The organism is Streptomyces sp. 7N604 (assembly GCF_052245475.1).
Lineage (GTDB): Bacteria > Actinomycetota > Actinomycetes > Streptomycetales > Streptomycetaceae > Streptomyces.
Genome location: NZ_JBQQBX010000030.1, coordinates 1 through 55,931, shown reverse-complemented (window position 1 = coordinate 55,931; position 55,931 = coordinate 1). Strand labels below are relative to the sequence as shown.

Sequence of the window (55,931 nt, the reverse complement as noted above, 5' to 3'; positions counted from 1 at the left end):
GCCGACGTCGACGGCGGCTCCAACGTCGTCGAGCAGGGCGAGGGCAAGGAAGAGCTCGCCCAGACCGAGGGCACGCCCCAGGGCGAGCTCGCCGAGACCGGTGCCTCCGAGACCGCGTTCCTGCTGGTCGGCGCCGCGACGATGATCGCGGGCGGCATCGGCTTCCGCATGCTGCCCCGTCTGGTCAACCGCGGTGGCGGCGCGGCGGCCTGAGTGCTGAGCCGCACTCACAGCGCGTAAGCGAGCGGCCCCGGAACGCCATCACGTTTCCGGGGCCGCCGTATGCCGTGGGGATGCCCGTAGGTCTCCGCTACGCCATGCTTACGTCGTGTGGTGCTTACGGCGCGTGGTGGGGCGCTTACGCCGCCTGATGGGCGAGCACGGCGACCGCGATCAGGACCACCAGCAAGGCCAGGAGCGCCGCAGGGGAGAGCCCGGCGAGAATCCCGGCCAGGCCGCCCTCCTGGTGCAGCCGCTCCCTGCTGGCCCGGCATACCGGGCAGCGGCCCTCGCTCACCGGGGCCGCGCAGTTGGCGCACACCAGACGGTCGCATGTCATGCGATCTCCTCCTCTACCGTGGCCAACGCGCGGGGAGGCGATTCGGTTCCGCCCTCCCCCCACCACTGTGCCAGCTTCCGTACGATCCGGCGCGCCCCGCAAATCAAGCGCGGGAGGCCAATGCCTGGTTTGTACCTGAAGGTGCCGTGAATAAACGCTCAACCCCTACCGGCGACTGCACGGCCCCTCCCGGTTCGCGTATGGTCACGCTCACCGACGGGATCCCGTACCCCGGGCGTCCCGTTCCCCCTTACAGGTCGACCCTGGTGCATCCGTGATCCGATTCGACAACGTCTCCAAGACCTACCCCAAGCAGACACGTCCCGCACTCCGGGACGTCTCGCTCGAGATCGAGAGGGGCGAGTTCGTCTTCCTCGTCGGCTCCTCGGGCTCCGGCAAGTCCACCTTCCTGCGACTGCTGCTGCGTGAGGAGCGGGCCAGCCACGGCATGGTTCACGTGCTGGGCAAGGACCTGGGCAAGCTCTCCAACTGGAAGGTGCCGCACATGCGCCGCCAGTTGGGGACCGTCTTCCAGGACTTCCGGCTGCTCCCCAACAAGACGGTCGGCGAGAACGTCGCCTTCGCCCTCGAGGTCATCGGCAAGCCGCGCGGCCAGATCCGCAAGACCGTGCCCGAGGTCCTGGACCTCGTGGGTCTGGGCGGCAAGGACGACCGCATGCCGGGCGAGCTGTCCGGCGGTGAGCAGCAGCGCGTGGCCATCGCGCGGGCGTTCGTCAACCGCCCCATGCTGCTCATCGCGGACGAGCCGACCGGCAACCTCGACCCGCAGACCTCCGTCGGCATCATGAAGCTGCTGGACCGGATCAACCGGACCGGCACGACGGTCGTGATGGCCACGCACGACCAGCAGATCGTCGACCAGATGCGCAAGCGCGTCATCGAACTCGAGAAGGGCCGGCTGGTACGCGACCAGTCGCGCGGTGTGTACGGCTACCAGCACTGAGACGTGCGCCCGTAGCCGCTGCAGCCTCCCCTGAAAGGACATCATGCGCGCCCAGTTCGTCCTGTCGGAGATCAGCGTCGGTCTCCGTCGCAATCTCACGATGACGTTCGCGGTCATCGTCTCCGTCGCCCTCTCGCTCGCCCTCTTCGGCGGATCCCTGCTGATGCGGGAACAGGTGAGCACGATGAAGGGCTACTGGTACGACAAGGTCAACGTCTCGATCTTCCTCTGCAACAAGAACGACGCGGAGAGTGACGTCAACTGCATCAAGGGTGCGGTCACGGCGAACCAGAAGCAGGAGATCAAGGCCGACCTCGACAAGATGCCGGTCGTGGAGAGCGTGCAGTTCGAGACGGCCGACCAGGCGTACAAGCACTACAAGGAGCAGTTCGGCGACTCGCCGCTCGCCGACTCCCTCACCCCGGACCAGATGCAGGAGTCCTTCCGGATCAAGCTGAAGGACCCGGAGAAGTACCAGGTGATCTCCAGCGCCTTCTCGAGCCGACCCGGAGTGCAGGAGGTGCAGGACCAGAAGGGCCTGCTGGAGAACCTCTTCAACCTTCTCTACGGCATGAACTACGCGGCCCTGGGCGTGATGGCGCTGATGCTGATCGTCGCGCTGATGCTGATCGTCAACACGGTCCGCGTCTCGGCGTTCAGCCGTCGCCGGGAGACCGGCATCATGCGGCTGGTCGGCGCGTCCAGTTTCTACATCCAGGTGCCCTTCATCATGGAGGCGGCCTTCGCCGGGCTGCTCGGCGCGGTCGGCGCCTGCGTGATGTTGCTGGTCGGCCGTTACTTCCTCATCGACCACGGCCTGGCGCTCGCCGAGAAGATGCAGCTGATCAACTTCATCGGCTGGGACGCGGTGCTGGCCGTGCTGCCGCTGGTGCTCGCGATCGGCCTGCTGATGCCCGCGCTCGCGGCCTTCTTCGCGCTCCGGAAGTACCTGAAGGTGTGACAGCCTGCCTCGCTGCGCCGCGCTGTGCCTCGTTACGCCCGCGCTTGCGCCGTTCATCGTGCTCCGCAAGTGCCTCAAGGTGTGACGTATGCCCCGGGCGCCGTAGGGTCAACCTGCCCTGCGGCGCCCCTGCGTTGTCCTAGACTCACCGGCATGTCGGGCCCGTCGATGTTCGTCCGGCCCCGCAGCATTCGCCGCGGGGCGGCCCTGACGTTCGTCTTTGCGACCGTGCTCGTGACCGGCGCGGCCGCCGCCAGCGCTCTCGGCGGCGAGGCGGGCAACTACCCCGGCGCGGGGGCCCGTTCGGCGGTCGGCAGCACCGACAGGGCCGAGGTCACGGAGGCCGCCGCCAAGGCGATGGCCGAGGGCAAGTCCGGCTCCGAGGCGGCGGAAGAGGTGGTCAGCCGGAGCGGCGACCGCTGGAGCGCCGTCTACAGCGCCCGCGAGTACGAGGACGTCCAGCAGGCCCTCGACGGCGAGTACGTCGGCGTCGGCCTGTGGGTGCGATGCAGACCCGGCGGCAGGATCGAGGTCGCCGGGGTCCAGCCGGGCAGCCCCGCCGACCGCGCCGGCATCACGGCCGGTGACCGGCTGCGCACGATCGACGGCGAGCCCATAACGGGCCGGCCCGTCACCGAGGTCGTATCGCTGCTGCGGGGCGCGGGGGAAGCGCAGCCGTACGGGGGGCGCGCGGCGGCCGCGGGCACGCCCGTCGCGCTGGGCCTGGAGCGGGCCGGCAGGAGCTGGGACGAGACGCTGCGCCGCACCCGCCTGGCCATCGAGACCGTCACCGCGGAGCGGTCCGCCGACGGCCGCACCACCCGCATCAAGGTCGAATCCTTCGCCAAGGGCGCAGGTGAGCAGGTGCGGCGCGCGGTGCGGGAGGTGCGCGACGGCGACGGCATCCTGCTCGACCTGCGCGGCAACTCCGGAGGGCTGGTCACCGAGGCCGTCACCGCGGCGTCCGCCTTCCTCGACGGCGGCCTCGTGGCCACGTACGACGTACAGGGCCGGCAGCGGGCCCTCTACGCGGAGGAGGGCGGGGACCACCGCAGCCCGCTCGTCGTCCTCGTCGACAGCGGCACCATGAGCGCGGCCGAGCTGCTGACGGGCGCCCTCCAGGACCGCGGCCGGGCCGTGGTCGTCGGCTCGCGCACCTTCGGCAAGGGCGCGGTCCAGATGCCCAGCGAGCTGCCGGACGGCTCGGTGGCCGAGCTGACCGTGGGCCACTACAGGACCCCCGCCGGGCGAAGCGTGGACGGCGACGGCATCGCCCCCGACCTGGCCGTGCGGCAGGGGGCGGAGGAGCGGGCGCGCACGGTATTGGGTGGCCTCGGCCACGGTTCGTAGTGCGACAATGGCCTCGCTATGGCTAAAGAGACGGGTCGCAAGCTGATCGCGCAGAACAAGAAGGCGCGGCACGATTACCTCATCCTGGACACCTACGAGTGCGGCCTGGTGCTGACCGGCACCGAGGTGAAGTCGCTGCGGCAGGGCCGGGCCTCGCTGGTGGACGGCTTCGCGCAGCTCGACGGCGGCGAGGCGTGGCTGCACAACGTGCACATCCCCGAGTACAGCCAGGGGACGTGGACGAACCACTCGGCGCGGCGGAAGCGGAAGCTGCTGATGCACCGGGCGGAGATCGACAAGCTGATCGGCAAGACGCAGGAGACCGGGCACACGCTCGTACCGCTGTCGCTGTACTTCAAGGACGGCCGGGCCAAGGTCGAGATCGCGCTGGCCAGGGGCAAGCGCGAGTACGACAAGCGGCAGACGCTGCGGGAGAAGCAGGACAGGCGCGAGGCGGAGCGGGCGATCTCAGCGGCGCGGCGGCGGCAGCGGGCGTAGCCGCCGGACTCGGCGCCCCCGGGCGCCCCGAGCCCTATGCCTGGGCGGCGCGGGCGCCCCGGACGCCCGGAATATGGTGGCCCCGGCCTGTGTTGATCCCGTACGATGGCACCTGCACCCCACGGGGTGCGCACCTTGAAAACACCACATGGGGATGATCGGTTTCGACAGCGGATGTCGAGGCAGGGGAAGCGAGCCGAGGAAGCGGCAATGATCTCGTAAACCACGTGTCGCAAAAAATAATCGCCAACACCAAGCGCGATTCCTTCGCCCTCGCTGCCTAAGTAGCGACCTGCGAAGTGTCAGCCCGGGGCTGTTCCCGACCCGGATCCTGGCATCAGCTAGGGAACTCAACCACTGGACCCGGCCACGGGGGCCAGTGGGAAAGCAAACAGTGGCTGAGCCCGTCGGCAGCTTGTCTGCGTGACTGCCGGGGCTGAGAAAAGCACAGCAGACTGCGCTCGGAGAAGCCCTGGTTCCGCACCGTTGGACGCGGGTTCGATTCCCGCCATCTCCACGAAGGCGACAGGCGACGTGTGCCCGCGAAAAGCGCGGGCCGCGTCGCCTTCGTCGTTGTTGCGCGGCTTCGCCACCCGCACCCCTTCACTTCACCCATACGAGGACGGCCCCGCCTACGGCGGGGCCGTCCTCGTTACGGGGTATTGCGGCCCGGGGGAGCCCCGGGCGAGGCGCCGACTCCTCCGCCGCGCGGAGCGCCGGGCGGCCCCGCAGCGCCTTGGCTCTGCGGCTCTGGCGCTCCCTGGGTGCGCGGTCCCCGTGCAGCGTCGCGTCGGCTATGCGACGACCGGGCCGAGGAGCCCCAGTCCCGGGCGAGGCCCTACGGCGCGTGAGGGGCCGGAAGCCCTGCCCGCAAACGGCCGGAGCCGGATGCGGCGATCAGGAGGGCCAGGGCGCCCGCCGCGGCCGTAGCCCAGTAGGCCGCGCCTGCGCCCAGATGTTCCACGGTCCGGCCGCCCGCCGCAGCGCCCGCCGCGATGCCGACCAGCAGCCCCGTATAGACCGTGGTCATGCCCTCGTTGAGCCGCCCCGCGGGCACCAGCGCCTGGACGAGGGTCATGCCGGTGACCATCGTCGGAGCCGTCGCCATGCCCGCGAGGAAGAGCAGGGCGGACAGGGCCGACAGGCTCTCGGCCGCGGTCAGCGGGAGGACGGCCAGCGCCATGGCCGCCGTGCCCGCGGCGAAGTGGCCAGCGGCCGGCTCCCGCAGCCGCAGCGCACCGAAGACCAGGCCCGCCACGCACGACCCCGCGGCCTGGAGGGCCAGTACGGCGCTGCTCGCCGGGCCGGAGCCCAGCTCCTCCACCGCAGCGACCGTCGCCACCTCCAACGAGCCGAAGAGGGCGCCGGTCGCCAGGAAGGTCGCCAGTACGACCCCGAGGCCGGATATGCGCAGGGGCCCCGAGCCGCCGCCCGCCGCCCTGGGCCGCACCGGCGGCTCGGTGGAGCGCTGGGCCGCGAAGAGCAGGGTGCCGCCGGTCAGGAGCGCGGCCGCGGTGAGCAGCCCGGCCTCCGGGAACGCGAGCGTGCACAGCAGCATCGCCAGCACCGGGCCCAGCATGAAGGAGATCTCGTCGAGGACCTGCTCGACGGAGTTGGCAGTGTGCCGCAGCTCGCCGCTCCTTCGGTGGAGTTCCGCCCACCGCGCCCTGGTCATCGCCCCCACGCTCGGCACTCCCAAGGAGCCCGCGCACGCCGGGAACAGCGCCCAGTCCGGGGCGCCGTAGTGCACGCACAGCAGCATCGCCGCCGCGCCGACGGCGAACACCAGGGCCGCGGGTACGGCCACCCGCGCCTGTCCGTGCCGGTCGACCAGCCTGCCGAGCAGCGGCGCGGTGACCGCCGTGACCGCGACCCCGGTCGCCGAGACCGCCCCGGCCAGGGCGTACGAGTCGCGCACGGCCGCGATCATCACCACGTTGCTCACGCCGAGCATCGAGACCGGCAGCCGCGCGAGAAACCCGGCGAGCGTGAAGGCGAGCGCGCCCCGCGGCGCGAAGACACGGGCGTACGGGGCCAGGAACGGGATCATGCGATCACCCTCGCCGTCCGCGCCGGAACCGGTCCAACACCTGCTGGGCGGCCATTCACGCATCTGTGTTGTCAAAGTTCGCGGTGCGTCAGACTGTGCGGATGCTGGGGGACATAGAGCCGCGCCTGCTGCGCGCCTTCACCGCCGTCGCCGACGAGCTGCACTTCACCCGTGCCGCCGCCCGTCTCTATGTCGCGCAGCAGGCGCTGAGCCGGGACATCCGGCGGCTGGAGCGGCAACTGGGCGTGACGCTGTTCGTTCGCACCACCCGCAGCGTGGAGCTGACCGTGGACGGCGAGCGGCTGCTGCCCTACGCCGAGGGGGTCCTGGCCGCCCAGGACGAGCTGGCGGCCGCCTTCGGCGCCACAGCCGCCCCGCGGCGCCCGCTGCTCGTCGACGTCGGCGCCACCGTGTCCACGGCATACCGCGTGCTGGAGGAGGCCCGCCGCGCGGCCCCCGACACGGAGCTGGTGGCCCGCTTCCACAGCGGCCTCACCGGCGCGGCCGCCGACATCCTGAGCGGGCGGCTCGACGTCTCCTTCGGACGGGTCGCCGGGCTCGACCCTGCCGTACGCGCCCGCCTCGGCCACCGTCCCGTACGTTACGAGCCGATGGCGGTCCTGCTGCACGAGGACCATCCGCTTGCCGCGCTCCCGCAGGTTCCTCTGGCCGCGCTCGCCGGCGAGACGCTGTATGCCGCGGCGGGCAACCCCGCGACGGCCGAATGGACGGACCTCGCCGAGCAGCTGTTCGCGGGCCGCGGCATCGCTGTGGCCGAGCCGTTCCCCGGGATCGACGGCGACGGCGAGTTCGTCCGCATCGTGACCAAGCGGCGCTGGTCGGTGCTGGCGAGCGTGGCCTTCACCGTTGTGCCCGGCATGGTCCTGCGGCCGCTGGCCGCTCCCGTGCCGCTGTCGCCCGTGTCGATGGTGTGGCGGGCGGGGCTGCGTCACCCCGGCCTCGACGCCCTCCACGAGGCCGTCTGTACGCTGGCCGAGGCGCACTGCTGGCTGCGGCTCCCGCCGGGCTCATGGCTGCCGGATGCGGACGCAGCTCTCACAGGTCCGCCCCCGCGCAGGTGAGTGCAAGGTTTCGTACGCGTCACCTGACGCCACGGGCCCGAAACCCGCCGTCTCTAGCGTCAGGCTCACGGCGCACAACCCGGCCATGGCCCGACACCCTCTGGAGGCGTGATGACTGCCCCGACGACGACATCCCGTAAAGGAGGCCGCTGGATCGAGCAGTGGGATCCGGAGGACGAGACCTTCTGGAAGGAAACGGGTCAGAAGGTTGCCAACCGCAACCTGCTCTTCTCCGTTTTCTCCGAGCACATCGGCTTCTCGATCTGGACCCTGTGGTCGGTCCTGGTCCTCTTCATGGGACCGGAGTACGGCATCGACCCGGCCGGGAAGTTCTTCCTGGTCGCGATGGCGACGCTGGTCGGTGCCTGCATCCGTGTGCCGTACACCTTCGCCGTGGCGCGCTTCGGCGGCCGCAACTGGACGATCGTGAGCGCGGGGCTCCTGCTGCTGCCGACGATCGCGGCGTTCGCGGTGATGAAGCCCGGCACGTCGTACACGACGTTCATGCTGGTCGCGATGCTCACCGGGGTGGGCGGCGGAAACTTCGCCTCGTCCATGACGAACATCAACTCCTTCTTCCCGCTGCGGAAGAAGGGCTGGGCGCTCGGCCTCAACGCGGGCGGCGGCAACATCGGAGTGCCGGTGGTCCAGCTCGTCGGTCTGGCCGTCATCGCCACGGCCGGCGCCGGGCAGCCGCGGCTGCTGCTGGGGATCTACCTGCCGCTGATCGTCATCGCGGCGGCGCTGGCCGCGATCAAGATGGACAACCTCGCGCCGGTGAAGAACGACACCGGGGCCTCCAAGGAGTCCGTCAAGGACGCGCACACCTGGATCATGTCGTTCCTCTACATCGGCACCTTCGGCTCGTTCATCGGCTACAGCTTCGCCTTCGGCCTGGTGCTGCAGACCCAGTTCGGCCGCACACCGCTGCAGTCGGCCTCGCTCACGTTCATCGGCCCGCTGCTCGGCTCGCTGATCCGGCCGGTCGGCGGCTGGCTCGCGGACAAGTACGGTGGCGGAAAGATCACGCTGTGGAACTTCGCGGCGATGGCCGTGGCCACCAGTGTGGTGATCGCCGCTTCGGTCCAGAAGTCGCTGCCGATCTTCCTCATCGGCTTCATCACGCTCTTCGTCTTCTCCGGCCTCGGCAACGGGTCGACGTACAAGATGATCCCGGGGATCTACCACGCCAAGGCCATCGCGCTGGGCCTGACCGGTGAGGAGGCCGCGGCCTACGGGCGGCGCCTGGGCGGTGCCGCGATCGGTCTGATCGGTGCGGTCGGGGCGCTCGGCGGCCTCGGCATCAACCTCGCGTTCCGGCAGTCCTTCATGACCTCCGGGACGGGCACCGCGGCGTTCGTGTCCTTCCTCGCCTTCTACGCCGTGTGCTTCGTGATGACCTGGGCCGTATACCTGCGGCGGACCGCATCGCGCACGGTGGCGGCCGGGCAGCCGGTGGCGGAGCGGCCCGCGCCCGCCTACGCGGAGGTCTGAGCGCGGCCGAGCACGGCGAACGGAACAGCGGCGCGTACGGCCTGGGGCAACCCCGGGCCGTACGCGCGTTAACACTGGGGAAATGCGGGCGAACCGCGTACGTCATCAGGCGTTGACACTATCCATAAGCCCCGGGCGCACGCGCACCACCTATGCGAAGCGGGACGAGAGCCATGTACGGAGAGCAGAAGACAGCCCAGGCGGCGGCCCTGGCGGGCGGTGCCGCCGAGCCGCAGGGCGGCGCGGCCGGCCCTGCCGCCTCCGAGAGCCCTGCCGATGCGGCGACCCCTGCCGGATCGGCGACCCCTGCCGGCTCGGCCGCCGCGCCGCAGCCGCTGGCGGGGTTCACCGTGGGCGTCACCGCGGCGCGGAGAGCCGATGAGCTCGGCACGCTGCTGCGGCGGCGCGGCGCGGCGGTGCAGCACGCGGCGGCGCTCCGTATCGTCCCGCTCCCCGACGACACCGAACTCCTCGCCGCCACCAAGCAGCTGATCGACCACGCGCCCGATGTGGTGGTCGCGACCACCGCGATCGGCTTCCGCGGCTGGGTCGAGGCGGCCGACGGCTGGGGGCTCGGCGAGGCGCTGCTGGAGCGGCTGCGCGGCGTGGAGCTGCTGGCCCGCGGGCCCAAGGTGCGCGGTGCGATCCGGGCCGCGGGGCTGACCGAGGAGTGGTCGCCCGCGTCCGAATCGATGGCCGAGGTGCTCGACCGGCTGTTGGAGGAGGGCGTCGACGGCCGCCGGATAGCGGTTCAGTTGCACGGTGAGCCGCTGCCCGGCTTCGTCGAGTCGCTGCGGGCCGGGGGCGGCGAGGTCGTCGGCGTGCCGGTCTACCGCTGGATGCCCCCGGAGGACCTCGCCCCGGTCGACCGGCTGCTGGACGCGACGGTCGCGCGCTCGCTCGACGCGGTCACCTTCACCAGCGCGCCCGCTGCGGCCTCGCTGCTGGAGCGGGCCACGGAGCGCGGCATACTGGACGAGTTTCTGGACGCGCTGCGGCACGACGTGTTGCCCGCGTGTGTCGGCCCGGTGACCGCGCTGCCGCTCGAGGCGCACGACGTCGCCACCGTGCAGCCCGAGCGGTTCCGCCTCGGTCCGCTCGTGCAGCTGCTGTGTCTCGAACTGCCCGGCAAGGTGCGGCCGTTGCCGGTCGCGGGGCGGAAGCTGGAGATCCGGGGGCACGCGGTCCTGGTGGACGGTGAGTTGCGCACCGTACCGCCTGCGGGCATGGCCTTGATACGGGCCTTGGCCCGGCGGCCCGGCTGGGTGGTGCCGCGGGCGGACCTGCTGCGCGCGCTTCCGGGCGCGGGGCGCGACGAGCACGCCGTGGAGACGGCGATGGCCCGGCTCCGTACGGCCCTGGGCGCGCCGAAACTGATCCAGACGGTGGTCAAGCGGGGCTACCGGCTGGCACTGGACCCGGCTGCCGACACGAAGTACGGCAGCGCGTAGGCGCGCTGCCGCACACCCGGGCGGCCGCGGAGCGCCACGGTGCGGCGCGGCATACGAACCCGGCCCTGCCCGCTCACCTGCGGCGGCGCCGGCTCGGTGCGGAGCTCGCCCGGCGTGGAGCTCGCCCGGTGCGGCGCCCGCCCGGTGCCGAGCTCGCCCGCCTGCGGCGGGCCTGCGCAGATGCCTCGCCCGCAGTGGCCCTCGGCGGGTCCCGCGCCTGGTCTTCCCACCCACCCGCTTCTTCTCCCAACCCATGTCTGCGCCCGCACGGGCGCAACGCGCCCGCGCGGGCGATGACATGAGAGAGCGGGCGCAGACATGCGCTCGCGGTGTCGGGGGGTGGGCTTGGCGGGGCACTAGGGGCACTCTGGGGAGTGAAGTTCCCTCAGGTGCCCTGGCGGGGCGCCCTGGCAGCCAAGGAGTGACAGGGGCATGGCAGCTATGGCCTTCGGCGATCTGCGGTTCGACGCCGGGCGGGTCTGCCTCGACCTCGCCGCCACCCTGCTCCCGCCCCGCGTCCCCGGAGGCGAGCCGGTGGAGCGGCTCGACACCCCGCAGCGGCTGCGGGACTGGCTGACCGGCGCAGGCCTCGCGCCCGCGGGATGCCCGCTCCGTGCCGCCGACGACCGCTGGCTCGACCGCTTCCGCCTGCTCCGCGACCTGTTGCGCAGGGTGGTCGGGGCCGAGCTCACCGGTCGTGCGGCCGATCGCGACATCGACGCGCTCAACGCCCTCGCGGCCGCCGCGCCACCCGCCGTACGGGCCGTGCGCACCGAGGACGGCGGCCTGGTCCGCAGGTTCGCCGCGGTTCCCGACTGCGCGGGGCTGCTCTCCGCCGTGGCCCGGGACGCCGTCGATCTCCTCACCGACCCCACCGCCCGCGGTCAGCTGCGGCAGTGCGCAGGGGACTCCTGCTCGCTGGTCTACCTCGACACCTCGCGCGGGCGGCGGCGCCGCTGGTGCTCCAGCGAGGTGTGCGGCAACCGGGAGCGGGTCGCCCGGCACCGGCGGCGTGCCGTCGCCGCGCGGAACTGACGCCGCCGTGCGGACCACACCACGCGAACTCCCCTGTAACGGCAAGGAGTTTCACTCCGCACCAGAGCATCCCGCCACCCAATTCCCGAAGTTTTTCGCGAGCCGTTGAGCAACTCGGCGCCCGCACCCGTACTCAGGAGGGACGCGGCTCCTCGGGCCACTGCTGTTCCCCCACGCCAGTGGGCCCGAGGACGGGCGGGAGTCCGCAGCAGACGAGGGCTGCGGACTCCCGCCCTACTCCTGCCATTTCGTCCAATGACCGTCCCCAGCGTTTCCAATGCTGGGACTCGACCAGGAGGTTCGGGTGCGCAAGGATGCGGCCGTGGTCGAACACCGTCCTTCCAGAACCCGGCACAGGGCCGAAAAGCCCCGGGCCGGCGGCAGCGTGCCGGATGAGGAGCTCATGCGAGTCCTCTACCGCGAGCACGCGGGTCCCTTGCTCGCCTACGTACTCCGGCTGGTGGCGGGCGACCGCCACCGCGCGGAGGACGTCGTCCAGGAGACGCTGGTACGCGCCTGGCGCAACGCCGAGCAGCTGAACAGGGCCACCGGGTCCGTACGCCCGTGGCTCGTGACCGTGGCCCGCCGTATCGTCATCGACGGCCACCGCAGCCGCCAGGCACGGCCACAGGAGGTCGACCCGTCACCCCTGGAACTCATGCCCGCGGAGGACGAGATCGACAAGGCTCTGTCGCTCATGACGCTCTCCGATGCTCTGAGCGACCTCAGCGACGCGCACCGGGAGGCGCTCGTCGAGACGTACTTCAAGGGCCGTACGGTCAATGAGGCGGCCGAAAAACTGGGTATACCCAGTGGGACCGTGAGATCCCGTGTGTTCTATGCGCTGCGCTCCATGAAGCTCGCGCTCGAGGAACGAGGAGTGACGGCATGACAGCGCATGAGCGCCCTTCGGAGCACGAGGCCGTCGGTGCCTACGCGCTCGGTGTGCTCGATCCCGCGGACGCGGCGCGCTTCGAAGACCATCTGGCGTACTGCGACGCCTGTGCGCAGCAGCTCGAGGAGTTCATGGGGCTCGAGCCACTGCTGGCCTCGCTCGCCGAGACCCCGTCCGCCGTCCCCGACCCCGCCGCGCTGCACGCCCCGCCGAGCCCGCAGCTGCTGGACCGGCTGGTGGACGAGGTGGCGGTCAAGCGTAGCCAGAAGCGCAGGCGCGGGCTCTACCTGGTCGCGGCCGCCGCCGCGCTGATCATCGGCGGGCCCGTCGCCACCGGCGTGATGGCCTCCGACGACGGCAAGTCCCAAGCCAACCTGCCGCACGCCCACTCCACGAGTCCGGCCGAGGACGCCTTCTTCAACCACTTGACCGACAAGGTCGAGGCGACCGACCCGGTCAGCAATGTCGCGGCGACCGTCGGCACCGAGAAGAAGGCCTGGGGCACGCACGCCGTGCTGGAGCTGAAGAACGTCAAGGGCCCGCTCAAGTGCAGCCTCGTCGCCGTCTCCAAGACGGGGGACGAGGAGGTCGTCACCTCCTGGTCGGTCCCGAAGTGGGGCTACGGCATCCCCGGCAGCACCAACGAGAAAGCCAAGCAACCGCTCTATGTGCACGGTGGCGCGGCCATGGCCCGCAGCGACATCGATCACTTCGAGGTCCGCACCTTCGACGGCAAGCGCCTGGTCTCCGTCGGCGCCTGACTGCGGCGCCTGAGCGCGGCGCCTGCCCCTCTCGGCGCCGCGCCGAACCGGGGCCCGGCCTCAGAGCCCGGCCCCGGTCCCGTCCTGAACATCGGGATCGGAAAAGATCCCTGATCACAGATGCGCGGTACGCCCCCTTCGCGTACGGTTGACGGCTGCCCAGCACGTCAGAAGGGGGCACGGGTGGCCGCGCAGGAAGCCGCTGTCGATTCGGTACGTGACCGCGAGATCGGTGTCGAGCAAGATCACCTGGATCAGGTGTACCGGCGCCTCGAGGAGAAGATCCACGAGGCCGAGTTCCTGATGGACGACGCCGCCCGGCGCGGCCAGGTCGGCACGCCCGGCGCACTCGCCGAGCGCGACGCCCAGGTCTTCCGCGCCGGAGTCCACCTCAACCGGCTGAACAGCGAGTTCGAGGACTTCCTCTTCGGCCGGATCGACCTGCTGCACGGCAAGGACGGGGCGCGAGGCCCGGACGGTGCGTACACCTCGGTCGAGCCCGCGGACGACGCCGTACGGGACGGCCGCGCCGAGATCGCCGAGACCCTGCACATCGGCCGGCTCGGCGTCCTCGACGCCGACTACTCCCCGCTCGTCATCGACTGGCGGGCCCCCGCCGCCGCCCCCTTCTACCGCGCCACCCCCAAGGACCCGGGCCGCGTCGTCCGCCGCCGCGTCATCCGCAGCAAGGGCCGCCGGGTCCTCGGCGTCGAGGACGACCTGCTGCGCCCCGAACTGACAGCCTCCCTGGACGGCTCGGAGCTGCCCGTCGTCGGCGACGGCGCCCTGATGGCCGCGCTCGGCCGGGCCCGCAGCCACGCCATGCGCGACATCGTCGCCTCCATCCAGGCCGAGCAGGACCTCGTCATCCGCGCCCCCGCCGCCTCCGTCACCGAGGTCGGCGGCGGCCCGGGCACCGGCAAGACGGCAGTCGCCCTGCACCGCGCCGCGTACCTCCTCTACCAGGACCGCCGCCGCTACGCCGGGGGCATCCTGGTCGTCAGCCCGACCCCGCTGCTCGTCGCGTACACGGAGGGCGTGCTGCCGTCCCTCGGCGAGGAGGGGCAGGTCGCGATCCGCGCGGTCGGCTCGCTGGTCGAGGGCGCGCAGGCGGACACGTACGACGAGCCGGCCGTGGCCCGGATCAAGGGCTCGTCCCACATGGTGAAGGTGCTCCGCAAGGCGGCCAGGGGCGCGCTCGACATCGGCGCCACCCCGGACCGGCTGCGCGTCGTCGCCTTCGGCCGCCGCGTCGAGCTGGACGCCGCCGAGCTGCAGCGCATCCGGCAGGCCGCGTTGGGCGGCACCGCCCCGGTGAACCTGCTGCGCCCCCGGGCCCGCCGCCTCCTGCTGGACGCGCTCTGGACGAAGTCCGGCGCGCACCGGCGCTATACGGACCCGGAGCTGGCCGCCGAGGCCCGCGCCGGGTTCGACGAGGACCTCTCCACCGAGCCGTACTTCACCGACTTCCTCGACGCCTGGTGGCCCGAGCTCACCCCGCGCCTGGTGCTCGCCGCCATGGCCGACGAGCGGCGACTCGCCCGCTGGTCGCGCCGGGTGCTGACGCAGCGCGAAGTGCGGCTGCTCGCCCGCTCCCTGGGGCGGCTCGATGCCGAGGGCCGGGGGCCGCTGTCGGTCCACGACGTGGCCCTGCTCGACGAGCTGCACGTGCTGCTCGGCACCCCGGCCAGGCCCCGCAAGCGCGAGGTCGACCCGCTCGACCAGCTGACCGGCCTGGAGGAACTCACCACCTACGCCGAGCGCACGGGAGCCGTCCGCCGCAGCCGGGGCGAGCGGCTGGAGGAGGAGCGTACGGACTACGCCCACGTCATCGTCGACGAGGCGCAGGACCTCACGCCCATGCAGTGGCGGCTGGTCGGCCGCCGCGGCCGGCACGCCACCTGGACGATCGTCGGCGACCCGGCGCAGAGCTCCTGGTCCGACCCGGAGGAGGCGGCCGCGGCGCGGGACGAGGCGCTCGGCACCCGCCCGCGCCGCCAGTTCACGCTGTCCGTGAACTACCGCAACCCCGCGGAGATCGCGGAAGTCGCCTCCCGGGTCCTCGCCCTGGCCATGCCGGGCATGGAGTCCCCGGAGGCGGTCCGCACCACCGGCATCGAGCCGAGATTCGCCGTGTCCCGCGACGGCCTGGCCGCCTCCGTACGCGAGGAGGCGCAGCGCCTGTTGGACGAGGTGGACGGCACAGTCGGCGTGGTCGTGGCGATGGACCGCCGCGAGCAGGCCCGTGAGTGGGTGGCGGGCCTCGGTGACCGGGTGGTGCCGCTGGGCAGCCTGGAGGCGAAGGGGCTCGAGTACGACGCGACGGTCGTGGTCTCGCCCGCCGAGATCGCGGACGAGTCCCCGGCCGGGCTGCGGGTGCTGTACGTGGCGCTGACCCGGGCCACGCAGCGGCTGACGGTGCTCTCGGGCGAACGGGACGTACCGGACGCGGACGGAGTCCCGGACCTGCTCAGGGACTGACCACGGGACGGCACGTACGGCCGGTCCCGCGGTCGCCCCACGGCCGGTTGCCGGCCCGGCCCGCGCGGCCGATCGGGGGCGGTTTCGCCTCAACTGCCGGTACAGGAATGACTTCTCGGGGTCGTTTGTTAGCCTGGGTGTGGCACCGGCCCGATCCAAGCCCCCGGGCCCAACCTTTGTCGCTTCGAGCGACCACTTGCCGCGAGGCGAGCATGGCGGGTCGGTGTCCTCGCTCGTACGTGAAGGGCGTCCCTCTCAGCAGAGAGGGGCGCCCTTCGTGCGTGGGGGTCCCCCACAGGCGAAGCGCTGCGGGCGGAACAATATTTCCGAAACTCGAAGGCGACTAACGCGTACCGGCAGGTAGGTGCGACGATCGACCGAGCGAGCCGAAGAGCGCGCCGGTGTCGAAAGCGACGAGGCCAAGCGAGGAACGAGCGCAGCGCCGAGGAGTGCCGACACCGGGTCGAAACGCCCGGAGGCGAGCGAGGAGTAACCTGCGCGCCCCGCCAAACGCGGCCGCGCCTCACGCGAACAAGAAGGCAGAAGAGGAAGTCGGCCATGGCAACGGCGCCCAGCGTCTCCTACTCGATGACGGTCCGGCTGGAGGTACCGGCCAGCGGCACCGCCGTCAGCCAGCTCACCACCGCCGTGGAGTCCTCCGGCGGCTCGGTGACCGGGCTGGACGTCACCGCGTCGGGTCACGAGAAGCTGCGCATCGACGTCACCGTCGCGGCCACCTCCACCGCGCACGCCGAGGAGATCGTGGAGAAGCTGCGCGGCATCGAGGGCGTCACGCTGGGCAAGGTCTCCGACCGTACGTTCCTCATGCACCTCGGCGGCAAGATCGAGATGGCGTCGAAGCACCCGATCCGCAACCGTGACGACCTCTCCATGGTCTACACCCCGGGCGTCGCCCGCGTGTGCATGGCGATCGCCGAGAACCCCGAGGACGCCCGGCGCCTCACCATCAAGCGCAACAGCGTCGCCGTCGTCACCGACGGCTCCGCCGTCCTGGGCCTGGGAAACATCGGCCCGAAGGCCGCGCTGCCCGTCATGGAGGGCAAGGCGGCCCTCTTCAAGCGCTTCGCCGGCATCGACGCCTGGCCGCTGTGCCTGGACACCCAGGACACCGACGCCATTGTCGAGATCGTCAAGGCCATCGCCCCGGGCTTCGCGGGCATCAACCTCGAGGACATCTCGGCGCCCCGGTGCTTCGAGATCGAGGCCAGGCTGCGCGAGGCCCTGGACATCCCGGTCTTCCACGACGACCAGCACGGCACCGCCATCGTCGTCCTCGCCGCGCTCACCAACGCGCTGCGCGTCGTCGGCAAGGGCATCGGTGACGTACGGGTCGTGATGTCGGGCGCGGGAGCGGCCGGTACGGCCATCCTCAAGCTGCTGATCGCCGCCGGTGTGAAGCACGCGGTCGTCGCCGACATCCACGGCGTCGTGCACGCGGGCCGCCAGGACCTGGTCGAGGCCGACGGCCGTAACGAGGGCGGCGCGCTGCGCTGGATCGCCGACAACACCAACCCCGAGGGGGTCACCGGCACCCTCACGCAGGCCGTGGCGGGCGCGGACGTCTTCATCGGCGTCTCCGCCCCCAACGTCCTGACCGGCGAGGACGTCGCCGCCATGGCGGACGGCGCGATCGTCTTCGCACTGGCCAACCCGGACCCGGAGGTGGACCCGGCCGTGGCCCGCCAGACCGCCGCCGTCGTCGCGACGGGCCGCAGCGACTTCCCCAACCAGATCAACAACGTGCTCGTGTTCCCGGGCGTCTTCCGCGGCCTGCTGGACGCCCAGTCACGCACGGTGAACACCGACATGATGCTGGCCGCCGCGACCGCGCTCGCGGACGTCGTCACCGAGGACGAGCTCAACCCGAACTACATCGTCCCGAGTGTCTTCAACGACAAGGTCGCCGGGGCCGTCGCCGGAGCCGTCCGGGACGCCGCGAAAGCGGCCGGACCGGCTGTGACGGCGGCCACGGCGGACTGAGCACGGCGCGTCGCAGGGCTCGCGGTCCCACCTGGCCCCATAGGGTGACGGGCAGAAAAACGGCCGCGAAACCCGCCGCAACCCTGGAACGAGCCCTGCGGTGCGCTGCCAGGAGCAGACGGAGCGTCACCGAAACGAGGCCGTGGCGCTTTTCGTGTGACTCCGAGGGGTGCCGGATTGGCTTTCCCGCCACAGGTGGGGGCAGGATGCGTATCCGGGCGCGAGGGTCTGCAACCAGACCCGGGTCCGGGGACTGTCCGAGGGCCCTGGCAGCATCGGCTTCGATCTCACGCCTCATTGGCAAGTTGAACACGGGAGTAACTATGAACCGCAGTGAGCTGGTGGCCGCTCTTTCCGAGCGCGCCCAGGTGACCCGTAAGGACGCGGACGCCGTCCTGAACGCGCTCGCCGAGACCGTCGGTGAGGTCGTCGCCAAGGGCGACGAGAAGGTCACCATCCCCGGCTTCCTGACCTTCGAGCGCACCCACCGTGCCGCTCGCACCGCGCGGAACCCGCAGACCGGTGACCCGATCGAGATCCCGGCCGGCTACAGCGTGAAGGTCTCCGCGGGCTCCAAGCTCAAGGAAGCCGCCAAGGGCAAGTAAGTTCCCCGCACGACGCGAAGGGCGGCCACCCTCGGGAGGGTGTCCTCCCTTCTGCGTGGGTGCCGGCTCGCCGGACGGCCAGGCGCTCGCCCGGAGGCTTCGGGAGTAACCCCCCGGCCCCCCGGACCCCCAGCAGGGGGTCCGTCGGGGCTCAGGCGCTCACAGACGGTGGCTCAGGCGCTTGCGGACGGCTTCGGGAGTTCGACCTTGCCGCCGAGCCCCTCCAGCTTCCCCATGAAGTTCTCGTAGCCGCGGTTGATCAGGTCGATGCCGTGGACGCGGGAGGTGCCCTGGGCCGCGAGGGCGGCGATCAGGTACGAGAAGCCGCCGCGCAGGTCCGGGATGACCAAGTCGGAGCCCTGGAGCTTCGTAGGCCCGCTCACCACCGCCGAGTGCAGGAAGTTCCGCTGGCCGAAGCGGCACGGGGTGCCGCCGAGGCACTCGCGGTAGAGCTGGATGTGGGCGCCCATCTGGTTCAGCGCGCTGGTGAAGCCCAGCCGCGACTCGTACACCGTCTCGTGCACGATCGACAGGCCCGCCGCCTGGGTCAGGGCGACCACCAGCGGCTGCTGCCAGTCGGTCTGGAAGCCCGGGTGGACGTCCGTCTCGAGCGCGATCGCGTTCAGCGGGCCGCCCGGGTGCCAGAAGCGGATGCCGTTGTCGTCGACCTCGAAGGCGCCGCCGACCTTCCGGAAGACGTTGAGGAAGGTCATCATCTCGCGCTGGCTGGCACCGCGTACGGAGACGTTTCCCTCGGTCGCGAGCGCAGCGCACGCCCAGGAGGCGGCCTCCAGGCGGTCGGACAGGGCGCGGTGGTTGTAGCCGCCGAGCTTCTCCACGCCGGTGATCTGGATGGTGCGGTTGGTGCCCATCGTGATGATCGCGCCCATCTTCTGCAGGACGCAGATGAGGTCCTCGATCTCCGGCTCGATCGCGGCGTTGCGCAGCTCGGTGATGCCCTCGGCCAGGACGGCGGTCAGGAGCACCTGCTCGGTCGCGCCGACCGACGGGTACGGAAGCTCGATCTTGGTGCCGCGCAGCCGGTGCGGCGCCTCCAGGTACTGGCCCTCGGGCCGTTTCTCGATGACCGCGCCGAACCTGCGCAGCACGTCGAAGTGGAAGTCGATCGGCCGGCCGCCGATGTCGCAGCCGCCCAGGCCCGGGATGAAGGCGTGGCCGAGGCGGTGCAGCAGCGGGCCGCAGAAGAGGATCGGGATGCGGGAGGACCCGGCGTGCGCGTCGATATCGGCGACGTTGGCGCTCTCCACGCGGGAGGGGTCGAGGATCAGCTCGCCCGGGTCGTCACCTGGGCGCACCGTGACGCCATGCAGCTGCAGCAGCCCGCGTACGACGCGGACATCACGGATGTCGGGCACATTGCGCAGCCGGCTTGGCTCGCTGCCGAGCAGAGCGGCGACCATGGCCTTCGGCACGAGGTTCTTCGCGCCGCGGACATGGATCTCGCCCTCGAGCGGTGTGCCGCCGTGGACAAGCAGGACGTCGTCGGTCATGGGTCTCGCGTTCCTGGAGTCGGGCAGGGACCAGAGAAATGGTAAGGGCCGTGTGGCCCTCCTCCGTAAGGGCGCGGTACGAACGACCACGGCATGCATTCGTCTCAACACGTTCCGTTCATCTCCCCGTACCGCAGGGTCACCCGGGAACACCGCAGGGTCGCACGGCGCGCCCCCATGCCGCCGTACGCCCCGCGCTGCCGTCGGCCGCGTAGCCGCATTGACTCCCCGCGGAGGGCAATCGTGCGGGATCATGTCGTCATGACCGAGGTGTCCTCCCTCACAGGGCGGCTGCTAGTCGCGACACCGGCGCTGGCCGACCCCAACTTCGACCGCGCTGTGGTGCTCCTCCTCGACCACGACGAGGAGGGATCGCTGGGCGTCGTCCTGAACCGGCCGACGCCGGTCGGAGTCGGGGACATCCTCGAGTCCTGGGCCGGTCTCACGGGGGAGCCGGGCGTGGTGTTCCAGGGCGGCCCGGTGTCGCTGGACTCGGCGCTGGGCGTCGCCGTTGTGCCTGGCGAGGCGGGCACGCCCGTGGGGGAAGGGCCGTTGGGCTGGCGGCGGGTGCACGGCGCCATCGGCCTGGTGGACCTGGAGGCGCCGCCGGAGCTGCTGGCCGCGGCGCTGGGATCGCTGCGCATCTTCGCGGGCTACGCGGGCTGGGGACCGGGCCAGCTGGAGGACGAGCTGGTCGAGGGGGCGTGGTACGTGGTGGAGTCCGAGCCGGGTGACGTGTCCTCGCCGGACCCCGAGCACCTGTGGCGCTCGGTGCTGCGGCGGCAGCGCAACGAACTCGCCATGGTGGCGACGTATCCGGACGACCCGAGCCTGAACTAGGCGACTCAGGGGCCCGCCCAGCCCGGTCTGCCCGGTGCCGTGCCTGCTCGTGCGGTCCCGCTCAGCCCGGCCTGCCCGGTGCCGCCGGGCCCCGGAACGTACCGCGGTACGCGCTCGGGGAGACGCCGAGCGCCGCCTGCAGGTGCTGGCGCAGTGAGGCCCCCGTGCCGAAGCCCGCGTCCGCCGCGACCCGGTCGACCGGCAGATCCGTCTCCTCCAGCAGCTGCCGGGCCCGCTCGATGCGCTGCTGGGCCAGCCACTGCATCGGGGTCATCCCCGCCTCCTCGCGGAACCGGCGGCTGAAGGTCCGTACGCTCATCGACTCCCGCGCGGCCAGCTCGCGCAGCGTGAGCGGCCGGTCGAGGTGCTCGAGCGCCCACGCGCGGGCCGCGCCGGTGGAGGAGAGCCGGGGCTCGGGGACGGGCCGCTGGATGAACTGGGCCTGGCCGCCCTCGCGGTGCGGGGCGACCACCGTGGAGCGGGCCACCTCGTTGGCGACCGCCGAGCCGTGGTCGCGCCGGATCATGTGCAGGCACAAGTCGATGCCCGAGGCGACGCCTGCCGAGGTGAGGACCGACCCGCCATCGGTGTCGTCCCCGGCGTCGTCCTCGGTGTAGAGGACGTCCGGGTCGACCTTGACCGCCGGATGGATCTCCTGGAGGTGCTCGCAGGACCGCCAGTGCGTCGTCGCGCGGCGGCCGTCGAGGAGCCCGGCGGCGGCCAGGACGAAGGCGCCGGTGCAGATCGAGGCGATCCGGGTGCCGGGCCGGATACGGGCGAAGGCTTCGGCGAGCGGGCCGTCGAGACGGCCGGTCTGGGGCTCGTAGTCGACCTGGGCGGACGGGACGATCACGGTGTCGGCCTCGGCCAGGGCGTCGGGGCCGTGCGCGACGGCGATGGCGAAGTCGGCGCTGGTGCGGACCTCGCCGGGTACGAGCGCGCAGGTCACGACCGTGTAGAGCGGCTCGCCGCCGCGTACCCGCGCGGCCTGCCCGAACAGCTGGTGGACGATGCCCACTTCGATCGGCAGCAGACCGTGGCGGGCCAGGACGGCGACCCGGTGGCGGCTGGGATGGGGGAAAGCGGCCATGGCGAGATTCTTTCATATGTCGGCCATCTGGCCACTCGTCGAGCCAGGGCCCGCCGCGCAGGCTCGTAGGCATGACACAGAGCGTCGAGAGAATTCACCTGTGGGGTCGGCGACCGCACCGTGCCTGGTGGGTGGCCGCCGTCTCCGGGCTGGCGATCGTCAGCGCGGGCGCCTTCACCACGATGTCCGGTCTCCTCGTCGGCCCGCTGCACGCGGAGTTCGGCTGGTCACGCTCCACCATCGGCTTCGCCGCCTCAGTGAACATGGCGCTGTACGGGCTCACCGCGCCCTTCGCCGCCGCGCTGATGGACCGCTTCGGCATGCGCCGGGTCGCCGCCGGTGCGCTGGCGGCCGTCGCGGTCGGTGGCGGCCTGACGGCGGTCATGACCGAGGCCTGGCAGCTGACCGTCCTGTGGGGCTTCCTCGTCGGGCTGGGCTCCGGCTCCCTGGCGATGGCCTTCGGCGCGACCGTCGTCGGCTGCTGGTTCGTACGCCGCCGCGGCCTGGTCACCGGCTTGCTCACCGCGGCCGGCGTCTTCGGCCAGTTCGTCTTCCTGCCGCTGCTCTCCTGGATGACCGAGCGCTTCGGCTGGCGTGCGGCCGCCGTGACGCCGGCGCTGGCCGCACTGGTCGTGCTGGTGCTCGTACGGCTGCTGCTGCGCGACCATCCGGCGGATGCGGGACTGAGGCCGTACGGGGCCGCGGAGTGGGTGCCGAAGCCCGCCGCCGTGCCGGGCGCCGCCCGGCGCACCCTGCGGGTGCTCCGCGACGCCGCGCGCACCGCCCCGTTCTGGCTGCTCGCCGGCACCTTCGCGATCTGCGGCGCGTCCACGAACGGGATCATGTGGACGCACTTCACCCCGGCCGCCCACGACCACGGCATGCCCGTGACGGTCGCCGCCTCGCTGCTCGCCCTGATCGGGATCTTCAACGTGGCCGGCACCGTCGGCTCGGGCTGGCTCACCGACCGGGTCGACCCCCGGCGGCTGCTCGCCGCGTACTACGCGCTGCGCGGCCTGTCGCTGATGTTCCTGCCGCTGCTGCTGGCGCCGGCGGTGCACGGGCCGCTGGTCGCCTTCGTCGTCCTCTTCGGCCTGCTCGACGTGGCCACCGTGCCGCCGACGATCGCGCTGTCCCGGGAGTTCTACGGCGAGGACGGTGCCATCGTCTTCGGCTGGGTGAGCGCCGCGCACCAGGTGGGCGCCGGACTCGTGGCCTTCCTCGGCGGCGTGGCACGGGACGCGTCCGGCTCGTACGACATGGTGTGGATCGCCGTCGGGGCGCTGTCCGCGACGGCGGCGCTGCTGGCACTCGTCCTGCGCTCTCCCCGGCACAGCCCGGCTGCGGGCCCGGCAAGTCCGGCGGGCCCGGCAAGTCCGGCGGGCCCGGCAAGTCCGGCAGGCCCGGCAGGACCGGCCCGCCGCGCCCCCAAGGCCCGGAGCGCCGCCGCTCCCTGCTTCCCGCGGGCGTGAGTACCCTTGGCAGACATGAGCACTCTCGAGCCCGAGCGCGGGGCAGGCACCGGAACCCTGGTAGAGCCGACGCCGCAGGTGTCGCACGGCGACGGCGATCACGAGCGCTTCGCCCATTACGTCCAGAAGGACAAGATCATGGCGAGCGCGCTGGACGGCACGCCTGTCGTCGCGCTGTGCGGCAAGGTCTGGGTCCCGGGCCGCGACCCGAAGAAGTACCCGGTCTGCCCGATGTGCAAGGAGATCTACGAGTCCATGGGCGCCGGTGGCGACAGGGACAAGAGCGGCAAGGGCAGCGACAAGAAGTAGCCGACCCTCCGGTGGGCTTGTGACGGCCCCCGGGTGCGCACCATGCGCATCCGGGGGCCGTTCGCGTTGCACATGGTGGTTCCGCCGGTCACGAAGTGGTGGAGACCACTTGTCGGGCCCGTGAACCGCTCATAGCCTCCTGCGTGTTGTGCAGCGCGAAACGTATGTTGTGAATGCTGCAACGCCAACCGTTGGGGGTCCCATGAAACTCTCCGCCCGCCTTGCCGCCCCGACGGCGGCGCTCGTCCTCGCCGGGCTCACCGCCACCGCCTGTGCCCCGTCGACGTCCGACAACAGCGCGACATCGGACGAGAAGAGCGGCACGCTGCGCGTCTGGCTCTTCCAGGAGGTCGCCAACAAGCCCAAGGAGAAGGTCGTCGACGAGGCCGTCGACGCCTTCGAGAAGGCGCATCAAGGCACCAAGGTCGAGGTCGACTACATACCCGTCGACACCCGCGCGCAGAAGATCAAGGCGGCCTTCAACGACCCGAAGAGCGCGCCCGATCTGATCGAGTACGGCAACACGGACACCGCCGGGTACGTCAAGGACGGCGGACTCGCCGACGTCAGCGAGGAGTTCGCGGCCTGGGGCGACGCCAAGGACACCGACCCGACGGCCAAGGAGTCCGTCACCGTCGGCGGCAAGGTCTACGGCGCCCCGCTGTTCGTCGGCGTGCGGGCGCTGTACTACCGCACCGACGTCTTCAAGGACCTCGAGCTCGAGGTGCCGAAGACGCAGGCCCAGCTCATCGAGACGGCCAGGAAGATCCGCAAGGAGAGGCCGGAGCTGTACGGGCTCGCGGTCGGCGGCGCGTACACCTACGGTGCGATGCCCTTCATCTGGGCGAACGGCGGTGAACTGGCCACCGGGAAGGGCGGCACGTACACCTCCGCCATCGCCGGGCCGGCCGCCCAGAAGGGCATCAAGGCGTACACCTCCCTCTTCGGCGACGACAACTGCCCCGCCGCCAAGTGCGCCGAGATGGGCGGCAACGACACCGTCACCGCCTTCGCCTCCGGCAAGGCGGGCATGGCCATCGGCGGCGACTTCAGCCACCAGGCCATGGAGGACGGCAAGGTCAGGGGCAAGTACGCGGTCGTGCCGCTGCCCGGCGTGAAGGAGGGCGAGATCGCTCCGGCCTTCGCGGGCGGCAACAACCTCGGCGTGCTGAAGAGCAGTTCGCACCGCACCCTGGCCGTGGAGCTGATGAAGTCCCTGGCGGGCAAGGAGACGCAGCGGGGGCTCTTCGAGGCGATGGGCTTCCTGCCCACCTACACGGACGTACGGGACGAGGTGGCGCGGCAGGAGCCGTTCGTCGAGCCGTTCGTGAAGACCCTCGACGCGGGCGCGAAGTTCGTCCCGGCCTCGCCGGGCTGGGCGGCGATCGACGCCTCGCTCGTGCTGCCGACGATGTTCCAGGAGGTCGTACGCGGCGACAAGCCGGTGTCCGCGGCCGCGGAGGACGCCGCGAAGAAGATGGACGACGCGTTCCGCTCCGCGGGGTGAAGCCGATGACGCACCGCGCCGTCCCGGCAGACTCTCCGCCCGGCCGGGCGGAGGCGGGCCGCACGGCCTCGCGCGCCGTCCGCGAGCCGGCGCGAGGTCTGTCGCCCCAAGCAGGCCGCGGGACAGGCCGCACGGGCAGGACGGGAAGGACGGGCAGGGGGCGCGAGCGCGCCGGCCTGCAGCGCCCCCGCGGCTGGACGCCGTGGCTCTATCTCGCCCCCGCGCTCGCCGTCCTCGGCGGGCTGCTGGTCTACCCGGTCTACCAGCTCGGCCTGATCTCGTTCCTGGAGTACACGCAGGCGCAGGTCAGCGGCGGCGAACCGACCACGTTCCAGGGGTTCGGCAACTACGCGAAGCTCTTCGGCGACCGCCAGTTCTGGCAGGTGCTGCTGGCGACCGTGCTGTTCGCGGCAGCGTGCGTGGTGGGCACCCTGGCGGTGGGCTGCGCGCTCGCCGTCCTGCTCACCCGCGTACGTGCGGTGCCCCGGCTGGCCCTCATGCTCGCCGCGCTGGGCGCGTGGGCCACGCCCGCCATCACCGGCTCCACGGTCTGGGTCTTTCTCTTCGACCCCGACTTCGGCCCGGTCAACAAGCTGCTGGGCCTGCACGACTTCTCCTGGACGTACGGGCGGTACAGCGCCTTCGCCCTCGTCCTCTTCGAGGTGGTGTGGTGCTCGTTCCCGTTCGTGATGGTGACCGTCTACGCGGGCATCAAGGCGATTCCGGGGGAGGTGCTGGAGGCCGCGGCGCTGGACGGCGCGTCGAGCCTGAAGATCTGGCGGAAAGTCATGGCCCCGATTCTGCGACCGATCCTGGTCGTGGTGACGATTCAGTCGATCATCTGGGACTTCAAGGTCTTCACGCAGATCTACGTGATGACGAACGGCGGCGGCATCGCCGGCCAGAATCTCGTCCTCAATGTCTACGCCTACCAGAAGGCGTTCGCGTCCTCGCAGTACAGCCTCGGCTCGGCGATCGGCGTCGTCATGCTGCTGATCCTGCTCGTGGTGACGCTCGGCTATCTGCGGCTGCTGCGACGGCAGGGAGAACAACTGTGAGCCTCTTGCGCATCCGCAGGCCGTGGCGGCTGGCCGCCGAGGCATCGGCCCTGCTCATCGCTGCGGCCGTGGCCTTCCCGCTCTACTGGATGGTGCTTTCGGCCTTCAAACCGGCGGGTGAGGTGCAGTCCACCGAGCCGCGGCCCTGGACGCTCGACCCCTCGCTCGACGCCTTCCGGCGGGTCTTCGAACAGCAGGACTTCGGGCGCTACTTCCTCAACAGCCTGCTGGTCGCAGGCGTCGTGGTCATCGCGTCCGCGCTGATCGCGTTCCTCGCGGCGACCGCCGTGACCCGTTTCCGCTTCAGATTCCGTACGACGCTGCTCATCATGTTCCTCGTCGCGCAGATGGTGCCGATCGAGGCGCTGACCATTCCGCTGTTCTTCCTGATGCGGGACTTCGGGCAACTGAACACGCTCGGATCGCTCGTCCTGCCGCACATCGCCTTCTCGCTGCCCTTCGCGATCTGGATGCTGCGGGGCTTCGTGAAGGCCGTGCCGGAGGCCCTGGAGGAGGCCGCGTACATCGACGGCGCGAGCCGTACCCGCTTCCTGTGGCAGATCCTCTTTCCGCTGGTCTTCCCGGGTCTCGTGGCGACCAGCGTCTTCTCCTTCATCTCGACCTGGAACGACTTCCTCTTCGCCAAGTCCTTCATCATCAGCGCCACCGAGAATTCCACGCTGCCGATGGCCCTGCTGGTCTTCTTCAAGCCGGATGAGAACGACTGGGGCGGGATCATGGCCGCATCGACCGTGATGACCGTTCCCGTGCTGGTCTTCTTCGTACTCGTACAGCGGCGCCTGGTTTCCGGCCTCGGCGGCGCGGTGAAGGACTGAGGACATGACGGACAAGCCGGTTCCCGGCCTCATCCCCGCGCCCCGGCACCTGACGGACACCGGACGCCACGGCCCGTACGCCGACGACGTACGCACCCGGATCGACCCCGAACTCACCGAGCGGCTCGGCCCCGAGGGCTACCGGCTCACGGTCGGCAGGTGCGGCGTGGACATCGCGGGCGGCGGCGAAGCGGGCGTCTTCTGGGGCCGGCAGACGCTGCGGCAGCTGCTCGGTCCCGACGAGTTCCGGAAGGCACCGGTCCGGCCGCCGGACCGCGAGCGGACCGTACCGTACGTGACGGTCGAGGACGCGCCCCGGTTCGCCTGGCGCGGCCTGATGCTGGATGTGGCCCGCCACTTCATGCCCAAGGACGGCGTGCTCCGCTACATCGACCTCATCGCCGCCCACAAGCTGAACGTCCTGCACCTGCACCTCACCGACGACCAGGGCTGGCGCATCGAGATCGAGCGCTACCCGCGGCTCACCGAGGTCGGCGCGTGGCGCGAGCGCACCAAGTACGGGCACCGGGCCTCGCCCCTCTGGGACGAGCGCCCGCACGGCGGTTACTACACGCAGGACGACATCCGCGAGATCGTCGCGTACGCCGCCCGGCGGCATATCACGGTCGTCCCGGAAATCGACATTCCCGGCCACTCGCAGGCGGCCATCGCCGCACACCCGGAACTCGGCAACACGGACGTCATCGACACGGCCTCCCTCGGCGTCTGGACGACCTGGGGCGTCAACCCGAACGTACTCGCCCCCACTGACAACACCCTCCGCTTCTACGAGGGCGTGCTCGAGGAGGTTCTCGGGCTCTTCCCCTCCCCGTTCGTCCACATCGGCGGCGACGAGTGCCCCAAGGACCAGTGGAAGGCCTCCCCGACCGCCCAGGCCCGCATCAAGGAGCTGGGGCTCGCGGACGAGGACGAGCTGCAGAGCTGGTTCATCCGGCACTTCGACCGCTGGCTCACCGCCCGCGGCCGCCGCCTCATCGGCTGGGACGAGATCCTGGAAGGGGGCCTGGCGGAGGGAGCGGCCGTGTCCTCCTGGCGCGGTTACGCGGGCGGGATCGCGGCCGCCAGGGCCGGCCACGACGTGGTCATGTGTCCTCAGCAGCAGGTGTATCTCGACCACCGTCAAGCCCCCGGCGACGACGAGCCGATGCCCATCGGCTACGTCCGCACGCTCGAGGACGTCTACCGCTTCGAGCCCGTCCCGCCGCAGCTCACCCCCGCCGAGGCCGCCCGCGTCCTGGGCACCCAGGCCAACGTCTGGACCGAGGTGATGGAGAACCGGCAGCGCGTCGACTACCAGGTCTTCCCCCGCCTCGCCGCCTTCGCCGAAGTCGCCTGGTCCGCCCTGCCCGCCCCCGCCGAGCGGGACTTCGCCGGCTTCGAGTCCCGGATGACCGCGCACTACGCGCGCCTCGACGCCCTCGGCGTCGACTACCGCCCACCGTCCGGACCCCGCCCGTGGCAGCGGCGGCCCGCGCCGGAAGGCGTCAGCCTCGGACGTCCGATCGAGGGGGCGCCCCCGATCGTGTGAGCCGCGGGCGAAGCCGGGTCCCCGCGCGGCGCGCCCCTGGAAGCGTGGACCCGGGACGGCAGAACTAGCACAAAGGCTCACCGAAAGGTGCAATCCGTGCTCAGGGTCAACAGGCCAAGAAAACGGACCAATCGCCAATTCGGTATGTAACAGCCCTTCGTGGACCCTCGCGCCGAGGGGCGGTGAAGATGTGCCAGAGTTGCCACGTCCGGACTGTGAGCACGTACCGTACGGCGAACAGGCGGGACATCGGGAAGGGGCAGCTGGGTTGACCACGCACGCGTCGCAGGCAGCGCAGTCGGTGACGTTGCCGGCCTCGCTCGACGAGGCCGTGGCGGCGCTCGCCGCCATGCCCGCTGCCGTGCCGGTCGCGGGCGGCACCGACCTCATGGCCGCCGTCAACTCCGGCCTCCTGCGGCCCGCGGCGCTGGTCGGCCTCGGCCGGATCAGTGAGATCCGCGGCTGGCAGTACCAGGACGGACACGCCCTGCTCGGCGCGGGCCTCACCCACGCCCGGATGGGACGGCCCGACTTCGCGGCGCTCATCCCGGCGCTGGCCGCGGCCGCGCGCGCCGCGGGCCCGCCGCAGATCCGCAACGCCGGGACCCTCGGCGGCAACATCGTCACCGCGGCGCCCACCGGCGACGCGCTGCCCGTGCTCGCCGCCCTCGAGGCCACGCTGATCGTCGCCGGGCCCGAGGGCTCGCGCCGCGAGATCCCGGTCAGCCATCTGCTCGCCGGGATCGAGATGCTGCGGCCCGGCGAGATCGTCGGCTTCGTGCGCGTACCGCTGCTCCACGCGCCGCAGACCTACCTGAAGGCCACGGGCCGTACGGGGCCCGGGCGCGCCACCGCCTCCGTCGCCCTCGTGCTCGACCCCGCCCGCCGCAATGTGCGCTGCGCGGTGGGCGCGGTGGCGCCGATGCCGCTGCGGCCGCTGGAGGCCGAGCGCTGGGTGGCCGCGCTCATCGACTGGGACGGCGACCGCTCGCTCGCGCCCGAGGTCTGCGCGGCCTTCGGCGAGTACGTCGCGGCGGCCTGCATCCCCGACCCGCCGCCCGCCGAGGACGGCAGCGAACCTGCCGCCCTGCCGCCCGCCGCCCTGCAGCTGCGGCGTACGGTGGCCGCACTGGCCCGCCGAGCTCTGGGGAGGGCGCTCGCATGAGTTCCGAACAGCAGCCGCCGCAGGACGGCCAGGGGCCGCAGCAGCCGCGCGGGCCGCACGGCTGGGAGCCCCTGCCGCAGGGCGAGTACGACGCGGAGACCACGGCGTACGTGCGGCTGCCCGAGGGCCTTCTCGACCCGTCCGCGGTTCCTCCGGGCGCCGACCCGCTGGCCGCGCTCGGCCACGGCTACGTACCGCCGCCCATCACGCCCGGTGCCGGGCAGCCCGCGGACCCGGGCGCCCCGGCGGACCCGAGGGCGACGGGGCAGTGGACGATGCCGTTCGCCGACACCGGGGCGGGGCAAGGGGGCCAGGGCGACGGCGGTTGGGGCGACCCGGGCGCCGCGGGGGCCGCGGGTCAGTGGAGCGTGCCGATCGCGCCGGACGATCCCGTGGGCGAATCGGGCGAATACCTGGTCGGCGACCGGGCGCGCCCGGCCGGCCCGTACGGCGGTGGCTCGCCGGCCGCGGGCGGGCAGCCGTGGTACGGCGGGCAGGGCGCCCCGGAGGGTGTGCAGAGCTCGCAGGATGCGCAGGGGCTGCAGGGGGCTTCGGGTCAGGGGGCGTCGGACCTGACCGGTCAATGGACATTTCCCTCGGCGGGGGAGCAACTGCCCGACCCGGCGGCGCAGTCCGGAGCCGCGGGCGGTCCGGGCGGTCCGGGCGGTCAGGGCGGTCAGGGCGTGCCGGAGGGCTGGAGTACCACGGCCTCGGCGACGGGCCAGTGGGCCGTCCCGACCACGGACGCGCCGGGCACCGACGAGTCGGGCGCGTATCCCCTGAGCGAGGGCGGAGCCGCCGCTGCCGAGCCGTGGCCGCAGGGCGGCGGTGAGCCGGGAGCGGGAGCCGCAGGCGGGTTCGAGCAGCCGCGCGCGACGCGGAGCGGAGCGCCTGGCCGGCGGAAGCTCGCCGCCGGACCGGGCGGCGCCGCGGCCGGGGACCGTACCGAGCCACCGGCCGCGGATGCGGATGCCGGATGGCCGCCGGCCGCGAGCGGCCCGTGGCAGTCCCCGGACGCCGGGGCCGAGAACGCGCGCAGGGACGCCGACGGGAACGCCGACGGGAACTCGGCCACGACGGAGGCCGGTGGGAGCGAGGCCGGTGGGACTCAGGCCGGTGCGAGTGACCGGTCGCGGACCCGGCCCGGCGGCACGGGTGACTCGTCGTACGCGGCCCCGGCCGAGGGTGGTTCGCTGCCGGGCCGCGCGGCCGAGGACGCGATCAACAGACTTACGGGCGCGGGCTCTCCGGCAGCCGACCGGGCCGCGTCCGCATCAAGGCCCGGATCCACGTCCGGCTCACCGGATGTGGACGAGGACTCCGGCACCGGTACCGGCAACGGGGACGCTCCCGACCGGCCCGAGGAGACAGCCGCCGCGCACGACGAGGCCCCCGACGAGCCGGCCGAACCGGCGGACTCCGGCGCGGCCGACCCGCACAGCGAGCACCCCAACGCCTCGTACGTCCTGAGCGTCAACGGCGCCGACCGCCCCGTCACCGACGCCTGGATCGGCGAGTCGCTGCTCTACGTCCTGCGCGAGCGCCTCGGTCTCGCCGGGGCGAAGGACGGCTGCTCGCAGGGCGAGTGCGGCGCCTGCTCGGTACAGGTCGACGGGCGGCTCGTCGCCTCCTGCCTGGTGCCCGCGGCGACCACGGCCGGAAGCGAGGTCCGTACGGTCGAGGGGCTCGCCGCCGACGGCGTCCCCTCGGACGTACAGCGTGCCCTCGCCGCCAGCGGCGCCGTGCAGTGCGGCTTCTGCGTGCCGGGGCTCGCGATGACCGTGCACGACCTCCTCGAGGGCAACCACGCGCCGACCGAACTCGAGACCCGCCAGGCGATCTGCGGCAACCTGTGCCGCTGCTCCGGCTACCGAGGGGTGCTCGACGCGGTGCGCGAAGTGGTCGAGGGCCGCGCGGAGTCGGCGGAGGCGGAGGGAGAGGCCGAGGCCGAGGGGTCCGACGCCACCGATGGCGACACCCCGCGCATCCCCCACCAGGCACGCTCCGCGGAGGACTCCGCATGATCTCCCACAACCTTCTTCGTAGCGGAAAGGCGGCGTGATGACCAGTCCCGACGCGGCCACCGCGACCCCGGCCGTCGGCGGCGGCCCGACGCCCGTCGAGGACGCCCCGCCGCACGGCCTCGGGGCGTCGCTCGCGCCCGCCGACGCCCATGCGAAGGCCGCGGGCACCTTCCCGTACGCCGCCGATCTGTGGGCCGAGGGCCTGCTCTGGGCGGCCATACTGCGATCGCCGCATCCGCACGCCCGGATCGTGTCCATCGACACCGCCCCGGCAGCCGAAATGCCGGGCGTACGGGCCGTGGTGACCCACGAGGACGTCCCGGGCGACGCGAGCCACGGCCGTACGGCCGGGGACCGCAAGGTCTGCGACCGGCCGGTCTTCGCGAAGGACGTGGTGCGCCACCACGGCGAGCCCATCGCCGCGGTCGCCGCCGACCACCCCGACACCGCGCGCCTCGCCGCGGCCGCCATCGCCGTCGAGTACGAGGTGCTGGAGCCCGTCACCGACCCGGAGAAGGCGTTCGAGGCCGAGCCGCTGCACCCCGACGGCAACCTCATCCGTCACATCCCCCTCCGCTACGGCGACCCGGACATCACCGGAGACGTCGTCGTCGAAGGGCTCTACCGCATCGGGCGGCAGGACCCCGCGCCCATCGGAGCCGAGGCCGGGCTCGCCGTGCCGCGTCCCGACGGCGGCGTGGAGATCTACACCGCATCCACCGACCCGCACGCCGACCGCGACCTCGCCGCCGCCTGCTTCGGCCTGGAGCCCGAGCGCGTCAAGGTCGTCGTCACCGGCGTGCCCGGCGCGATGGGCGACCGCGAGGACGCGGGCATGCAGCTGCCGCTCGGGCTGCTCGCGCTGCGCACCGGCTGCCCGGTGAAGCTGGCCGCGACCCGCGAGGAGTCCTTCCTCGGCCACGCGCACCGCCACCCCACCCTCCTGCGCTACCGCCACCACGCCGACTCCGAGGGCCGCCTGGTCAAGGTCGAGGCGCAGATCCTGCTGGACGCGGGCGCGTACGCGGACTCCTCCGCCGACTCCCTCGCCGCGGCCGTCGCCTTCGCCGCGGGCCCGTACGTCGTGCCGCACGCCTTCGTCGAGGGCTGGGCCGTCCGCACCAACAACCCGCCGTCGGGCCATGTCCGGGGCGAGGGCGCGATGCAGGTGTGCGCGGCGTACGAGGGCCAGATGGACAAGCTGGCCGCCAAGCTGGGCATCGACCCGGTGGAGCTGCGGCTGCGCAATGTGATGGCCACCGGCGACCTGCTGCCGACCGGCCAGACCGTGACCTGCCCGGCCCCGGTCGCCGAGCTGCTCCAGGCCGTACGGGACGCGGAGCTGCCGCCGCTGCCCAAGGACGCCCCGGAGGAGGAGTGGCTGCTGCCGGGCGGCCCCGAGGGCGCGGGCGAGCCGGGCGCGGTGCGGCGCGGCGTCGGCTACGCGTTGGGCATGGTGCACATGCTCGGCGCGGAGGGCGCGGACGAGGTCTCCACGGCGACGGTGAAGGTCAACGGCGGTGAGGCGACGGTGATCTGCGCCGCCGTCGAGACCGGCCAGGGCTTCTCCACGCTCGCCCGGCAGATCGTCCAGGAGGTGCTGGGCGTCGAGGAGGTGCACGTCGCCTCGGTCGACACCGACCAGCCGCCGGCGGGCCCCGCCTGCCACGGCCGGCACACGTGGGTGTCGGGCGGCGCGGTCGAGCGCGCGGCCAAGATGGTCCGTACGCAGCTGCTCCAGCCGCTGGCGCACAAGTTCGGGATGTCCACGGAGCTGCTGACGATCGCCGACGGCAAGATCACCTCGTACGACGGGGTGCTCAGCACGACCGTGGCGGAGACGCTCGACGGCAAGGAGCTGTGGGCGACCGCGCAATGCCGCCCGCACCCGACGGAGCCGCTGGACGACACGGGCCAGGGCGACGCGTTCGTCGGGCTCGCCTTCGCCGCCGTACGGGCCGTGGTGGACGTGGACATCGAGCTGGGCTCGGTGCGGGTCGTGGAGATGGCGGTGGCGCAGGACGTGGGGCGGGTGCTCAACCCGCGCCAGCTGGCCTCCCGTATCGAGGCGGGCGTGACGCAGGGCATGGGCGCGGCGCTCACCGAGAACCTGCGGACGTCGCGCGGCGTGGTCCGGCGGCCCGACCTGACCGGGTACGCGCTGCCGACCGCGCTGGACGCGCCGGACATCCGGATCGTGAAGCTGGTCGAGGAGCGGGACGTCGTGGCGCCCTTCGGGGCGAAGGCGGCGAGCGCGGTGCCGGTGGTCACGTCCCCGGCGGCGGTGGCCGCGGCCGTGCGGGCCGCGACCGGGCGCCCGGTGAACCGGCTCCCGATCCGCCCGCAGGCGGCGGTGGCGCTTCCTCAGCGCTGAGGCTGCGACGGGCTGCGGGCGGAGGTTTCAGGGGTCAGGGGCGGTGGGCGGCGACCGGCCGGCACCCGCGAGTCCGGCCGGTCACCGCGCGGTCGGACCGCCACCGCTCGGCTCAACTCACCTGTGCTTCGGGAGAATCGGGCGCCCGCTGAGCCCGCTCCCCGGCGCTCGGGGCGGCCAGGGCGAGCCTGCGGTGGGTGCGGCGCAACATGGTGCGGGCCATGCACGGGTGCACCCGCTTGACCACGGCCCAGTAGAGCCGACCGCGCCAGTTGTGGATCCTCACGACCGTGGAGAGGGTGACCCGGCCGTCGTCGACGAGGATCGACGCGCGGAAGTCCAGGTGCCCGGCGTCCTCGCCCAGCAGCACCTCGCCGCCCTCGCGGCCCACCACAGGGAAGGGGGCACCGCGCAGAACGCCCCGCCAGGCCTCCGGCTCCTCCGGCATCCCCGGGCGGACGTCCATCTGCCAGGCGTCGTGGAAGTCGGTCCGCTCGAAGGCGGTACGGGCCAGCCGGGCGGCCGCGGGGATCTCCACGGCTGCCGGCCTGTCCCACACCAGCCGGTTGAGCAGCCGCACCCAGGGCGACCAGCGGACCGGGCGCCGTACCGCCCCGGTGGCGACCCGCTCGACGTTGTCGAAGATCTCCTCGACCACCGTGTCGTGCATCCAGCGGACCGCCAGCGCCCAGCCCACCCAGAGCGTGGGGCGCTGCTCCGCCTCCAGCGTGTGCCGTACGCGGCAGCGCCCGGGACCGAGCGGCTCGACGGCTATGCCGTGATGGCCGTTCATGGGCGGGCCGAACGCGAAGCGGACCCGGCGGCCCGGCTCGTACGCGGCGACCGCGTAGCGGACGAAGCCGTGGCCGCCGGTCGCGCCGACGCCCAGCGGGCGGTCGAAGCGCATTGGGGGCCAGGCGGGGGTGGGGAAGAGCGGGTCGAGAGGGGAGGAGAGCTGGTCGAGCAGGGCTCCGACGGTCTCGGCCGGGGCCTCGATGGTGCGTTCGTGAACGTTGCGCACTGTGCGCATCGGGCACCTCCATACGCTGCCGTATGGTCTTACCGTACGGTACCGTACGGTCATGGTGCAACGGCGGGAGCCCCGGTCCCGGGGCGGCGGACGGCAGCGGCTGAGCGTGCGGGACTGGGCGGACGCGGCGCTCACCGCCATCGGCGAAGGCGGCCTCGCCGCGGTAGCGGTCGAGCCGCTCGCCGCCCGCCTGGGGACGACGAAGGGCAGCTTCTACTGGCACTTCGCCAACCGGGAGGCGCTGATCGAGGCCGCGCTGGACCGGTGGGAGCAGATCTCCACCGAAGCGATCATCGCCGAGCTGGACCACGAGCCGGATCCGGAACGTCGGCTGCGCATGCTCTTCGCGGAGGCGTCGGCGTCGGCGGCCGGGGACCCGCTCGAAGTCTCCCTGCTGGCCACGGCCGGACACCCACAAGTCGCTGCGGTGCTGCGGCGGGTGACGGCCCGCCGGATCGCGTACGTGGCGCAGCTCTTCACCGAGCTGGGCTTCCCGCCGGAGGAGGCGCACCGCCGGGGCCTGCTGGCGTACACCGGCTATCTCGGCCACACCCAGCTGATCCACGCGGTGCCGGAGACGCTCCCGGCGGGCGAGGCGGGGACGCGCTATCTGGACTCGGTGATCGACGTCCTCCTGCGCCGCGAGTGAACCACCCGGCTGCGCGCGCTCGTCCAGCACGCCGCGCAGCCGGACCCATGGAGGCCATGACCGGAATCGAACCCACCGCGACAGGGCGCAAGCCGTGCAGCACCTGTTCCACAACGACGGGCGTCCTCGTCCCGGGACCAGGCGGGCCGTATCTCCGAGGCAGGCCCGGCGCTTGGACGAACAGCCGCGGCGGGCGGTGCCCGCCCTGCCGCAGCGTCGCGCCATGCTCCCGTACAGGCAGCCGCGGACGGGGCCTGGCAGCGCTCACCGGGTGTCCTGCTGGTAGTTGAGCAGGATGCGGCACATGCGGGCGAGGTCCTCGACGTGGTTCGCGGCGGACTGCAGGCCGTCGCCGAGCCCTCGCTCGAGCGCGTGGCGGGAGTGGTCGAGCCACGCCTGGCGCCGGTACCAGTCGGGCGTGCCGTGGTTCAGTGCGTCGGTCCCGCTCTGCACGATCGGCATCAGGAGCTGGAGGTGCCCGCGGAGCAGTTGCTCGAGGTCGACCAGCTCCTGGTACGGCGGCAGCGCGCCGCGCTGGGCCACAGCCTGCTCGATCGTCTGGCCAATGTGGTCCACGTCGATCTCGTCAGCCTGCTGTTTCGTCCTGGGCCGCTGTCCGGTGGTCACGCTTGTGCTCCCCTCGATTCTTCTCACGACGAGAGAACCGCGGCGGCGCGTCGACCGCCGGACCAACGGCCGGACTTTCCGGCGGACTTTCTCCTGACGACCGGACATACCCGCCTCCCTTGCAGCTACGGTCGGTATTAACAGCAACACTGGGGGTGGAGATGGAGGAGCAGGTGACCCCTTTCGCGCGCGAGTGCGCAGCGCGTGGCTGGTCTCAGCCGGGCGTGTTCCTGCGCGCCTTTGACGACACGGCTCGCCTGGTAGGCGAACATGTCGCCCTCACCGACCGTCAGTTCCGCCGATGGCGCCAGCCCAACCCGCCGCGACCGCGGCCCCGCGCTTGGCGCGTGCTGCACGCCATGTTCGGCGTGAGCCCCGTGGACCTAGGCTTTCCCGGACTCGAACTCAGCGTCACGGTAGGTGCAGGAAACAGCGAGCAAGGTCAGGAGGTGAGCGTGGACCGCCGTGCATTCGTCTCCGACACTCTGGGCTCAGCCGCTAGCCTCGCCCTAGGCTCCTCGGACGCTGTGGGTACGGCCCATGTCGTGGAACTTCGCCAGGGCCTGCGGTCCCTATACACCCTCGATGACGCCTACGGCGGCGATGCCGTTCGTTCCCTGGCAGTCCGGCACCTTCGCCGTGTGCGCCGCGTCATCAACACCGGCACCTACCCGGACACCATCGGCCGCCAACTCCGACTGCTGGCAGGCGAGACGGCGGAGCAATGCGCCTGGCTGTACTACGACGCAGACGATCAGGACACCGCGCGGCGCTACTGGGGCGAGGCCTTGACCACAGCCACCCTGCTGCGGGGCGGCAGCCTCGAGGTCTTGGTGCTCGCTTCCTTGAGCATGCAGGCCAGCCATGAGGGACGACCACGAGACGGGTACGACCTGGCGCGCGCGGCCCATCAGCGTGCCGCCGCGCTCGGCTCGCCGGTCCTGCTCTCCCTGATCGAAGCCCGCGAAGCGCGCGCCCTTGCGCTGATGCGTGACCACACGGGCGCACGGCGCTGCTTGGCCAACTCCATACGCATGGCCGACCGCGCCGACCACGGGCGTCCGGCACCGGACTGGGCCGCGTTCCACGGCAACGCCGAGCTCGACTACGCCCAGGGGCTTCTCTACACCGAGGCCGGGCACCACAAGGCGGCCGTGCCGTTCCTGCGCGCTGCCTTGGCCCACCAGGACCGCACCTACGGGCGGAACCTGGCGCTGTACCGGCTCACCTTGGCCCGCAGCCTGGTGCAGGCTGGCGAGGTCGACGAGGGCGCCGCGGAGGCTGTCGGCAGCCTTGAGCAGCTGGCGGAGGTCGAGTCTGGCCGTGTCGTGCGTCGCCTGGCCGAAGTCCGCGGGCTTCTTCAGGGCACGGACGCTGTGAGCGCTCGGGAGTCAGCCGAGGCGCTGAACGAGTACACCCAGTGAGGGGAGAGGCATGGTTGAGGTGACGTATCGACGGTGGGAAGGGCCGGAGGCGGGGCACCAGCTCGATGCGTTCCTCCCGGCCTACGAGGAGGTGTACGTCGAGCCGCCGTACTGCGAGGGTCCGCGGGACGTCGCCGAGTTCATCGAGCGCTTCCAGCAGCAGGCTGCGACCCGGCCCGGGTTCCGGGTCGTACTCGCCAGTGACGGCGGCGAAGTCATCGGTTTCACCTACGGGTACCGACTCCCGGCGGACACCGGCTGGTGGAAGAGTTCGCTGGAACCGCTGCCGGAGGACTTCACCCGGGAGACCGGCGAGCGGACGTTCGTCATCATCGAGTTGGCCGTGCGCAAGCCATGGCGCCGCCGGGGCATCGCTGCCGAGCTGCATGCCCAGCTGCTCGACGGGCTGGAGGTCGAGCGCGTGACGCTCACCATGCGGCCCGAGCCCGAGGCGGCGCCGGCACAGTCCGCCTACGCGGCGTGGGGGTACCGAAAGGTCGGGAGGTCCCAGCCATGGGACGGCGCCCCGGTGTACGACTCGATGATTCTTGACCTGCGCTCCTGAAGGACAGCGCATCCCGGACCGTTCGTGAGGCGCGCGATAGGATCCGCGACCTGTTGGCGAGCTGAAGAGGGAGCGCAGCGTGACGACGATCGCGGTGACCGGGCACATGGACCTTACCGACGACAGCGTCGAGCTGGTGCGCGCGAGCCTGCGGGTCACGCTGAGCAAGTACGCCGCTGGTCAGCTGGTGGGTGTGTCGTGCATCGCCCGGGGTTCGGACACTCTCTTTGCCGAGGAACTGCTTGAGGCGGGCGGGCGCTTGGTCGTCGTCCTGCCGTCGAAGGACTACCGGCAGGCGAAGGTGAAGCCTGACCACGCCGAGACGTTCAACCGGCTCATCGAGGTCGCGGACGAAGTGCTCGTCATGCCCTATGAGACGGCGAACCGTGAGGCATACGAGGCCGCGAACAAGACCCTGCTTGAGCGAGCTGATCGGGTGGTCGCCGTGTGGAACGGGGCGCCGCCGAGCGGCAAGGGCGGCGGCACCGCAGACGTCGTTGTCGCTGCCCGAGATGCGGGTCTGCCGGTCGATGTGATCTGGCCGGAGGGCGCCGCGCGCCAGTCTTGAACGCTTCCCCTTCCTCGCTGTTATGGACCAGCAGTTTCCCGCCCTTGATGGAGACGTATGTCTCCCGCTTCTGGCCGTTCTCGGCGACCGTTGCCTTCCACGGCCAGGAGCCCCAGTAGCTCTGGCCCAGTCCACCGACACACACATGAGCGGCCCCCACCCCTCCCGCAACGCGCTCATGCGAACCGTTCGTGTGCGCCGGGCCGTTCATGCCTTCCAAGCCCTTCCAGGGCCCGCACGGGAAGCCGGCAGCCAGCCGGTGCCCGGCGAGAGCAATCGAGGCAGGAAGGAAAACATCCTCATGCCACAGAAAGAGAAGAAAAAGCGGCATGCGACCGTAAAGGAGGCGACGACTACGTTGTCGGCGTCAGGAACGAGAGGGAGCCGTACGGGAGGGAAGGCTACGGCCAAGAATTCCCCAGCCAACCCGGCGGCAGGGCCCACGGGCGGGAAAGGCCCCGCCAGTCAGTGGAAAGGGAACTCGGGGAAGAATTCCACGGCAGGGAGCGGCTCACGGGCTTCAATCCCAACCCACCGCCGTCAACTATGACGGTAACGTCAGGTACGAGCACTACTCCGGGACAGTAGCGCCCCAGAACCCCCGGCCCCGCCACGCCGCGGGGAAGACCCCGAGGGCGCGGCAGGAGAACTCCCGTGTCGCCCGCGTCAATCCCAGCACCTTCGGCCTGGACAGCAGCGCGACAAACCAGCAAATTCTTGCCGCGACAGCCAGGGCGGCCGGCACGACGCCCGAGCCATGGAGCCAGACCCGAGAACAGCAGCAGGACCAGATCTATCAGGCCCCCGACAACTATCCCAACCAGGAATACGCAAACCAGGTGCGGCAGGACCTGCCGCCCGCGGACCCGGAGCAGGTACGACTCAGGGCGGAGTGGGCCGCATCACACAGGCGGCCGTTGACGGGCGAATACAACTGGCACAACAACTCGTCGTCGGACTCTTCGCGGACACCCACCCCGCCGGGCGCCCAGAGCGGAGGCCAAAACCAGAGCAGCAGCTACGGTCAAAGCGGTGGCTACGGTCAGAGTGGAGGTTACGGTCAAGGCGGTGGCTACGGCCAGAGCGGTGGCTACGGCCAAGCAGGGGCGGCCGCAAGTAGCGGAAGCGCAGCACCTCTCCGCTGATCTGAAACACAAGGCGCCCTAGCTGCACACTCGTTCCGCCCTGCCGCTCTTCCCAGGGCGGCGGGGCGGTCCACACCCGGCCAAGCGAGGGCCCAGATCGGCCGCTTGAAGGTGGTGCGCACCTGCACCCACCGCTGGCCGCCATCTGCACGCCCACGGCCCGGCCGGTGATCGCCACGGTCCGGCTGCGGCAGGGAAGGGGGCCGCCGACGCGTTGGCCGGGGCCTCGGCCTTGGGTCCGCCCCTTCATTCTTACAGCTCAGCGCTGCTGAGCTGGTGGAGGCCGTGGCGGGAATCGAACCCACATAACTCGCTCTGCAGGTCTGTTTGTGCTGGGCAGAGCATAATGCGGACCCGTTCACCGGCGTTCATTCCGGTACGGATGCCGTGCCCACCAGGGCGGAGTGAACAACCCTGGACGGCCGCGTACGCCGATGAATGAGACGGAAACTGAGACGGGCGCGGCCTCCCCTGAGGACGCGCCCGTCTCCTGTTTCTGCCGGTCAAGAGGGTAGGAACCCTGATTCTCCCTGCCATGCCCTTGCAGGTGGCTCAGGCAGTCCTATGCCGCCGTGCTGTAGCGGTCCCGCAGGACGGCCGCGAGTTGGCGGCCCCCTGGCCCAAAGACCTCCCCGCACCACAGCCGGGATCGCGCTTGACCCTCCACATACGTCTGTTGGCGTCATCGGTAGATGTCATTCGAGCTGCGGACAGAGCCCGGGAATGCATCAGCGGATCCCGGGCCATCCGTCCTGATCTCCAGCCCAGGAGCCAATTAAGAGGCTCGTCCAAGCTTCTGCAGCTACTTGGCGGAGGCCGTGTAAGCTCGCGCGGGCGACTCAGCGATGATTCAGGCTGGAGGATCAGAGTTCAGGTGAGCCCGTGAGGCTCCAGGTGAAGTCGCCTGCACCATCAGAGTCGATGTTATAGACGACCGCACCGTCAGCGCTCAGCCCACCAGGCGAGGTAGTGTAGTACTCCGCCGTCCAGCACTGAAGTGCACCGGAATCCGCATTATTCAATGGGTAGGTCTCGTCACAGGACGCCGTCAAGATGTCCGCGTTGTTTCGCTCGAGCCTTACCTTGATGTCAAAATTGTCGAAATTGCGGGAACCGCCACCGTCGATGAAATACCCGCCGATGGACGCATAGTACTTGTTGTAGTTGCTGGTGGTTCGCACTATGCAAACGTCCAGATAGACATCCACGTCGTACCCAGGAGTGGGGAACTCCTTGTGCTGGGTAGCTGAGCACCATGAGCTTGCCTGCGCCGGAGCGCCGCCAAACAGAACGGTGGAAGCGCTGAGGACCGCTGTTGAGCAGACAGCCGCAATGGAGGACATTTTTCTCTTCAATGGAGTCCGCACTTTCTAGGGATCGCCATTTTGGGCGTCCACAACGTACACGCAGTTGTCACTCAACGGCAAGACATTATTTAAGAACAAAGGTGTCATTGCCTGCTGTATGGTGATGAATTGGCGATCGGGCAGGGCTACCCACTGTGGATACGCTGCCGTCCGAGGCAGAGCTGATGCGCACCTATGGTGTGGCCCGAGCAACGATCGGCCGGGCACTCAAAACGCTCAAGGCGGAAGGCATCGAGTCCGTCCAGGGCGCGGGCTGGTACATGGCCGGTAAGGGCGACCGTCGCCCGCTCGTGGAGCGCTTGCAACTCCCGATGGATTACCGGGACCTCGTCGGTCACGCCTACGCGACGACGTGCACCTGCGCGGGAGCCTCCCAGGGCTGTGTAGCGGCACAGAGTGTGTCGGGCATGTGTCGAGCGCCCATAACACGACCCGCCGCCGTGTCACGGGCGCGGCCGGCGCGGGTGTGCTGTACTGCGATCCGCCCTACCTCGACTCCACCCGCAGCGGGCTCGCGCGCAGCTGCGGCGGAGACTACGCCCACGACACCAACACCGAAGTCGACTACCGAGCCCTGGCCGGGGCTCTCGCCAGCGCCAAAGCCACGGTGCTGCTGTCCGGCTACGGCGGCCCCCTGTACGCCAAGCTCTATCAGGGCTGGTGGCGCACTGGCATGGCAGTGCAGCGCCCCACCAGCAACCGGCCTGGTCACACCGGACCCTCCGTTGTTGAGGTCATCTGGTCCAACCGGCCCTTGGCGCACCAGCCGGGCCTGTTCACGGTCGAAGGAGGCGCCGCATGAGCCTCCAGCAACGCCTCCTCAATGCCGCTCTGGAAACCGCCGACCGCGGCTGGTGCGTCCATCCCCTTCGTCCCGGCGGCACGCCGCCGGCGCTGCACGGCGAGGAACGGTGCCCCGGGGCCGGGGATTGCGCCGGCGGGCACCGCAAGTGGGAGCAGCGCGCCACCACGGACCCGACCGCATCCGGGCCGCGTGGGCACAGCGGCCGTTCAACGTCGGCATCGCCACCGGCCCGTCCAATCTGGTCGTCGTCGACCTGGACGTGCCGAGGGACAACAGCAAGGGCAGTTCGGACGCGTCTTGCGGCGCGGCGACCTGGTGGAGAACACCTGTATTTCACCGTCCCGGCCACGGTGCGGCTGCACAACACCCAAAAGGTGCTGGGGCCGCGGATCGACACCCGCGCCTGGGGCGGCTACGTAGTCGCCGCCGGCAGCACCATCGGCACCTCCTCCTATGAAGTCACCCACGACGCCCCCGTGGCCGATGTCCCGGCGTGGCTGCAGCCGCTGCTCCAGGGACCGCCCAAGCCCAGCCGCCCGGCCATGATCGCCACGGCCCGGAACGCCAGCCGTGTTGCGCAGCTCCTCCTGGACCGCGAACGTGCTGCGATCGAGGCCGCGGTGGAAGGCGACCGGGAAGCGACGCTGTTCGAAGCCGCCCGCAAGCTGGGGCGCTTCGTGGCCTGGGGCGACATCCCCCGGCACGTGGTGGAGGCGGCATTTCAGGGGGCGGGGGAGTCGGCCGGTCTCAAGCCGTACGAGTGCCGCTCGACGCTGCGTTCGGCCCTGAACTAGGAGCTGGTGCGTGATGCGAAGGTGAGCGACGGACGGCTCCACGACGCTCGGCACACTGCTGCAACGGTGCTGCTGATCCTTAGGGTAAACCCGAGCGAGCCGTCATGGGCCTCATGGGGTGGTCGTCCAGTTCCATGGCCGCGCGCTATCAGCACATGGTCGACGGAGTCCGCAGCAGCATCGCCCAACAGGTCGACGGACTCATCTGGCAGGCGAACGGAGAGGACTCGGACGACGATGACGATGGACCAGCCGGAGCCCTCGTACTGACCAACTGAGACGGGAACTTAGACGAAAGATCACAAAGGGCGGGTCCCGATCGGGACCGCCCTTTGTCTTTGGGCAGCTCAGTGCGTTGCACTGATGGAGGCCGTGACTGGAATCGAACCAGCGTAACTCGCTTTGCAGGTCTGATCCTTGAAGTTCGAATGCGTTCAAATAGGGTCTGACCGGCAGCGCGAGGGGCTGGACGAACCTTCGTGGCCGTCGCTGGTCTTGGCTGAACGAGACCAAGAATGAGACCAGAAGCCGACATCCCCGAGCCTGTGTCAGTCCTGCCGGGGACACTCAAATCGCGACTGTTCCACGTTTGAGTGGGGGGACGTGTGGATGCACACGAAGAGCAGACTGCGCAGCAGTCGAGGACGGAGCTGGCGATGCTCGCGCTGGGCTGGTTAGCCATCAGCGCGCTGTCGACTTAGGGCGCTCTTGCTGTGGACTCCTGGTGGCGGTGGGTCTGCGTGGCGCTCGCCATCGTCGGCGGACTTGCGGTGTTCGCGGGGCATGCCACCCCGGCGTCGCTGACGGCCGACCGCACGATCGACGAGAAGACGTCGCTGAGTGGCGAGCCCCGCAGACTGGTCTGGCCTCCACAATGCGAAGCGCGACTGTTGTGCTGGCGCCTGGTGGATCTGGTGGAAGGCACCTGCGCGACACACGCAGAGCGCGGGATCCGTAGGGGCTGCCTCCTCCCGCGCCGGGGCCGACTTCGCAATGCCAATGAGCCTACGGCCCTCTGATCATGCTCGATCGCGCACGAGGCCGCCCACTAGTCAATAGGCTGCGTCGCCCCACTTCCCGTTCCGCCATCGAATGCATGCCTGGTGCCCCTGGCTCGAAGACCTGAGCGTTGTGGTCTCCACGTCACCCATAGAGTCCGACAACGAGAGTGAGAAGACCGGTCATCACCCCCATAGCTCCCCCAAACGCCATACCCGCACGTGTAAGGGCTTTGGGCCATGATGTCTCCTCCTGCATGGCCAGCAGGCCGGCTACCAGGGCTACTACGAGCGATACCAACACGGCCACCGTGATCGTCAAAGCAAGCACGATCACCTTTGCGCTCCCAGACACTGACACTCCTCACGCTCAGCCTGCTCCGACACTGCTTGGTCCGAGGCCCGGCCGCTCCGGGCAGGACTCAATCTGGCTGATCTGCTGTTCAGCGCCGTTCAGTTGAACCAAGATGAACAAACTGAACAGGTGGTGCTAGCCGAAGGTCTTGCGCGGCCGGGCGCTAGTGCGCGCTCCAATGGCCGAAGTGCCAGCGGAACGAGGGGGGCAAGAGTGAGTGAAGAGGCCTTAGATCAACTGCGCGATCGCCTGCATGCAGCCAAGCTCAAGGCACGGCTGAACATGGCCGCAGTGACCCGACGCTCTGGCCTGGGGAGGACCACAGTCAGTCAGGCCTTCAGCGGTCGGTCGGTGCCTAGCGAGGCAACCGTCATCGCGCTAGCTGCAGCCCTCAACCTGGAGCCAGGGCCACTCCTTGAACTCCGCCGCAACAGCTTGCGAGCCTCAGGGCGGGGCGAGCAAGCGCTGCCTCATACGGTGAGAAGCGTTCGTTCTCAGAACGCAGGCCTCAGAAAGGAAGATTCTGAGTTCGAAGCCCGCTACAGAGCATATCTAGCCCAACGACACGGACAGCTTACTGTCGTCGGGCTTGACTTGAGAGGACCAGCCCAGGCCTATTGGCCGCTGGACGCCGCCTACCTGAGCTTAGAACTGGCGGAGCAAGACCACCTATGGGGAATCAGCGGTCATAGCACCACACAACAACGCGTGGAGCGTGCAGAAGTGGCTCTTGCTAGCCACCAAAAGGCACTGGTGAGGGGATTGGCAGGTAGCGGCAAAACTACGCTGCTGCAATGGCTCGCGTGCGCGAGTGCCACAGGTAATGTACCCGCTCCGCTGAAAGAGCTCCGCTCAGCAATCGCATTCTTCCTCCCGCTGCGCACATTCTCCCGTCACGGAGAGCTACCCAAGCCAGAGCAGTTCCTTTCCTCTATCGGCTGCCCTATTTCTTCGGCCCAGCCGAAAGGGTGGGCAGATCGAGTACTTGCCTCGGGGCGAGCTCTCATCTTGGTAGACGGACTCGATGAGGTGCCCGCCAATCTCCGAGAGAGGACTAGCGCCTGGCTTACGGAGATGCTATCGGCATACAACAGATCACGTGTCATCGTTACAACGAGACCGAATGCCGTCCCTAATTCCTGGCTTCAACAGGTTGGCTTTAGTGAACTAACCGTCCGCCCGATGACTCGCACAGACGTTAGCGTCTTTGTCACGAGATGGCATTCAGCGGCTAAGGCAGGAGCCACGAGCAACGAGTTACGAAATCACCTGGATACACTTGAGAGCCAACTTCGGGACAAGGTACGCGCTAAGCGCGACCTCGCTCTGTTCACCACGACCCCACTGCTTTGTGCTCTCGTTTGCGCCCTCCACCGTGATCGACGGGGGCAACTTCCCAATGATCGAGTTGAGCTGTACTCCGCAGCCTTATCGATGCTGCTATTCAGGCGCGATCAAGAGCGAGAGGTCTTTGCTCCTGAAGGCATCACTTTGAACGAGAAGGAGAGTGTTCAGCTCCTTCAGAAGCTTGCCTACTGGCTGATTCGAAATGGCCAGACAGAACTATCTTGGGACACCGCAGAGGATCTTATAGAACAAGCCCTTCCAGGCATGCCGGATGTCGCTTGTCAGGGCACAGCGAGTGAAATTCTGCGACACTTGCTCAGCCGTACGGGTTTGCTCCGCGCTCCAACCGATGACACGGTCGATTTTGTGCATCGAACTTTTCAGGACTTCCTCGGCGCTAAAGCTGCAGTCGAGTCGTACGACCTCCCTTACATCGCCAATCAAGCCCACGATGAGCAGTGGGAGGATGTGGTTCGCATGGTCGTGGCTCACGCACGGCCTGATGAACGAGCTAAGCTCCTGGAGAAGTTGATTGAGCGCGGGGACCGGGAAAAACAATTCAGCACCAGGCTGCGACTCCTTGCCCTGGCGTGTCTCCAACATGCTACAGAACTCGCCGCTCCTATACGATCTGAGGTTCAAACGAGGGCCGATCTGCTACTTCCCCCGCGAGCTGCCGAGGAGGTACATGCCCTAGTCCAGGTGGGCCCGGTCGTGCTGGATCTTCTCCCCGCACCTAATGATCTACTCAAAGATGAAATAGAACCAACCATTTCAGTTGCACAGCGTATCGGTGGAGATGCCGCGCTGGCGTACCTCAAGTCGTTCAACGGAGCTCGCGAAGCCAAAGTACTTGATGCGTTAACTCTGGACTGGGCCCGATTCGATGCTCAGGAATACGTAACCGAGGTTCTTGCGCCAATGCAGGGGCCTTACGAGTCGGTATTCATTGAGGAGTCGCAGCAGGCGAAGGAAATTTCAAGACTTCACGTCACGGGGATTTTCTATTACGGCGATCACGACACCGTTGATATGGCAGACCAGCAGAATGTGTCAAAAATCCTGGACCTGGCGATTTCATCGAATGATTTCGTGTATGATCTGCAGTGGATATCTAACTATCGTAAACTGGAAGAGTTGCGCATATATGATTGCCCTCAACTGGAACGGCTGGATGGGCTGAGGGGAACGACGCTGACGCATTTAGGTCTCGAAAATATGAACCCGGATTTGGACGTCAGTGCACTCCGCGAATTAGCATCGCTGCGCAGCCTCGAGCTGGCGACTGAACTAGGCTATCGCGATCTTGGAGAACTTCCGGTAAACGACGATCTCGAGTATCTTGAACTTGGCCCACATAACTTTGGCGCAGAATCAATAGAAGGACTATCCCGCTGGATGGGGCTCAAGACCCTCTCTTTGCCGGCGGAAAAGTTTACGCAATATTTCGTTGAGCTTCTCGATATGACGCGTCTTGGGAATCTCGTCCTCACAGAGGCTGCAGCGCCCTATGCCTTCGAAGAAATCGCCCAGGTTCCCGTGCTGGGGCAAGTCACGTACCTGACTATTTACGGCGTGGGGCAGGCCGTGGACTTTTCCCATATTGCGCGAATCTTTCCATCCCTGGACCATCTCCTCTTAGTGGGTGCAGGTAAGGGGTCGACGGTTGACATTTCGCCTTTGGCTAGCCTGGAGAATGTAAAGCATATACTTATACGTGACATTTCGAAGGCTCACGGCTCTGATCTCTTCTCTAGCGATACGATTCACGTCTCTCCAAGGCCAAGAATTAACTAAAGTCCCGCCTCCAAAGCTAGCCACCTGTAGCGCAGGTATGCGGCTCTCTATTCGCTGGCCGGCAGCGCATGGTTGGCCGCGCGGGTGCTCGCGTCCGGCATGGCACGAGCATGCCCGGAGTCTCGGATGCGATCAGTCAGATACGCGCTGTGTCAGCTGGTCAGGCGTCGTTCTACGCTTGGTCTTGCCCTAAGCCTTCCGAGAGGACGGATGTGCCCGCGAGCCCGTACACGAGCTACCTACAGCTGTCAGAGGCCCTGAAGGTCCGGATCACGTCCGGGGACCTAAGGGCCAGTGCTCGTATGCCCTCTGAGGGCGGGCTCGCGCAGGAGCTTGGGGTGTCGCGCGGGATGGTGCAGCGCGCGTACAGGCTCTTGGAACAGGAGGGCATCCTCGCCCGCCGTCAGGGGCAGCGGTGGCGCATCGTCGCGGCTGGCGCCGGCGCACGGTCGGACGTCTCATACGAGGATGTCGCGGCCCGTATCCGTGCATGGCTCAAGGAGTACCCGACTGTCGAGGCGATCCCGACAGGCGAAGATCTCGCGCGCGAGTATGCGGTGTCCGTCGACACAGTGGCGCAGGCCCGGCGACTCCTGGTCGACGAAGGGGCTCTGAAGCGGGCCGGACGGCGGTACGTGCGTGCCGAGAGCGGCCAGGAGTCCCGTGTCGACGAGGTCGCTCAAGGCATCCGTAAGGCGCTCGAGGAAGAGGCCGGTGACGTCGCTCCCGAGGGCAAGCTGATCGGCGAGAAGGCATGGATGCAACGCTTCGGGGCGAGCAAGAAGACCGTGCAGGCCGCGCTCGCCAAGCTTGAAGCGGACGGCATCGTGAGTCGTCCGGAGCCAGGCAAGAGTCGCCAGCTCATCTCGCGCTGATGACCACCGACAGGGGGAAGTGCATGACGACGGGCGAGCAAACCGCCTTCAACGCCGGGCGTGCCGAGAGCGTGCTACGGCGCGCCTGCAGCCGTGCCGAGGTAGACCCGGACGGCATCGAACTCTTGCGCTTTGGAGATCATGCGGTGTTCCGCCTCGCCAAGGGCCGCATCGTGGCGCGCGTCGCCAGAAGCTCGGACCGCTTGCCGTCGGTGCAGAGGGAAGTCGCCGTAGCCGATTGGCTCGCAGTCCAGGACTATCCGGCTGCACACCTCGTCACGGCCGCGGACCAGCCGGTCGTCGTTGATGGTCATGCCGTGACCTTCTGGGAAGGGCTCGCCGACGGGGACACGTACGCCAGCACCCGCGAGATGGGTGAGTTGCTGCGACGGCTCCATGAGCTGAAGCCGCCGGCCTTTTCGCTCCCCGAACTGCAGCCCTTCGCCAAGGTGTCCGAGCGCCTAGCACAGGCTGAGATCCGCGCCGAGATCCGCGGTTTCCTCTCCGAGCGTGCGCAGGCCTTGGAAGTCGAGTACGCGAGGCTCGAATTCGTTCTGCCACACGGCCACGTGCACGGTGACTTCAACGTCGGCAACGTTCTGCGGGATGACACCGGACAGCCAAAGGTCATCGACCTGGACGGCTTCGTCACCGGCCCACGCGAGTGGGACCTCATGCAAACAGCGATGTACTTCGACAGCTTCGGCTGGCACACAGCGTCCGAGTACGCCGACTTCGCCGCCGGCTACGGCTTCGACGTCCGCGCATGGTCCGGCTACACCGTCCTCCGCAGCGTGCGCGAACTGCTCATGATCACGTGGTTGTCGCAGAATGCCGGGGCGGACCCCCGAGCTGCCCAAGAAGTCGAGAAGCGTGCTGAGTCACTTCGCACGGGAGCATCCCGCCGCGACTGGGCTCCGTTCTGACGATCAACTCGCCTGCCGCCAGAGCCGATAGTCCCGCGCTTGCTCTGCGAAGGCGCGATACTCCAGCGACGACTTCATGCCTTTGGTGATCCTCTCCTGGAACTCCCGCACGTACTGCACGCAGCGCGCGGACTTGAGGCCCTCGCCCATCTTCAGGGCTTCGAGAGCGATCTCGCACCCTCGGTTGATCTCCCCCTGACCCAAGTACGACTCCGCCAAAACCATCGTGGCGAAGAAGTCGCTGCGGTTGTTGAGCCCGTCTCCGAAGATCGAGCGAGCGCCGCGCTCCGTGGCTTGCACTGAGCGCCCCAAGTCTCGGAAGCAGTGACCGAACTCCGCTGCCAGCTCGACTTCGTCGAAGTATGCGATGAATGCCGGGTCGCTGTCGGGAGTCCGACGGCTCAGCTGCCGCTCTGCTTCCGCCAGGGCGAGATCGCAGCCCTTGGAATCGTTCATGCGGGCTAGAGCGCGCGCCTCCATGGCACGGAACTGTGCGGCCAATGTCGGCGTAAGCGCCGTGGTCGGCCCGGTGCTCGCCGCTCGCGCCAGCGTCGCCGCTTCGCGATAGCGCCCAACGAACGTTGCTTGGTGGCTCATTGCGGAGAGGATGCTGCTGCCCAGCAGCCTGTCGCTGGCAGCTTGGGCCATGCGCAGGGCCTGGATGAAGTACCGCTGAGCTATTCCGTGCAGTCCGCTGTCGTACGACATCCACGCCGCCAGCAGCAGTGCCTCAGCTGCTGCGGCGTGCAGCTGCTTGCCAACAGCGTCTGAGTACCGGCCACCCAGCAGTGGCCGGACGTCTGTATGCAGGTACTGGATCAGGGCTCGCCGAGCATGTCCGCCGCCGAACTTCCCGTCCAGCGTGCTGAACATGTCGGCAGTCGACCGGATCATCTCGACTTCGGAGACGCCGACTGCCCCGCCGTCAGTACGGATGATCTCGCCATCAGGCGGGGCCACCAGCCATCGCACAGAAGCCTCATGCCAGGCGGTCGAGTCGGGCAGAGCCCGGACTAGTACTTCGCTCTCGGCAAGGTCTGCCCGCCAGAGGTCGGCCACAGTCTTCGAGGTGGTTTCCGGCCGGTCGGCGAAGTCCAGCCCCAAGTCGGCCCGAACTGCGGCAACCGCCGCGCGACCCATGCCGATGTCTTCCAGGGATAGCCGGCGCCCCAGCTTCCGACCAATCGCGTCGGCGATGAAGCCTGGCATGCCACCACGCGGCGTCGATCCGTTCAGCCAGCGGCTCACGTAGGTGTGATCACAGACGATGTCCGCCCCAGCCGCCGCTGCGGCACTGCGCACAGCACGTGCCAACGCCTTGTGCGATAGGCCGGCCTCCTGCATGAGGGCGGCCAGCTTGCCGTTCGGGTCTGCCATGGCTCCCCCAAGTTGCAGAGTGCCCGAGGTGTTCCGCGTGGCCGTCAATCTCCCAGCGTGAGTCGCAGCATGACTCTTTGTCACTGTACGCAGGTCACGCTGGGCGTGCAGTCGGTTTGCACCCCCAGGTGCACAAGTGCACCCGCAAGTGAACGCTCCTGAACTCCAGGCTGCCTCGCAATAGTTGAGTCATCGCTTCCGGAGAGGACGGTGGCGAGTTCCCCAGACGAGTTGGAGGGAATGCCTTGACAGCCCTTCATGAGTACAGATTCCCTGTTATGGGGAACCTGACTTCATTCCGGGGGGAACAGCTAAACCCCGGCGGTGCTCGTGGCCCGAGGTGTTGCCGCACCTCAGACCACCCGCCGGGGTCCCGCATCGAGTCCCGTTCAGAGGAGTTCAACGATGCTCAACGAGCGTACCGCTGACACGGCGGTCATCTCGTGGCCGGAAGAGCCGGCCACTGTCCCTGCAGCATCCGCGTTGCGGCAGCTCGCGGACTTCCTGGAGCGCTTTCCGGGGATCCCGCAGTTGTACGTGACGCTCAGCGGCACACGCCGGGCGAGCGTGCAGCTCAGCACGCACACGGCCGAACCGCGTGAGCGGTGCCTCGCGGTCGCCCGGATCGCTGAGGCGATGGGCACGGACACCCACCTCGAACTGCTCGGCAGTGGGCAGTCCTTCGAGACGGACGTGACCGTGGGGAACATCGAGGTTCTGGTCTACGCGCCGATCACTGACCTCGTCCGCGACAACGTGGCCGGCGAGGCGTGATGGCCGCGACACCGTTCTACGACCGTCGGCCGATGTGCTGCCGGGTCGCCTGCCCGCGGTGCTCACGGCGCGTGCAGGTCTCCCGCTGCCGCACCTCTCGCGAGGTCTGCGGCGCGTGCGGGTACGACTGGTCGCCGACTTCTCGTATCGAGCGGTCGGAGGTGCGGTGATGGCACAGAGCCACTACGGCGCCATCGGTGGCCGCATGCGCCCGCACTTGCAGCTCGTACCTGGCCTCGCGGACCTGTTCGGAGCAGGCTCGGGACTCTTGCGCGGTGCGGCCTGCACCGCGGTAGATCCGGAGCTGTTCTTCGACGGCGAGCCGGATGCGATCACAGCGGCCAAGAAAGTCTGCGGCGCCTGCCCGGTACGTGCCGCGTGCCTGCAGATGGCGCTGGACAACGGGGAGTGCTTCGGCATCTTCGGCGGCTTGACCGCCAGCGAGCGACGCGCCCTGCGTCCGAAGGGGGTGCGTGCGGCATGACGGATCCGAACCTCCCTGCTGTGCAGCCTGGCGAGCCGTATGTGCTCATCGATGCGTCCGGCCGCCGCTTCGTCTCCCTGGCCCCGGCCGTGCAGCAGCTGGCCACCGGCACGGTGCAGCCGCACAGCGTGCACCAGGCCGCTGGGCACTGCTGCAGCTGCGGACACGGCGCTGCTCCAGAGGTTCCGCGGCGTCCGTACGGCGTCTCGCCGGGCACGGTCGTGACCGGTGTCGTCGTGGTCGGTGTGGTGCTGGTGGCACTGCTGCTGTCCGTCGCGGTCACCGCGGTTGCCGTAGCGGTCTGCGCGGTCGTCCTGCGCTCGCTCGTCGCCAACAGCCGACGCGAACGCGCCCGGCGCCGCTGACCAGCCCTTCCTTTCCCTTCGTCTCTTCCCTCTCGCTGTCGGGCGTGCCTGGCCTGGCCCTGTCGTGCCCGCGCCTGCCCGACGGCCCCATCGCCTTTCGGAGGTTCCAGCCCTCATGTCCAGCCCGATTCTGGCCCGTCCGGCGAAGCCGACCGTCGGATCGCTGACGCGTATGAACGCCCAGTTGCGACGGCAGTTGGCCGCCGTGCGGCACGACTACGCCGAACTCCTGGTGGCCGCTCGCGCGGCGGTGACTGCGCACTACGACGGCGACGCGATGCCGCTTGCGGTGCTGATCGACACCCTCGACCAGCTGGGTGCGCTCCCGGAGTACGCACCGCAGGTCACCGACGGCGGGCTGGCGGCTCTGGCCGTCGACTCCGCACCGGTGACCGGGAGGCGAGTCGGGTGAGTGCCCAGCCCCGCTGCCTGCTGTGCGGCTGGCACCCCGCCTACCGCAATCAGCGCGCGGCCCGCCGCGCCGCCCGCACCCACGCCTGCCACCCGCGCCACCAGCGCAGGGGAGTCCTGCGAAGACCGCCATGGCCCAGCCGCTGCCTGAGGACGTCACCGTCGTGGACCCGGTGATCCGGCACGGCCGCTACCTCGCCGTCGGCACCGTCTGCCCCGGGCAGCTGGTCCCGCGCTGGCACGTGTGGGACGCCACAGGCCCCTACATCGGCTACTGCACCGACCCCGCCTTGGTCCCGCTGGTCATCGCCCGCCACCAGGCCAACCCCGGCCGGTAGCCCTCTGCCTCTGCCCGGCGCGCCGGCCCCTGCGAGCCCGCGCCGGGCGGGACCCAGACCCGAACTCCCCCTCTACGCCTCGTTGAAGGAGGCCCCTGCTCGTGAACACCGCCCTGATGCTGGCCGCACCTGCGGCCGACTCCTCCCCGGCCGTGACCGTCTCGGTCCTGCTCTTCCTGATTGCGATCGGCGTCGTGCTGTGCGTCTACGTCGGGCACCGCTGGTCCACGCTGATCACCGGCATTCTGATCGGCCTGTTCCTCACCGGCGACTTCGCCGACACCACCAAGACCGTGGTCACCCAGATCCTCACCTCCACCGTCAACGGCATCTCGAACTCGGTTGGGTGATCGGAAGTGACCACCGAAGCCCTCGCGGCCGAGAACGACGGCGAGGCCGAAGCCCCTGGCCGGGACTGGCTGTTGGGCGCGGGCATGGCCGTGGTCGGCATCGCCGCCGCCGCGTCGTCCTTCGCGGGACTGCGTGACCTGGCGCTTAGGACCGGCTGGCTGCACTCGCTGACCTGGCTGCTCCCGCTCACGGTCGACGCGTACGCGATGACCGCCACCCGCGTGTGGCTGGCCGCTTCCACCCGCAACGCGCGAGCGCGGGCCTGGGCGAAGGCGAACGCCATCGGCGCCATCGCCGTCTCGGTCGGCGGCAACGCCGTCGACCACGCGGCCGCAGCCAAGGTCATCCCGATCACCTGGCCGTTGATCGTTGCCGTGTCCGCCATCCCTCCGGTGGTCCTCGGGCTGCTGGTGCACATGGCGCACCTGCGGTCCCAGCCCGCTACCGACACACCCGAGGCCGTACACAACACCCCCGCCGGACGGGACGGCGGCAGCCCTGCCACCGGCACCCCTGCTGATGAGGACCGGCAGCCTGCCGACGGGAACGGGGCGGCACCCCTGCCGTCCCTGCCCCCGGCACCGCCCGCCACGAAGGAGAGGCTGAAGCCCCGGCAGCGCCGCCGCCGCGTCACCGGCCCGAAGCAGCGACAGGCCCTGCCGCCCGGCAAGACCGACGACGAACTGATCACCGCCGCTCGGGAGCACGCGGCGAACGGTGGTGAGCCGTCGGCGACGTGGCTGATGAAGACCTACGGCATCGGCACCCGTCGCGCGGCCCGCATCCGCGACGCCTCCACCGCAACGTCTCCTTCCGGCCGCCGTACGGCCGCCCCGACGGCGCCCGTCGACCTGACCAAGACCGAAGTCGTGGTCAGCCAGGGCAAGGGTGAGCCCAGCGACGACTCTGACCTGGCCCAAGAGCCCGTCGTCGCCGCTGCGGGTGGTGAGCGGTGATGTCGCTGGCGTTCGGGAAGTGCTTCGACCCCTCCGGCACGGTCCACGGCGTCCCGACCTACCCCTGGCGTATGGCTCCCGACGGGCTGGCCACCCGGCGGCAGTTACGCGCCCGCGGGCTACGGCCCGGCGGGCAGCGGATCGCCGCGCAGGTCATGCGGCTCACCCGCCGCCGTGGCATCGCGCGGGTGGCTTACCTCTACCGGATCACCGCTGCGAAGCCCATCCGCCCGATGACGCCCGCGAAGTGGGCTGCCCACCACGCGGCGATGACCGCCCGCCGCACCTGCCCGAACTGCAAGACCGACGCCGGATACGTCATCCCCACCTCGCTCGGGATGTGCGTGCCCTGCGCCTACCCGCCGCACCACGACAGCCCCAAGGAGGGTGCCCGATGAACGTCCTGCTGCAGACCCTGCCGATCGCCGCCCCCGTGGCGGGATGGGCAGCCCACAGCCTCTTCCTCGCCCGCCGCCTGCGCGTCGCCCGCACCGACCCGCTCACCGGACTGCCCAGCCGCGACCAGTTCACCGCGGGAGCCTTGCGTGCCATTCGGCGCCCTCACGCCGCGGTGCTGCTGCTCGACCTCAACGGCTTCAAGCAGATCAACGACAGCCACGGCCACGCTGCCGGCGACCAGCTCCTGGCCGCGGTCGGCCAGCGACTCGCGGCCTGGTGCACCACGCGCGACGGCTTCGCCGGACGGCTCGGGGGAGACGAGTTCGCCGCCGTCATCCGTCTCGCCCCCGACGTCGACCTCCACGCCGAGCTCACCTACGGCCTGGCCGCGGACCTGGCCGCCCCGGTCCGCACCGAGACGGTACTGCTCTCCCCGCGGGCCTCGATCGGGATCTGCCGCACCAGCGACCGGCCCGGCGCCCCGCTGCCAGTCCTCCTGCGCGGTGCGGATGAGGCGATGTACCAGGCCAAGAACGCGCGCCTGCCCTGGCAGCCCGCCACCCCCACCGACATCTACCGCACCACCGCCGGACGCCGCATCGGCCGCCCAGGAACCCACCTCGCCCTGTCCAACACCAGCCGGAAGGAAGCCTGATGCCCCGCCGCCGCACCACCACCGTCCACATCCCCCGCCAACGCGGCCGCCGCTCACGCCACACCCCGTTCGTAGTCGTCGTCCCCCACCAGCCCACCTGGGCCGGACGCATAGCCGAAGCAGCCGGCCGCGCACTGTGGAAGCACCGCCGCACCCTCCTGCCCACCTGGGTCGCCATCGGGGCCGGCCTGGCCGTCACCATCGCGCACCTGACCGCACCCTGGCTGGCCCTCCCGCTCGCCTTGGCCGCCGCCGCAGGCCCCGGCTGGCTCGCATGGGCCCACCGCTGGCGCCCGTCCACGAGCACGCTCGTGCGGCGGTGGCGCTACGGCATCGCCGCCGCCGTCCTGGTGGCCGGTACGTGGGCAGCGGCGTCGGTCGGCTTCGGACCCACCGCGGGCCTACTCGAAGTCCTGTGGCTGCTGCAGACCATCACCGCCCAGACCGTCTGGTTCCGCATGCGCGCCGCGACCGCCCGGCTCGCTGAGACCCCGATCAAGGAGAATCTCAATGATCGTGTCAAGCCGTCTGCGTGACCGGCGGGACGGAGGTGAACAGCCTCTTGTCACGCAGCATCGCCCACAGCACATCGACCCGGCGGCGGGCGAGCGCGAGCAAGGCCTGTGT

Annotated in this window: 50 protein-coding genes, 1 other RNA gene and 4 pseudogenes (1 of these 55 running past the window's edge); 47 read left to right on the top strand and 8 right to left on the bottom strand. The window is 70.1% G+C overall.

The window, feature by feature from the left end:
* On the top strand, nt 1–213 hold the final stretch of the coding sequence (locus ACTWP8_RS29335) for a PT domain-containing protein (RefSeq protein ID WP_443325109.1). 432 nt of this gene lie to the left of the window's left edge; 213 of the gene's 645 nt are visible here — the last part of the coding sequence; its start codon lies beyond the left edge, outside the window; the stop codon is at nt 211–213.
* A 145-nt stretch (nt 214–358) separates the two neighbouring features.
* On the opposite strand, the gene ACTWP8_RS29330 is transcribed toward ACTWP8_RS29335, so the two are convergent.
* Complete coding sequence (locus ACTWP8_RS29330; RefSeq protein WP_443315433.1) at nt 359–559, bottom strand: hypothetical protein; 201 nt, start codon at nt 557–559, stop codon at nt 359–361.
* A gap of 274 nt (nt 560–833) precedes the next feature.
* Between ACTWP8_RS29330 and ftsE the strand changes: the two genes are divergently transcribed.
* From ftsE to ssrA, 5 genes are all read left to right on the top strand, one after another.
* Entirely contained in the window at nt 834–1,523 is a 690-nt protein-coding gene (ftsE, locus tag ACTWP8_RS29325; protein ID WP_443325108.1) for a cell division ATP-binding protein FtsE, read from the top strand.
* Nucleotides 1,524–1,566: 43 nt separating this feature from the next.
* Nucleotides 1,567–2,484: a permease-like cell division protein FtsX gene (ftsX, locus tag ACTWP8_RS29320; protein ID WP_443325107.1), complete on the top strand. Its 918-nt coding sequence runs from the start codon at nt 1,567–1,569 to the stop codon at nt 2,482–2,484.
* Between the two features lie 153 nt (nt 2,485–2,637).
* A complete protein-coding gene (locus ACTWP8_RS29315; protein ID WP_443325106.1) occupies nt 2,638–3,834 on the top strand; it encodes a S41 family peptidase in 1,197 nt (398 codons plus the stop codon).
* A gap of 18 nt (nt 3,835–3,852) precedes the next feature.
* Nucleotides 3,853–4,332 (top strand): SsrA-binding protein SmpB, encoded by a 480-nt coding sequence (smpB, locus tag ACTWP8_RS29310; RefSeq protein WP_443315429.1) that lies wholly within the window; start codon nt 3,853–3,855, stop codon nt 4,330–4,332.
* A gap of 150 nt (nt 4,333–4,482) precedes the next feature.
* Nucleotides 4,483–4,852: a transfer-messenger RNA gene (ssrA, locus tag ACTWP8_RS29305) on the top strand.
* A gap of 318 nt (nt 4,853–5,170) precedes the next feature.
* Here ssrA and ACTWP8_RS29300 read toward each other — a convergent pair.
* Nucleotides 5,171–6,382, bottom strand: coding sequence for an MFS transporter (locus ACTWP8_RS29300; RefSeq protein WP_443325105.1), 1,212 nt, complete (start codon nt 6,380–6,382; stop codon nt 5,171–5,173).
* A 101-nt stretch (nt 6,383–6,483) separates the two neighbouring features.
* Between ACTWP8_RS29300 and ACTWP8_RS29295 the strand changes: the two genes are divergently transcribed.
* From ACTWP8_RS29295 to ACTWP8_RS29255, 9 genes are all read left to right on the top strand, one after another.
* A complete protein-coding gene (locus ACTWP8_RS29295; protein ID WP_443325104.1) occupies nt 6,484–7,464 on the top strand; it encodes a LysR family transcriptional regulator in 981 nt (326 codons plus the stop codon).
* Between the two features lie 111 nt (nt 7,465–7,575).
* Nucleotides 7,576–8,958: an MFS transporter gene (locus tag ACTWP8_RS29290; protein WP_443325103.1), complete on the top strand. Its 1,383-nt coding sequence runs from the start codon at nt 7,576–7,578 to the stop codon at nt 8,956–8,958.
* Between the two features lie 173 nt (nt 8,959–9,131).
* Nucleotides 9,132–10,409 (top strand): uroporphyrinogen-III synthase, encoded by a 1,278-nt coding sequence (locus ACTWP8_RS29285; RefSeq protein WP_443325102.1) that lies wholly within the window; start codon nt 9,132–9,134, stop codon nt 10,407–10,409.
* A gap of 432 nt (nt 10,410–10,841) precedes the next feature.
* Nucleotides 10,842–11,444 (top strand): CGNR zinc finger domain-containing protein, encoded by a 603-nt coding sequence (locus ACTWP8_RS29280; protein WP_443325101.1) that lies wholly within the window; start codon nt 10,842–10,844, stop codon nt 11,442–11,444.
* 277 nt (nt 11,445–11,721) lie between these two features.
* Entirely contained in the window at nt 11,722–12,336 is a 615-nt protein-coding gene (locus ACTWP8_RS29275) for a sigma-70 family RNA polymerase sigma factor (protein WP_443315423.1), read from the top strand.
* A complete protein-coding gene (locus ACTWP8_RS29270) occupies nt 12,333–13,100 on the top strand; it encodes a zf-HC2 domain-containing protein (RefSeq protein WP_443325100.1) in 768 nt (255 codons plus the stop codon). The genes ACTWP8_RS29275 and ACTWP8_RS29270 overlap by 4 nt, the downstream gene beginning before the upstream one ends.
* Nucleotides 13,101–13,283: 183 nt before the next feature.
* Nucleotides 13,284–15,581 carry a HelD family protein gene (locus ACTWP8_RS29265; protein WP_443325099.1) on the top strand — a complete coding sequence of 766 codons (2,298 nt, stop codon included), beginning with the start codon at nt 13,284–13,286 and terminating at the stop codon, nt 15,579–15,581.
* Between the two features lie 558 nt (nt 15,582–16,139).
* A complete protein-coding gene (locus ACTWP8_RS29260) occupies nt 16,140–17,582 on the top strand; it encodes an NAD-dependent malic enzyme (RefSeq protein ID WP_443315420.1) in 1,443 nt (480 codons plus the stop codon).
* A gap of 323 nt (nt 17,583–17,905) precedes the next feature.
* A complete protein-coding gene (locus ACTWP8_RS29255) occupies nt 17,906–18,187 on the top strand; it encodes an HU family DNA-binding protein (RefSeq protein ID WP_365260683.1) in 282 nt (93 codons plus the stop codon).
* Between the two features lie 173 nt (nt 18,188–18,360).
* Here the strand turns inward: ACTWP8_RS29255 and murA are convergent, their stop codons facing one another.
* Nucleotides 18,361–19,698, bottom strand: coding sequence for a UDP-N-acetylglucosamine 1-carboxyvinyltransferase (gene murA / locus ACTWP8_RS29250; RefSeq protein WP_443325098.1), 1,338 nt, complete (start codon nt 19,696–19,698; stop codon nt 18,361–18,363).
* A 261-nt stretch (nt 19,699–19,959) separates the two neighbouring features.
* On the opposite strand from murA, the gene ACTWP8_RS29245 reads away from it, so the two are divergent.
* Nucleotides 19,960–20,538 (top strand): YqgE/AlgH family protein, encoded by a 579-nt coding sequence (locus ACTWP8_RS29245; protein WP_443315418.1) that lies wholly within the window; start codon nt 19,960–19,962, stop codon nt 20,536–20,538.
* Between the two features lie 61 nt (nt 20,539–20,599).
* Here the strand turns inward: ACTWP8_RS29245 and ACTWP8_RS29240 are convergent, their stop codons facing one another.
* Nucleotides 20,600–21,628 (bottom strand): GlxA family transcriptional regulator, encoded by a 1,029-nt coding sequence (locus ACTWP8_RS29240; protein WP_443325097.1) that lies wholly within the window; start codon nt 21,626–21,628, stop codon nt 20,600–20,602.
* Between the two features lie 71 nt (nt 21,629–21,699).
* Here ACTWP8_RS29240 and ACTWP8_RS29235 point away from each other — a divergent pair, with 71 nt between their 5' ends.
* The 9 genes from ACTWP8_RS29235 (at nt 21,700) to ACTWP8_RS29195 (ending at nt 33,922) form a co-directional block, all read left to right on the top strand.
* Nucleotides 21,700–23,100 (top strand): MFS transporter, encoded by a 1,401-nt coding sequence (locus tag ACTWP8_RS29235; protein WP_443325096.1) that lies wholly within the window; start codon nt 21,700–21,702, stop codon nt 23,098–23,100.
* Between the two features lie 15 nt (nt 23,101–23,115).
* Nucleotides 23,116–23,409: a DUF3039 domain-containing protein gene (locus ACTWP8_RS29230; protein WP_443325095.1), complete on the top strand. Its 294-nt coding sequence runs from the start codon at nt 23,116–23,118 to the stop codon at nt 23,407–23,409.
* Between the two features lie 202 nt (nt 23,410–23,611).
* Nucleotides 23,612–24,916, top strand: coding sequence for an extracellular solute-binding protein (locus ACTWP8_RS29225; protein ID WP_443325094.1), 1,305 nt, complete (start codon nt 23,612–23,614; stop codon nt 24,914–24,916).
* A 5-nt stretch (nt 24,917–24,921) separates the two neighbouring features.
* On the top strand, nt 24,922–25,974 hold the full coding sequence (locus ACTWP8_RS29220; RefSeq protein WP_443325093.1) for a carbohydrate ABC transporter permease: 1,053 nt from the start codon (nt 24,922–24,924) through the stop codon (nt 25,972–25,974).
* The gene (locus ACTWP8_RS29215; RefSeq protein WP_443325092.1) at nt 25,971–26,810 is read left to right on the top strand and encodes a carbohydrate ABC transporter permease; all 840 of its coding nucleotides are present in this window, start codon (nt 25,971–25,973) and stop codon (nt 26,808–26,810) included. The genes ACTWP8_RS29220 and ACTWP8_RS29215 overlap by 4 nt, the downstream gene beginning before the upstream one ends.
* Nucleotides 26,811–26,814: 4 nt before the next feature.
* The gene (locus ACTWP8_RS29210; protein WP_443325091.1) at nt 26,815–28,359 is read left to right on the top strand and encodes a beta-N-acetylhexosaminidase; all 1,545 of its coding nucleotides are present in this window, start codon (nt 26,815–26,817) and stop codon (nt 28,357–28,359) included.
* A 268-nt stretch (nt 28,360–28,627) separates the two neighbouring features.
* On the top strand, nt 28,628–29,524 hold the full coding sequence (locus ACTWP8_RS29205) for an FAD binding domain-containing protein (protein ID WP_443325090.1): 897 nt from the start codon (nt 28,628–28,630) through the stop codon (nt 29,522–29,524).
* Nucleotides 29,521–31,548: a 2Fe-2S iron-sulfur cluster-binding protein gene (locus tag ACTWP8_RS29200; RefSeq protein WP_443325089.1), complete on the top strand. Its 2,028-nt coding sequence runs from the start codon at nt 29,521–29,523 to the stop codon at nt 31,546–31,548. The genes ACTWP8_RS29205 and ACTWP8_RS29200 overlap by 4 nt, the downstream gene beginning before the upstream one ends.
* A 37-nt stretch (nt 31,549–31,585) precedes the next feature.
* A complete protein-coding gene (locus tag ACTWP8_RS29195; RefSeq protein ID WP_443325088.1) occupies nt 31,586–33,922 on the top strand; it encodes a xanthine dehydrogenase family protein molybdopterin-binding subunit in 2,337 nt (778 codons plus the stop codon).
* Between the two features lie 112 nt (nt 33,923–34,034).
* Here the strand turns inward: ACTWP8_RS29195 and ACTWP8_RS29190 are convergent, their stop codons facing one another.
* On the bottom strand, nt 34,035–34,952 hold the full coding sequence (locus ACTWP8_RS29190) for a DUF2867 domain-containing protein (protein WP_443325087.1): 918 nt from the start codon (nt 34,950–34,952) through the stop codon (nt 34,035–34,037).
* 52 nt (nt 34,953–35,004) lie between these two features.
* On the opposite strand from ACTWP8_RS29190, the gene ACTWP8_RS29185 reads away from it, so the two are divergent.
* Nucleotides 35,005–35,601 (top strand): TetR/AcrR family transcriptional regulator, encoded by a 597-nt coding sequence (locus tag ACTWP8_RS29185; protein WP_443325086.1) that lies wholly within the window; start codon nt 35,005–35,007, stop codon nt 35,599–35,601.
* Nucleotides 35,602–35,865: 264 nt separating this feature from the next.
* On the opposite strand, the gene ACTWP8_RS29180 is transcribed toward ACTWP8_RS29185, so the two are convergent.
* Nucleotides 35,866–36,228, bottom strand: coding sequence for a DUF6415 family natural product biosynthesis protein (locus tag ACTWP8_RS29180; RefSeq protein WP_443325085.1), 363 nt, complete (start codon nt 36,226–36,228; stop codon nt 35,866–35,868).
* 161 nt (nt 36,229–36,389) lie between these two features.
* Between ACTWP8_RS29180 and ACTWP8_RS29175 the strand changes: the two genes are divergently transcribed.
* The 3 genes from ACTWP8_RS29175 (at nt 36,390) to ACTWP8_RS29165 (ending at nt 38,785) form a co-directional block, all read left to right on the top strand.
* Nucleotides 36,390–37,652 carry a hypothetical protein gene (locus ACTWP8_RS29175; RefSeq protein ID WP_443325084.1) on the top strand — a complete coding sequence of 421 codons (1,263 nt, stop codon included), beginning with the start codon at nt 36,390–36,392 and terminating at the stop codon, nt 37,650–37,652.
* A 10-nt stretch (nt 37,653–37,662) separates the two neighbouring features.
* Nucleotides 37,663–38,217, top strand: a complete 555-nt coding sequence (locus ACTWP8_RS29170; protein WP_443325083.1) for a GNAT family N-acetyltransferase — start codon at nt 37,663–37,665, stop codon at nt 38,215–38,217.
* A 79-nt stretch (nt 38,218–38,296) separates the two neighbouring features.
* Nucleotides 38,297–38,785, top strand: coding sequence for a hypothetical protein (locus tag ACTWP8_RS29165; protein ID WP_443325082.1), 489 nt, complete (start codon nt 38,297–38,299; stop codon nt 38,783–38,785).
* A gap of 2,008 nt (nt 38,786–40,793) precedes the next feature.
* Here the strand turns inward: ACTWP8_RS29165 and ACTWP8_RS29160 are convergent.
* Nucleotides 40,794–41,273, bottom strand: a complete 480-nt coding sequence (locus ACTWP8_RS29160) for a hypothetical protein (RefSeq protein WP_443325081.1) — start codon at nt 41,271–41,273, stop codon at nt 40,794–40,796.
* Nucleotides 41,274–41,431: 158 nt separating this feature from the next.
* Here ACTWP8_RS29160 and ACTWP8_RS29155 point away from each other — a divergent pair.
* From ACTWP8_RS29155 to ACTWP8_RS29120, 8 genes and pseudogenes are all read left to right on the top strand, one after another.
* A pseudogene (locus ACTWP8_RS29155) lies at nt 41,432–41,545 on the top strand (GntR family transcriptional regulator); the annotation flags it as partial.
* 161 nt (nt 41,546–41,706) lie between these two features.
* A complete protein-coding gene (locus ACTWP8_RS29150; protein WP_443325080.1) occupies nt 41,707–42,099 on the top strand; it encodes a hypothetical protein in 393 nt (130 codons plus the stop codon).
* A pseudogene (locus ACTWP8_RS29145) lies at nt 42,096–42,896 on the top strand (bifunctional DNA primase/polymerase). Before ACTWP8_RS29150 ends, ACTWP8_RS29145 begins: the two are co-directional and overlap by 4 nt.
* Nucleotides 42,897–42,899: 3 nt before the next feature.
* Nucleotides 42,900–43,174 (top strand): annotated as a pseudogene (locus ACTWP8_RS29140) (tyrosine-type recombinase/integrase); the annotation flags it as partial.
* A 1,204-nt stretch (nt 43,175–44,378) separates the two neighbouring features.
* Nucleotides 44,379–45,467 (top strand): annotated as a pseudogene (locus ACTWP8_RS29135) (NACHT domain-containing protein); the annotation flags it as partial.
* 273 nt (nt 45,468–45,740) lie between these two features.
* Nucleotides 45,741–47,393, top strand: coding sequence for an NACHT domain-containing protein (locus tag ACTWP8_RS29130; RefSeq protein ID WP_443325143.1), 1,653 nt, complete (start codon nt 45,741–45,743; stop codon nt 47,391–47,393).
* A 68-nt stretch (nt 47,394–47,461) separates the two neighbouring features.
* The gene (locus ACTWP8_RS29125; RefSeq protein ID WP_443325079.1) at nt 47,462–48,268 is read left to right on the top strand and encodes a GntR family transcriptional regulator; all 807 of its coding nucleotides are present in this window, start codon (nt 47,462–47,464) and stop codon (nt 48,266–48,268) included.
* On the top strand, nt 48,268–49,194 hold the full coding sequence (locus ACTWP8_RS29120; RefSeq protein ID WP_443325078.1) for an aminoglycoside phosphotransferase family protein: 927 nt from the start codon (nt 48,268–48,270) through the stop codon (nt 49,192–49,194). The genes ACTWP8_RS29125 and ACTWP8_RS29120 overlap by 1 nt, the downstream gene beginning before the upstream one ends.
* 3 nt (nt 49,195–49,197) lie before the next feature.
* On the opposite strand, the gene ACTWP8_RS29115 is transcribed toward ACTWP8_RS29120, so the two are convergent.
* Nucleotides 49,198–50,571: a hypothetical protein gene (locus ACTWP8_RS29115; RefSeq protein WP_443325077.1), complete on the bottom strand. Its 1,374-nt coding sequence runs from the start codon at nt 50,569–50,571 to the stop codon at nt 49,198–49,200.
* Nucleotides 50,572–50,976: 405 nt separating this feature from the next.
* Between ACTWP8_RS29115 and ACTWP8_RS29110 the strand changes: the two genes are divergently transcribed.
* From ACTWP8_RS29110 to ACTWP8_RS29065, 10 genes are all read left to right on the top strand, one after another.
* A complete protein-coding gene (locus tag ACTWP8_RS29110; RefSeq protein ID WP_443325076.1) occupies nt 50,977–51,345 on the top strand; it encodes a hypothetical protein in 369 nt (122 codons plus the stop codon).
* A 169-nt stretch (nt 51,346–51,514) separates the two neighbouring features.
* A complete protein-coding gene (locus ACTWP8_RS29105) occupies nt 51,515–51,829 on the top strand; it encodes a WhiB family transcriptional regulator (RefSeq protein WP_443325075.1) in 315 nt (104 codons plus the stop codon).
* The gene (locus ACTWP8_RS29100) at nt 51,826–52,194 is read left to right on the top strand and encodes a hypothetical protein (protein ID WP_443325074.1); all 369 of its coding nucleotides are present in this window, start codon (nt 51,826–51,828) and stop codon (nt 52,192–52,194) included. The genes ACTWP8_RS29105 and ACTWP8_RS29100 overlap by 4 nt, the downstream gene beginning before the upstream one ends.
* Nucleotides 52,195–52,309: 115 nt before the next feature.
* On the top strand, nt 52,310–52,606 hold the full coding sequence (locus ACTWP8_RS29095; protein WP_443325073.1) for a hypothetical protein: 297 nt from the start codon (nt 52,310–52,312) through the stop codon (nt 52,604–52,606).
* A gap of 130 nt (nt 52,607–52,736) precedes the next feature.
* Nucleotides 52,737–52,943, top strand: a complete 207-nt coding sequence (locus ACTWP8_RS29090) for a hypothetical protein (protein ID WP_443325072.1) — start codon at nt 52,737–52,739, stop codon at nt 52,941–52,943.
* Between the two features lie 101 nt (nt 52,944–53,044).
* Entirely contained in the window at nt 53,045–53,293 is a 249-nt protein-coding gene (locus tag ACTWP8_RS29085; RefSeq protein ID WP_443325071.1) for a hypothetical protein, read from the top strand.
* A gap of 6 nt (nt 53,294–53,299) precedes the next feature.
* A complete protein-coding gene (locus ACTWP8_RS29080; protein WP_443325070.1) occupies nt 53,300–54,250 on the top strand; it encodes a DUF2637 domain-containing protein in 951 nt (316 codons plus the stop codon).
* Nucleotides 54,250–54,648 (top strand): RRQRL motif-containing zinc-binding protein, encoded by a 399-nt coding sequence (locus ACTWP8_RS29075; RefSeq protein ID WP_443325069.1) that lies wholly within the window; start codon nt 54,250–54,252, stop codon nt 54,646–54,648. Before ACTWP8_RS29080 ends, ACTWP8_RS29075 begins: the two co-directional genes overlap by 1 nt.
* A complete protein-coding gene (locus tag ACTWP8_RS29070; protein WP_443325068.1) occupies nt 54,645–55,304 on the top strand; it encodes a GGDEF domain-containing protein in 660 nt (219 codons plus the stop codon). The genes ACTWP8_RS29075 and ACTWP8_RS29070 overlap by 4 nt, the downstream gene beginning before the upstream one ends.
* A complete protein-coding gene (locus tag ACTWP8_RS29065) occupies nt 55,304–55,840 on the top strand; it encodes a hypothetical protein (RefSeq protein WP_443325067.1) in 537 nt (178 codons plus the stop codon). Before ACTWP8_RS29070 ends, ACTWP8_RS29065 begins: the two co-directional genes overlap by 1 nt.
* Nucleotides 55,841–55,931 lie beyond the last annotated feature (91 nt).

Excerpts from the sequence above, each read along its gene's own strand:
- ACTWP8_RS29330 (WP_443315433.1), bottom strand. The coding sequence starts at position 559 with ATGACATGCGACCGTCTGGTGTGCGCCAACTGCGCGGCCCCGGTGAGC.
- ftsX (WP_443325107.1), top strand. The coding sequence starts at position 1,567 with ATGCGCGCCCAGTTCGTCCTGTCGGAGATCAGCGTCGGTCTCCGTCGC.
- ACTWP8_RS29315 (WP_443325106.1), top strand. The coding sequence starts at position 2,638 with ATGTCGGGCCCGTCGATGTTCGTCCGGCCCCGCAGCATTCGCCGCGGG.
- smpB (WP_443315429.1), top strand. The coding sequence starts at position 3,853 with ATGGCTAAAGAGACGGGTCGCAAGCTGATCGCGCAGAACAAGAAGGCG.
- ACTWP8_RS29300 (WP_443325105.1), bottom strand. The coding sequence starts at position 6,382 with ATGATCCCGTTCCTGGCCCCGTACGCCCGTGTCTTCGCGCCGCGGGGC.
- ACTWP8_RS29295 (WP_443325104.1), top strand. The coding sequence starts at position 6,484 with ATGCTGGGGGACATAGAGCCGCGCCTGCTGCGCGCCTTCACCGCCGTC.
- ACTWP8_RS29290 (WP_443325103.1), top strand. The coding sequence starts at position 7,576 with ATGACTGCCCCGACGACGACATCCCGTAAAGGAGGCCGCTGGATCGAG.
- ACTWP8_RS29285 (WP_443325102.1), top strand. The coding sequence starts at position 9,132 with ATGTACGGAGAGCAGAAGACAGCCCAGGCGGCGGCCCTGGCGGGCGGT.
- ACTWP8_RS29280 (WP_443325101.1), top strand. The coding sequence starts at position 10,842 with ATGGCAGCTATGGCCTTCGGCGATCTGCGGTTCGACGCCGGGCGGGTC.
- ACTWP8_RS29275 (WP_443315423.1), top strand. The coding sequence starts at position 11,722 with ATGCTGGGACTCGACCAGGAGGTTCGGGTGCGCAAGGATGCGGCCGTG.
- ACTWP8_RS29270 (WP_443325100.1), top strand. The coding sequence starts at position 12,333 with ATGACAGCGCATGAGCGCCCTTCGGAGCACGAGGCCGTCGGTGCCTAC.
- ACTWP8_RS29260 (WP_443315420.1), top strand. The coding sequence starts at position 16,140 with ATGGCAACGGCGCCCAGCGTCTCCTACTCGATGACGGTCCGGCTGGAG.
- ACTWP8_RS29255 (WP_365260683.1), top strand. The coding sequence starts at position 17,906 with ATGAACCGCAGTGAGCTGGTGGCCGCTCTTTCCGAGCGCGCCCAGGTG.
- murA (WP_443325098.1), bottom strand. The coding sequence starts at position 19,698 with ATGACCGACGACGTCCTGCTTGTCCACGGCGGCACACCGCTCGAGGGC.
- ACTWP8_RS29245 (WP_443315418.1), top strand. The coding sequence starts at position 19,960 with ATGACCGAGGTGTCCTCCCTCACAGGGCGGCTGCTAGTCGCGACACCG.
- ACTWP8_RS29240 (WP_443325097.1), bottom strand. The coding sequence starts at position 21,628 with ATGGCCGCTTTCCCCCATCCCAGCCGCCACCGGGTCGCCGTCCTGGCC.
- ACTWP8_RS29235 (WP_443325096.1), top strand. The coding sequence starts at position 21,700 with ATGACACAGAGCGTCGAGAGAATTCACCTGTGGGGTCGGCGACCGCAC.
- ACTWP8_RS29230 (WP_443325095.1), top strand. The coding sequence starts at position 23,116 with ATGAGCACTCTCGAGCCCGAGCGCGGGGCAGGCACCGGAACCCTGGTA.
- ACTWP8_RS29225 (WP_443325094.1), top strand. The coding sequence starts at position 23,612 with ATGAAACTCTCCGCCCGCCTTGCCGCCCCGACGGCGGCGCTCGTCCTC.
- ACTWP8_RS29220 (WP_443325093.1), top strand. The coding sequence starts at position 24,922 with ATGACGCACCGCGCCGTCCCGGCAGACTCTCCGCCCGGCCGGGCGGAG.
- ACTWP8_RS29210 (WP_443325091.1), top strand. The coding sequence starts at position 26,815 with ATGACGGACAAGCCGGTTCCCGGCCTCATCCCCGCGCCCCGGCACCTG.
- ACTWP8_RS29200 (WP_443325089.1), top strand. The coding sequence starts at position 29,521 with ATGAGTTCCGAACAGCAGCCGCCGCAGGACGGCCAGGGGCCGCAGCAG.
- ACTWP8_RS29195 (WP_443325088.1), top strand. The coding sequence starts at position 31,586 with ATGACCAGTCCCGACGCGGCCACCGCGACCCCGGCCGTCGGCGGCGGC.
- ACTWP8_RS29190 (WP_443325087.1), bottom strand. The coding sequence starts at position 34,952 with ATGCGCACAGTGCGCAACGTTCACGAACGCACCATCGAGGCCCCGGCC.
- ACTWP8_RS29185 (WP_443325086.1), top strand. The coding sequence starts at position 35,005 with ATGGTGCAACGGCGGGAGCCCCGGTCCCGGGGCGGCGGACGGCAGCGG.
- ACTWP8_RS29175 (WP_443325084.1), top strand. The coding sequence starts at position 36,390 with ATGGAGGAGCAGGTGACCCCTTTCGCGCGCGAGTGCGCAGCGCGTGGC.
- ACTWP8_RS29170 (WP_443325083.1), top strand. The coding sequence starts at position 37,663 with ATGGTTGAGGTGACGTATCGACGGTGGGAAGGGCCGGAGGCGGGGCAC.
- ACTWP8_RS29160 (WP_443325081.1), bottom strand. The coding sequence starts at position 41,273 with ATGTCCTCCATTGCGGCTGTCTGCTCAACAGCGGTCCTCAGCGCTTCC.
- ACTWP8_RS29125 (WP_443325079.1), top strand. The coding sequence starts at position 47,462 with ATGGTTGGCCGCGCGGGTGCTCGCGTCCGGCATGGCACGAGCATGCCC.
- ACTWP8_RS29120 (WP_443325078.1), top strand. The coding sequence starts at position 48,268 with ATGACCACCGACAGGGGGAAGTGCATGACGACGGGCGAGCAAACCGCC.
- ACTWP8_RS29115 (WP_443325077.1), bottom strand. The coding sequence starts at position 50,571 with ATGGCAGACCCGAACGGCAAGCTGGCCGCCCTCATGCAGGAGGCCGGC.
- ACTWP8_RS29110 (WP_443325076.1), top strand. The coding sequence starts at position 50,977 with ATGCTCAACGAGCGTACCGCTGACACGGCGGTCATCTCGTGGCCGGAA.
- ACTWP8_RS29105 (WP_443325075.1), top strand. The coding sequence starts at position 51,515 with ATGGCACAGAGCCACTACGGCGCCATCGGTGGCCGCATGCGCCCGCAC.
- ACTWP8_RS29100 (WP_443325074.1), top strand. The coding sequence starts at position 51,826 with ATGACGGATCCGAACCTCCCTGCTGTGCAGCCTGGCGAGCCGTATGTG.
- ACTWP8_RS29095 (WP_443325073.1), top strand. The coding sequence starts at position 52,310 with ATGTCCAGCCCGATTCTGGCCCGTCCGGCGAAGCCGACCGTCGGATCG.
- ACTWP8_RS29090 (WP_443325072.1), top strand. The coding sequence starts at position 52,737 with ATGGCCCAGCCGCTGCCTGAGGACGTCACCGTCGTGGACCCGGTGATC.
- ACTWP8_RS29075 (WP_443325069.1), top strand. The coding sequence starts at position 54,250 with ATGTCGCTGGCGTTCGGGAAGTGCTTCGACCCCTCCGGCACGGTCCAC.
- ACTWP8_RS29070 (WP_443325068.1), top strand. The coding sequence starts at position 54,645 with ATGAACGTCCTGCTGCAGACCCTGCCGATCGCCGCCCCCGTGGCGGGA.
- ACTWP8_RS29065 (WP_443325067.1), top strand. The coding sequence starts at position 55,304 with ATGCCCCGCCGCCGCACCACCACCGTCCACATCCCCCGCCAACGCGGC.